Source organism: Streptomyces sp. NPDC058637 (assembly GCF_042717325.1).
In the GTDB taxonomy this organism is placed as follows: domain Bacteria; phylum Actinomycetota; class Actinomycetes; order Streptomycetales; family Streptomycetaceae; genus Streptomyces.
On the sequence record NZ_JBHXRD010000011.1, the window covers coordinates 114,886 to 171,573 of the forward strand.

Genomic DNA, 56,688 nt, shown 5'->3' on the forward strand with positions numbered 1-56,688 from the left:
GGAACGCGTGCCGGGTCAGTTCTTGACCGCGGCGACCTCCGGCGAGGCGGGCTCGTCGGTCTTCTCGCCGGTGGTGGGGGCGGACCCGCGGACCGCCGGGATGAACGCCGCGATCGCCACGGCGACCAGGGCGACACCGCAGCCGAACATCAGGCCGGTGCGGAACCCGTCCTCGGAGGTGAGGGTGAAGCCACCCGCCTCCATCGTCATCTGCGAGAGGACCGCGCCGATGACCGCGGCACCGATCGAGGTGCCGAGGGCGCGCATGAGGGTGTTGAACCCGTTCGCCGCGGCCGTCTCGGAGGCCGGGACGGCACTCATGATGAGAGCGGGCATCGCGCCGTAGGCGAGGCCGACGCCGCTGCTGCTGACCATGAGGAACAGCATCAGGCCCCAGGCGGAGCCCATCAGGAGGATGCCCAGCCCGTAGGCGACGGCGATGACCGCGACACCGGAGATCAGGGTGAACTTCGGCCCGCGGGCGTCGGTGAGCTTTCCGCCGAGCGGGGAGACCAGCATCATCATGAGGCCACCGGGGGCCATCCACAGGCCCGCCTGGAGCATCGACTGGCCCAGGCCGAAGCCGGTGGCCTCGGGGAACTGCAGCAGTTGCGGCGCGATCAGCATGCCGGCGTACATGCCGAAGCCGACGAAGAGCGACGCGATGTTGGTGATGAGCACGCGCGGGCGGGCCGTGGTCCGCAGGTCCACCAGCGGCTCCCTGGTCCGCATCTCCCAGAATCCCCAGGCCAGGAGCACCACGACGGAGGCCACGAACAGGCCGAGGGTCGTCGCGGAGGCCCAGCCCCACTCGGCGCCCTTGGACACGGCGAGGAGCAGACAGACCAGTCCGACGGCCAGACCGATGGCGCCCGGCGCGTCGAAACGCTGCCCCTCGGCGCCGGCCGGGACGTCCGGGATCAGGAACCAGATCAGGGCGAGGACGATGAGGGCCAGCACGGCGGAGCCCCAGAAGAGCACCCGCCAGTTCGCGTACTGGGCGACCGCCGAGGCGATCGGCAGGCCGAGGGCGCCGCCGATGCCCATGGAGGCGCTGACCAGGGCGATGGAGGAGCTCAGCTTCTCCTTCGGCACCACGTCACGCAGCAGGGCGATGCCGAGCGGCACCATGCCCATGCCCATGCCCTGCAGGCCGCGTCCGACGATCATGGGTACGACGGAGGACGCGAGCGCGCACACCACCGAACCGATGATCAGCGGTACGGCGCACACGAGCAGCATCCGGCGCTTGCCCAGCAGGTCGCCCAGTCGTCCGGAGACCGGCACACAGACGGCCGAGACCAGCAGGGTGGCGGTGATCACCCAGGCGGCGTTGGAGGAGGACGTGTCGAGGAGTTGCGGCAGTTCCGCGATCAGCGGGGTGACCAGGGTCTGCATGATCGCCGCCACGATGCCGGCGAAGGCGAGCGTGGCGATCACACCGCCTGACCTGGCTGTCGGCTGGGGGGCATCCATAAAGGGGGAACTCCTTGACGCTTGTCTGCTCACAGGCCACCGGATGCGGCAATGTGTATCGTACACGTCGAGTGTGTCATGCATGTTATGTGTCTCATGCATGTCCTGTGAGATCATGGGGCGGGCCACGGAGTCAACCCGCGCGAACGGCCCCGGAGCAGGAGGCGAGAGGACATGGCCAGGCCCACCTACGAGGTCGAGTACGAGCAGATGCTGCTCGGGCGCCACGAGCTCGCCCACAAGGGCGGACGCCACAGGGCCGCGCTCCTGGACCGAAGCGCCTACATCCTCCTGAGCCGCATCCGTGTCCAGGGGCCGATGTCCATCGGCGAGCTGAGCGACGCGTTCGGCCTCGACGCGTCCACCCTCAACCGGCAGACCGCCACCGCGATGCACACCGGCCTCATCGAGCGCATCGCGGACCCGGCGGGCGGGATGGCCCGGAAGTTCCGGATGACCGACGAGGGCCTGCGCCTGCTCACGGCGGAACGCGAGCGCGTGGTCAGCGCCCTGGACCGGGTGATGAACGACTGGCCGGACGAGGACATCGCCGCCTTCGCCGGCTACCTCAAGCGCTTCAACAACGGCATCGAGGACCTCTCCCGGCGCCCCTGGCCACGCCCGTGACGGACCACCGCGCTGCGGTCACGCAACCCGGGGCGGCAGCGCGACGGCCTCCCCCACGCGCCACCTTTCGGCCTTCGCCCTGCCCCGTCAGTCCCCGGCCGGGGACGTGCGCCCCGTGAGCGCCGCCAGTGAGCTGCGTACGTGGGCCATGTGCGCCCGCGCCTCCTCGCGGCCCTCCTCGTGCTCCCGCAGCACCCTCTCGGTCTCCCGGACCACCCGCTCCTCGGCGACCCGCGCCCCCGAGAGCAGCTCCGCGGCCCGCGCCTCGGCGTCCTCCTGACCGTGCCGGGCGGCCTCCTCCGCCTCCGAGAGCTCCCGCCGTGCCCGCTCCAGCAGTGCCTCGGCCCGCGCCGTCAGCTCCGCCTCACGCGCCGCCGCGGCGGCCTCCGCCCCGGCGGTCTCCGCCTCCGCGGCCTTGCCCCGCTCGGCGTGCTCCTGCTCCTGATGGGCCAGCACCCCGGCCGTACGGCGACGGGTCTCCGCCATCTCGGCCTCGGCGGCCCCACGCGTCCCGCCGGCCTCCGCGCGCGCCTCCTCGACTAGCGCCTCGGCCGTGCCCCGCGCCGCGGCCAGCACCTCCTCCGCTCGGGCGTCGGCGGCCGACCGCACACCCCCGGCGGCCTCCCGCGCCGCCTCACGGACGGAGCGGCCCGCCGCGTCCGCCGCGTCCCGCAGCTCCTGCGCCGCCTCCAGAGCCGCCCCGCGGGACGCCTCCGACTCGGCCTCCGCGAGGGCGAGGATCTCCTGGGCCCGCTCCCCCAGCGAGACGTACGTCTGCGGTGCGAGGGAGGCGACCTCCTCAGCGAGCCGCGCCGACTCGGCCGTCAGCTCCTCGGCCAGGGCCGTCAGCCGGGAGAGCCGGTCCAGGGCCCCGTCCCGCTCGGCCGACAACGCGGCCACGGTGCGGTCCACCTGCTCCGGACGGTAACCACGCCCCCGTACACCGACGAAGTCGTACGCGGACACCGGTCCACCACTCATCCCTGAAGCCCTCTTTCCCGCTCTCCGGATCCCCGACCACCAAGCAATACGTCAAGGATGCGGCAATTGGTGCCGGAAGTCGGAATCGATCAGACCCTTTCAAGACGGAAGCGACAGGCATCACAACCCCCCGCACGCACAGGACGCGCGGTCCCGCATGGGGCCGGGCGTCCTGCACACAACGGGTCAGGTCAGAGCAGTCCGTCCCACATCTGCTCCAGCAGAACCGACCACCAGCTCTCCGGCGACGCCAGCGCCGCCGGGTCCAGGGCCACCAACTGCGCCTGGAAATCGACCGTCCAACGGCCCGCCTGCTCGGGATTCAGTCCGAACCGAAGCCGCCACATGCGGCCCAGCAGCGCCATCGACCGCACGAACTCCGGCAGTCCCGTGTTCACGAACTGCGGCGGTACGGGCTGCCCGCCGGGACCCGCCTCGACCGGCACGGCCACGATGTTCGCCGTGCCGTACTGCACACAGATCGCCCGGCCGAAGTCGGACCCCATCACCAGATACGAACCCGCGTCCGGGGCCGGCTGCACCTGGCGCTGCACCGCCAGCTCCGCCAGCGTCGGCACCACGGGGTGCCCCGGCTGCGCCCAGAAGAACGGACCGAAGTCGGCGGGCAGTCCCGCCCACACCAGGGTCTGCGCCACGACCTCGGGCACGCCCTGCCGGGACACCGCACGCTGGTCGAAGCGGAGCACACCCTGCGGGCCGAAGGCCCCGAGCAGTTCCTCGGCCAGCGCCTCCGGCGGTACGGCCGTGGCGGGCGGCATCTGCGGCAGCGGCGCCCGCACGGGAGCCGGCCGCGCCGGACCGTCGGCGACCTGGTGCAGCTCACCCTGATGCGTCAGCAGATGCTGCATGCCCTGCTGACGGCTCGCGTGATCCGTGCCGTACGGTGCGACGCTCGTGATCCGGACCTGCGGCCAGGTCTCCCGGATCATCCGCGCGCAGTAACCACCGGGCAGCTCGCAGGACGCCAGTTCCGTGTGCAGCTCGATGACCTGCTGCGGCGGCACGTTCATCCCGCGCAGCTCGTGCAGCATCTGCCACTCGGGGTGCGGAGTCCCCGGCGCCGAGCGCCGGATCAGCTGCTGCTCGCTGCCGTCGGGGGCGCGGAAGCGCAGCACCGCCTGGTAGCCCGGACCGACCGTGGGCTGACCGGAGGGCTGCTGCGGGTAGCCGTAGGCCGGGGGCGGCGGGGTGTGCGGGCCCCCGGGCGGACCGGGCGGCTGCGGAGCACCCGGGCCGCCCGGCCCCGGCCCCGCGAACATGGTCTCGGCGTGATGCGCCCCGCCACCCGGGGGCGGCGTCGCCCTGGGAGCGCCGGGCGGACCGGGCGGCTGCGGAGCGCCGGGCACGCCGTTTGGACCGGGCGGCTGCGGAGCGCCCGGGGCCCCGGGAGGGCCAGGGGGCCGGGGCACGTGCGGGCCGCCGATGCTCGCGTCGGCGAACATCGTCGCGGCGTGGTGGATCCCACCTCCCGGGGGCGGCGTCGCCCCGGGCGGACCGGGAGGAGCGGGCGGCTGCGGAGCGCCGGGCACGCCGGGCACGCCGGGTGGTCCGGGCGGCTGCGGAGCGCCCGGGGCCCCGGGAGGGCCGAGCTGCGAGACGAGCTGCGTCGGGACGTACCCGCCGGCCGTACCGGGTCCCGACGGTGGCGGGGTCGCGCCGGGCCGTGCGCCCGGGGTGCCGGGCGCGCCCGGCGGCGGCGGAGGCGTCGGGCCGGTGCCGCGCGCGCCGCGCGGCGGCACGACGGCCTTGCTCGTCGCCGCGTCCGCGATGTCGCCCGTGCCGCCCCCCGGAGGGGCGGATCGCACGGGGTGGCCCGCCTGGGGGTCCAGCCCGGGGACCACCGCGGTCCGGGGCAGCTGGCTGCCTCCCGAGATCAGGGCGGTGGGCGCCTCGGCCGACACGACCGGCGGCGGGGTCCCGTCGTCGTCCGAACCGGAGAGCGGCGGCGCGAACACCGTCGCCGGCAGCCCCACCGCGCCTTCCTCCGAACCCGCGTTGGTGTCCGTTCCCGCCCACGGGGTCGCCCCGGCGGGCACGCCGTCGGACGCGGTGGGCTCGTAGTCACCCTGCCCGCCCGCGGCCGGCCACGGGGTGGCCCCCGAATCAGCCGGCCCGGCAGGAGCGGGGGACGGGGAGGGGATGGGGGCGGGAGCCGGAAGAGGCGCCGGAGGCGTGTCCGACTCCGCCCGCCGGTCCGGGATGCCCAGCTTGTCCGCCGCTTCCTGGAGCCACTCCGGCGGGGTCAACAGGAACGACGTCTGATTCAGATCGATGCGCTGCGGCGGCTCCGGAGTCGCCGGCGCCCCCTCGGGCGCCCCGTACTCCTCCTCGTACCGCCGGATCACCTCGCCGACCGGCAGTCCCGGCCACAGGGTGGCCTCACCGCTGTCGCGGGCGATCACCAGCCGCTGACGGCCGCCGTCCGAGATCGGGCCCTCCGCCCGGTCCTCGGCCCACACCACGAAGCCGAGTTCGAATTCGCGGACCCGCACCTCACGGTGCTGGTAGGCGGGCACGTCACCGTTGACCCACTCGTCCGCCCGCTCCTGCGCCTGCGCGAAGGTCACCACCGCGCTCACCCCTCCACCGGGACGGCCCGCGCGAAGCCGCCGTCCACCATCAGGTTCGCCACGGTCTCCAGCTCCGGCGGATTACCCGCGAGACGCTGGAGGAAGGCGTCGAAGTCCGCACCACAGGGCAGCAGCAGCCGGTCCACGCGCTCCTGCACACCCCAGCCGTCCTGGTCCCTGGCGTCGTCGTACGCGCAGAACCACACCGAGCCCACGTCACCGCCGCCCCGCACCTTCACGGCGATGATGCCGCCCTGGACGAAGGCGACACCCAGGTAGTCCTTGGTGAAGTGGTCCCGCAGGCACTTGTTGACGTACACCAGGTCGTTCACGGCGGCCTCCTCGCGCACCGTGAAGAACGGCTGGTCGACCAGCAGACCGAGCTCCGCGTCCAGCGCCGCGCCGACCGGGGCCGAACCGCCGGCCGCCTTCAGGAACGAGCGGTACGCGCCGGGGAGCCGGTAGCCGAGGTCCTCCTCGACACCCAGGACCTGCTGCTCGCTCACCGCCACCGCGCCCTTCGGCAGGCGGAAGTGGGCGGGCCTGGTCTCCTGCAGCGGCCGGGTGCCCCGCCGGTTCTGGTCCACCGAGGTGGTCGCCAGGCCGCCGTGGTGACGCAGCAGCGCCTTCACCTCGACCGGGACGAGCTCCATCCGCCGGCCGCCCGCCACGTGGTGCCACGTCCAGCCGTGCGGAGTGGCCACCGCCGGAATCGTGTCCCACAGCTCGTGCCCGCTCGCCGCCATGGCCGCGTTCGCCGACACGTAGTCCGTGAGCCGCAGCTCGTCGATGCCGAATCCCGGCGGCGGTTCAGCGATCTCCGCGGCGGCACGGGCGTACGGAGAAAGCACCGGGTAGCCGTTCGCGTCCACGCGCACACCCCTGGGATGGCGGGACGCCCGGACCGGGTCCGGGAAGTGCACGACCTGCCCGGCGTAGGCCGCGTTCGGTGGCGCGGTTTGCTGACCGAGCCGACCTGTCGTCATGGCGGTTGCCCCCTGCTGCGTCTGGTGTTCCGCACAGCCTATGCGGTGCCGCGACAAGGGCTCCCGCCTCCTCCGCACCCCTTCACCGAACGTCACCACCGCGTGACGGACGTGCGACGACCGGACCACCGAGCCGCGACACGCAGACACGTTTCAGCGCCCCAGCTTCCCCAGCACCCTGCATATTTGGCAGGCTGTCCCCCGCAACTCGGGGGATTGCGGGAGGGATGTCCACACCATGCACTCTGCACAAACAGTCACATCCGGAGATCCGCGACTCAGCTGGAGCAGCACCGAACCCAGCCGCGCGCCACAACTCCACCACCGCCGCGACGGCATCCTGCCGGCCGTGGCCGCAGCGCTGTCCGTACGCGGCGAGACACTGACCTGCACCGCCGGCAAGGGGGACCGGCCGCCGGTGCTCCACCCACTCGTCCAGGACTTCCTCGACACCCTCCCCAGCGGTCAGCGCGAGCGCTTCACGGGGCGCTGCCCCGAGGCGATACTGCTCTCCCGTCAGCTCACCGCGGCCGACGCCGGCCGGTCCAAGCGCGCCCAGCGCAAGCCCCTCACCAACGGGGAGGCCCGCCGGGCGCTCAAGCACGCCCGGCTCACGGCCCGGCACATCCGCGAGGACGGCGACCCGCTGCACGGCAGTTACGCGCGCCCCTGCCGCTCCTGCACGGAGATGCTCGCCCACTTCGGCGTACGCCCCGTCGACCTCACCACCGCCGGGGCGGCGACCACCGCCGAGAAGGGCTGAGCACACAGATGCGCGACCGAACCGACGTACCCGCCCAGCAGGACCGCGTCTCGTCCACCCGCTTCCCCGTCGCCGTGGACGCCGCCCTGCGGCAGGCCGGCTGGGAGCCGGGACGCTGGGACATCCGGCAGGCCGAGGAGTGGGCCGACGCCCTGCGCTCCCACGCCTCGCCCGCCGGGCACCGGCACGCGGTCTTCCCGGCGGCGGTCGAGGCGTGGGCGGAGTTCGGCAGGCTGCGCGTCACCGGGTCCGCGCCGGGCCGGCAGATCGCACCGACCGCGGTGCGCATCGACCCGCTGAGCGGGCTGCACCTCGCCCGTACGCTCGGGGACCTGGGGCGCGCGCTGGACACCGAGGTGGCACCGCTGGGCGAGGAGGGCGACGGACAGGCGGTGCTGGCGATCGACAGCGAGGGCCGGGTCTACTCCATCGACCACACGGGCGACTGGTACCTGGGCTCGGACATCGACCGAGCCCTGGCCACCCTGATCACCGGCACCCAACCCGACCGCCTCACGTCCCCCTGACAGTTCGCCGAGTCGCCGGGGGGTTACGGACGGGCAGTCACCCCATATGTCCCGCTGTGGGCGTCCGTAATCCCCCAACGACCTGGCTAGACGGTGGGGAGGACGGCTGAGACCCGGTAGCCGCCCGCGTCCGTGGGGCCTGATACGAAGACGCCGCCCAGGGCCAGCACCCGTTCGCGCATGCCCACCAGGCCGTTGCCGCCGCTCGGCAGCCCGGCGTCCGCCGTGGCCCCGTCCGTCGGGCCGTTCTCCACCTGCATCGCGACCTCGGAGCCCCGGTGCGCCAGCCGCACCCACGTCTTCGCACCCGCCGCGTGCTTGTGCACGTTCGTCAGGGCTTCCTGCACCACCCGGTACGCCGCCTGCTCGACCTCCGGGGCGTACCGGCGCAGCTCGCCGTCCACCGAGAGCTCGACCGTCATCCCCGCCTCCCGGGACTGCGCGACGAGCGCCTCCACCTCGCGCAGTCGCGGCCCCTCCTCCGCGGCCGCCGCCGCGGCGGCGGCCGCCGCCCGGCCCACCGAGGCCAGCGGGACCCGGCCCGCCGGCGGGGCGACGAGCGCGTCCCCGCTGCGCAGGACACCGAGCATCTCCCGCAGCTCCGTCAGCGCCTGCCGGCCCATGTCGCCGACCAGCGCCGCGTTGCGCACCGCCTTCGCCGGGTCCTTGGGCGCCACCGCCTGGAGCGCCGCCGCGTGCACGACCATCAGGCTGACCCGGTGGGCGACCACGTCGTGCATCTCGCGGGCGATCCTGCCCCGCTCCTCCGTACGCGCCCACTCGGCCCGCTCCTCGGCCCGGTCCGCCAGGAGCGACAGCTCCCGCTCCAGCGAGTCGGCCCGCTCCCGCAGGCTCTCCATGAGCCGCCGCCGCGCCCCGATGTACAGACCGAGGAGCACGGACGGCGCCGTCAGCCCCAGCGCCATGAAGAGGGACATCAGCAGGACGTACCAGTCGCCCGACTCGGCCTGGGCGGTGACGCTCTGCCGCAGCCGTACGTAGGTGACGATGAGCGTGCCGACCAGTGTCATCCCCGTCAGCACGACGGTGATCCTGCGCGGCACGTCCGAGGCGGCCAGCGTGTACAGGCCGACGAGGGCCATCAGGAAGCCCATCTCGGCGGGCGTCATCGCGATCGACACCAGCACCACGGCGATCGGCCGGCGCCGGCGCACCAACAGCACCGATCCGGCCAGCAGCCCGAAGATCACCGCCACCGGCACCGGCAGCCCGGTGTCCCCGGCGAACCGCACCCCCTCCAGCGCACACTCCAGCGCCGAAACCAGCGCCAGTCCCACGTCCAGGGCGACACCGCGCCGCCGCTCCCACCACCAGTAGCCGCGGGTGGTCGGTCCCGCCGCTTCCCGGTCTGCCCCCGTTGCGGTCATGGCATCCAGACTACGGGCGGGCGCATCCCGATTTCCGGAGACTCCGTCAGCGCGGGAGGCACCCTGGCGTGTACGGAGGCGGGGAACCGGGTTCCGCTTCGGAGCGGGCACCCGACTGCGGACGCCGGCACCCGATGCCGGACGCCGGACGCCCGACGCCGGGCGAGCGCAATCCGACATCCGTGCGGGAAGAACCCGGAAGATCGCGGGAGATCAGCGGGACTGTCGGCGGGCGATCAGCGTGACCATCGGCGGGAGGTCGCACCCGGTGACGGGGGAACGCGGGAGAACACCGGTGAGGGCCAACGGGATTGTCCCGGCGGCCGTGCAGCCGGGGCACCCGGTTTCACCGTCGCGCGGAGGGCGCTCGGTACGGCATAGTGTTGGGTGCCGATCGAGCGGACTGAAGAAGCATCCGCTTTGTTCCCCCATGGTGTAATTGGCAGCACAGTAGCTTTTGGTGCTATTTGTCCGGGTTCGAGTCCTGGTGGGGGAGCTTTGTACGCGGGCCCCGACCTCACCGGTCGGGGCCCGCGCTCGTTTCACGCCGAAACACCCCCGGTATCCTGCGGATGTCCACCACCCGAAGCCGAAGGGCACATCCGTGAGCGCCAACCCCCCGGCCGCCGTCGTCGTCCTCGCAGCGGGTGAGGGCACCCGCATGAAGTCGAAGACCCCCAAGGTCCTGCACGAGATCTCCGGGCGCTCGCTCGTCGGACATGTCGTCGCCGCCTCCCGTGAGCTGGGCCCCGAGCACCTCGTCGTGGTCGTCGGCCACGCGAGCGAGCAGGTCACCGCGCACCTCACCGCCGGGGACACCCCCGTACGCACCGCCTACCAGGCCGAGCAGAACGGCACCGGACACGCCGTGCGCATGGGGCTCGAAGAGCTCGGCGGCACCGTCGAGGGCACCGTGATCGTCGTCTGCGGCGACACCCCACTGCTCTCCGGCGAGACCCTGTCCGCACTCGCCGCCACCCACTCCGCCGACGCGAACGCCGTCACCGTGCTGACCGCCGAGGTCCCGGACTCCACCGGCTACGGCCGGATCGTCCGCGACGCGGCCACCGGCGCGGTCACCGCGATCGTCGAGCACAAGGACGCCACCGAGGCGCAGCGCGCGATCCGCGAGATCAACTCCGGGGTCTTCGCCTTCGACGGCCGGCTGCTCGGCGACGCGCTCGGCAAGGTGCGCACGGACAACAGCCAGGGCGAGGAGTACCTCACCGACGTGCTGTCGATCCTGCGCGAGGCGGGCCACCGGGTGGGCGCGTCGGTCGCGCCCGACCACCGGGAGATCCTGGGCATCAACAACCGGCTGCAGCTGGCCGAGGCCCGGCGGCTGCTCAACGAGCGCCTGCTGGAGCGCGCCATGCTGGCCGGCGTGACGGTCGTGGACCCGGCGTCGACGCTGATCGACGCCACGGTGACGTACGAGCGGGACGCGGTGGTGCACCCGGGTACGCAGCTGCTGGGCACGACTCACCTCGCCGAGGACGCCGAGGCCGGCCCCAACTCCCGGCTGACGGACACCGTCGTGCACGCGGGCGCGCGGGTGGACAACACGGTCGCGCTCGGTGCCGAGGTCGGCCCCGGCGCGACGGTCGGCCCCTTCGCCTACCTGCGGCCGGGCACCCGGCTGGGCGCGAAGTCGAAGGCCGGGGCGTACGTGGAGATGAAGAACGCCACGATCGGCGAGGGCACCAAGGTCCCGCACCTGAGCTACGTCGGTGACGCGACGATCGGCGACCACACCAACATCGGTGCGGCGAGCATCTTCGTGAACTACGACGGTGTGGCCAAGCACCACACCACGATCGGGTCCCACTGCCGGACCGGGTCGGACAATATGTTTGTGGCGCCCGTCACGGTGGGGGACGGCGTTTACACGGCGGCGGGTTCGGTCATCACCAAGGATGTGCCGTCCGGTTCGCTGGCCGTCGCCCGGGGCCAGCAGCGGAATATCGAGGGCTGGGTGGCCCGGAAGCGTCCCGGCAGCGCGGCCGCGCAGGCGGCCCAGGCCGCGGCCGGGGAGGCCGACGCCGAAAGCTGACCGGAAACAGGTGCGCCGAAGGCGGCGTACCGTGATAGATGCTCACCCATTTCGGCTGGCTCGTCGCACATCGGGACACATGCGCGCGGCGCCAGATACACGTCTGAGGAGACTGTGCTGTGACCGGGATCAAGACGACCGGCGAGAAGAAACTGATGTTCTTCTCCGGCCGCGCCCACCCCGAGCTGGCCGAGGAGGTCGCACATCAACTGGGTGTCGGTCTCGTGCCGACGAAGGCCTTCGATTTCGCCAACGGTGAGATCTACGTGCGTTTCCAGGAGTCCGCCCGCGGCGCCGACTGCTTCCTGATCCAGAGCCACACGGCTCCGATCAACAAGTGGATCATGGAGCAGCTCATCATGCTGGACGCGCTGAAGCGCGCGTCCGCCCGGTCCATCACGGTGATCGTGCCGTTCTACGGCTACGCCCGCCAGGACAAGAAGCACCGTGGTCGCGAGCCGATCTCGGCGCGTCTGATCGCGGACCTGATGAAGACGGCGGGTGCGGACCGCATCCTCACCGTGGACCTGCACACCGACCAGATCCAGGGCTTCTTCGACGGACCGGTCGACCACTTGTTCGCGCTGCCGATCCTGGCGGACTACGTGGGCGCCAAGGTCGACCGTTCGAAGCTGACGATCGTCTCCCCGGACGCCGGCCGCGTGCGCGTGGCCGACCGCTGGTGCGACCGGCTGGACGCGCCGCTGGCGATCGTCCACAAGCGCCGCGACAAGGACGTGCCGAACCAGGTCAGCGTCCACGAGGTCGTCGGCAACGTCCAGGGCCGGGTCTGCGTGCTGGTCGACGACATGATCGACACGGGCGGCACGATCTGCGCCGCCGCCGACGCCCTGTTCGCGCACGGCGCCGAGGACGTCATAGTGACGGCCACCCACGGCGTGCTGTCCGGGCCGGCCGCGGACCGTCTGAAGAACTCGAAGGTCAGCGAGTTCGTCTTCACGGACTCCCTGCCGACCCCGGGCGAGCTGGAGATCGACAAGATCACGGTTCTCTCGATCGCGCCGACGATCGCGCGCGCGGTGCGCGAGGTCTTCGAGGACGGTTCGGTCACGAGCCTCTTCGAGGAGCAGGCGTGACACCGCGGTGATCAGCGGATGATCACCCACACGTGATCCACTTTGGGTGCGGCCTCCCCGCCGGGTAGACTCAGCGAGTTGCTCGGCGAGGGAGGCCGTTCTCATGAGTTCTCATGGGGGCCGGCGGTCCGTTATCGACGCGCTCTTCGTAGCAGGCCTGTCGTGGGCCGGGTGACCGTCGCAGTTCCGTCACCTTACGAGGAGTGCATCATGGCCGAGATCAAGCTCGCCGCAGAGGTCCGTACCGAGTTCGGCAAGGGCGCCGCCCGCCGTACCCGTCGTGCCAACATGGTCCCCGCGGTCGTCTACGGCCACGGTGCCGAGTCCGTCCACATCAACCTGCCGGCCCACCAGCTGCAGCTGGCGCTCCGCACCGCCAACGTCCTCATCGGTCTCGAGATCGACGGCAAGGACGCCCTGGTCATCCCGAAGGCCGTCCAGCGCAACGCCATCAAGGGCAACATCGAGCACGTCGACCTCCTCACCGTGAAGCGCGGCGAGAAGGTCGAGGTCGAGATCGCGGTGCACGTCGAGGGCGAGCTGGCCCCGGGCGCCAACCTGCTCGAGTACGTGCAGAACACCCTGCTCGTCGAGGCCGAGGCCACCCACATCCCCGAGTCCGTCACGGTCTCCATCGCGGGTCTGGACGCCGGTGACTCGATCCTGGCGAAGGACATCCCGCTGCCCAAGGGCTCCGTGCTCGCGGGCGACGAGGACGCCGTCGTGCTCCAGATCGTCGCCGCGCAGGTCGAGGAGGCCCCCGCCGAGGAGGCTCCCGCCGAGGCCTGATCCTCGCCCCACCTGCTTCACTGACGGGGTGGCGGTTCCCTTCCGGGGATCCGCCGCCCCGTTTCCCTGTCAACACTGGTCCGTACGCGAGGAGACCGAGCGCAGATGTCCGACGTCACCGACCCCTGGCTGATCGTGGGCCTCGGCAACCCCGGTCCCGAGTACGCGGCGAACCGGCACAACGTCGGGTTCATGGTCGCCGACCTCCTGGCCGAGCGGATCGGCGGGAAGTTCAAGCGGGCGCAGAAGGCGCAGGCGCAGGTGCTGGAGGGCCGGATCGGTCCGCCCGGACCCGCGAGCCGGCGGGTGGTGCTGGCCAAGCCGATGTCGTACATGAATCTGTCCGGCGGGCCCGTCACGGCGCTGCGCGACTTCTACAAGGTGCCCACGGACCACATCGTGGCGGTCCATGACGAGCTGGACATCGACTTCGGCATGCTGCGGCTGAAGCTGGGCGGCGGCGACAACGGGCACAACGGGCTGAAGTCGATGACGAAGGCCATGGGTCCGGACTACCACCGGGTGCGGTTCGGGATCGGCCGTCCGCCGGGGCGGATGCAGGTCGCCGACTTCGTGCTGAAGGACTTCTCGGGTACGGAGCGCAAGGAGCTGGCCTACCTGGTCGACCGGGCGGCGGACTCGGTGGAGTGCCTGCTGGCGGACGGGCTGGATCGGGCCCAGACCACGTACAACTCCTGACATTCCCGCTGGTTCTCGGGCCATTTTCGGCCACAGGTTGACCGAGGGCACGGCTCTGCCCAAAAATCGGCCCCCATGAAAAAGCGGAGCTCCTCCCCCCGGCTGCTGGCCCACGGCCGTGCTTTCCTCGCGGGCTGCATCGTCCTGCTGCTGCTCGTCGCGGGTACGTGGTCGTCCTGGAACACCGCGCACCACATCGTCCTGGCCAAGGGCCGTGAGCACGGCACCATGGCGGTCACGGGGTGCGGCGAGGACGTGTGCACGGGGTCGTTCGCACCCGACGCGGAGTCGGGTGACCGGGCCGCCGTGACGGTCCCGCGGTCCGTCGCGGCGAAGAAGGGTGACCGCTTCCCCGTCGTGGTGAAGCCCGGCACCGGTGACGTCGTACGCACCGGAACGCCGGGCTTTCTGCATGCCTGGGTGCCGCTGGGCGGCGCGCTGGTGCTGGCCGCCCTGGTGATCGGCGGCGGTCTGCGGCTGACGCGGACCGCCTGGGGTACGGGGATCGCGGGCGCGGCCCTGCTGACGGCGACGTTCATCGCCCTCTGACAGGGCCGCACCCGCTCACCTCCGTACGGGTCAGCCGGTGTTGCGCAGGCCCGCGGCGACACCGTTCACGGTGAGCAGCAGGGCCCGGGCGAGCAGCGGGTCGGCCTCCTCGCCCCGCTCGGCCGCCTGGCGCTGGCGGGCCAGCAGCGACACCTGGAGGTAGGAGATCGGGTCCAGGTAGGCGTCGCGGATGGCGAAGGTCTGCTGGAGCACCGGGCTGGTGCCGAGCAGTTCGGTGTTGCCGGTGACCTTGAGGACTTCCTGGACGGTCAGCGCGTGCTCGGCCTCGATGTCGTCGAAGACGTGCTTGAGCTCGTCGGGGACGAGGGTGTCGACGTAGTGCCGGGCGATGCGCAGGTCGGTCTTGGCGAGGGTCATCTCGACGTTGGAGAGGAAGTTCTGGAAGAAGTGCCAGTGTTCGTGCATCTCTTCCAGGACGGTGCCCAGACCGGCCTCGCGCAGTGCCTTGAGGCCGGAGCCGACGCCGTACCAGCCGGGCACGATCTGCCGTGACTGGGTCCAGCCGAAGACCCACGGGATGGCGCGCAGGCCGTCGAGCGAGACGCCCGAGCCGGGGCGGCGGGAGGGCCGCGAGCCCAGGTGCAGGTCGGCGAGCTGGTCCACCGGGGTGGAGGCGAGGAAGTACGTCGGCAGGTCGGGGTCCTCGACCAGCTTGCGGTACGCGGCGTGGGCGGCGTCCGAGACGGTGTCCATCGCCGCGTCCCAGCGGGCCAGGGCCTCGTCGGACTGACGCGGCGCGGTGTGCAGCGCGGAGGCCTGGAGGGTGGCCGCGACGGTCAGCTCCAGGTTCTCCCGGGCGAGGGCGGGGATGAGGTACTTGTCGGAGATGACCTCGCCCTGCTCGGTCACCTTGATCTCGCCCTCCAGCGTGCCCCAGGGCTGCGCGAGGATCGCGTCGTGCGAGGGGCCGCCGCCGCGGCCCACGGTGCCGCCGCGGCCGTGGAAGAGCCGCAGCCGTACGCCGTAGCGGTGGGCGACGTCGCGGAGCCGGCGCTGGGCGCGGTGGATCTCCCACTGGGAGGTGGTGATGCCGCCGAACTTCGAGGAGTCCGAGTAGCCGAGCATGACCTCCTGGACGTCGCCGCGGAGGGAGACGAGGAGGCGGTAGGAGGGGTCGGCGAGCATCTCGTCGAGGATGACGTCGGCGGCGCGGAGCTCGTCGGTGGTCTCCAGGAGCGGCACGATGCCGATCTTGGCCCAGCCGCCGTGCAGGTCGACGAGGCCGGCCTCACGGGCGAGGACGGCCGCGGCGAAGACGTCGTCGGCGCCCTGGCACATCGAGATGATGTAGGACTCGATGACTTCGGGGCCGAAGCGCTCGAAGGCTTCCTTGATGGTGTGGAAGACGCCGAGGGTCTTCTCGCCCGCGGCGTCCAGCGGGGCCGGGGTCGGGGCGAGCGGGCGACGGGACCTGAGCTCCTTGGCGAGGAGCTTCTGCCGGTAGTCGCGCGGCATGTCGGCGTAGCGCCAGGACTCCTCGCCGAGGCGGTCGAAGAGCTGGCCGAGCGCGTGGTGGTGGGCGTCGGCGTGCTCGCGTACGTCCATGGTGGCGAGCTGCAGGCCGAACGCGGAGAGCGTGCGGATGGTGCGGTCCATCCGGCCGTCGGCGACGATGCCGCCCTTGTGCTCGCGCAGCGAGGTCTGGATGAGGGCCAGGTCGGCGATGAGCTGGGCGGTGCCGAGGTAGTCGCAGCCGGGGCGGTGCGGGGTGCCGGAGGCGAGGCGCTCGCGGGTGTTGACGAGCTTCTGCCGGATACAGGTGGCCTTGAGCCGGTAGGGCTCCTCCGCGTTCAGCCGCTTGTAGCGCGGGCTGATCTCGGGGAGCGCCTCCAGGTCGGCCTGGAGGGAGGCGAGGAGCTCGTCGGTGGCTCCGGTGTAGCGGATGGAGTTGGAGAGCAGTCCGCGCAGCTGGTCGACGAGTTCGAGGGCGTCGGTGATGCCGTGCTCGTGCTGGAGGATCAGCACCTCCCAGGTGACGGCGGGCGTCACGTTGGGGTTGCCGTCGCGGTCTCCGCCGATCCAGGTGCCGAAGGTGAGGGGGCGGGTGCCGGCGGGCAGCTCGACGCCGACGCGCTCCAGTTCGGCGGCCAGGTCCTCCAGGACGTCGCCCACGGCGTTGGCGTGGAGCTCGTCGAGGTAGTAGATGGCGTTGCGGGCCTCGTCGGCGGGCTCCGGGCGGACCACGCGCAGCTCGTCGGTCTGCCAGATGAGGTCGATGTTCTCGGCGAGCCGGATGTCCTGGCGGCGCCGGTCGGCCTCGATGACCGGGGTCTCCAGGAGTGCGGCGATGCGGCGGAGCTTGTTCAGTACGGAGCGCCGGGCGGCCTCGGTCGGGTGCGCGGTGAAGACCGGCCGGACGTTGAGGTTCTTGACCGTCTCGCGCAGGTGCTCGGGGTCCGCGTCCTTGAGCCGGTCGGCGGTACGGGCGAGGAGCCCGCCCTCGGCGGCCCGGCGGTCGCGCATCTCGTGGGCGCGGTGGACCTGCTCGGTGACGTTGGCGAGGTGGAAGTACGTGGAGAAGGCGCGCACGAGCTGCGCGGCGGTCTCCAGGTCCGTGTCGCCGAGAAGCTCGGCTGCTGCCTCGCCGTCGGTACGGGTCAGGGCGCGGACGCGCTCGACGAGGTCGAGGAGGTCCTGGCCCTCCTGGCGTACGAGGGTCTCGCCCAGCAGGTCACCGAGGCGGCGGATGTCGGCCCGCAGTTCGGCTCCGGCGGCAGGGGTCTGGTCGGCACTGCTCACAGTGTGCGGCTCCTTGCAGTGGTTGAGCACTTCTGTCACAGGGGGTCCGGGGCTGTCGCGGTGCTGACGTCACCCCCGGGAAAGCAGAGTGCGGACCGCGCTGTCCGACCCACCCAGGATAGGTGTCCACGGGACCGGCGTGCTCGTTGCCCTTGGGGGCGGTTCGTCCCGACGGCACGGTCCCGGCGCCGCAAGGGTCGTGACGGCCGCGCTCTCGTGCTGCGGGCCTCCTCGCTGGCATACTTACGTTGCCGTAGGTTACGGATGCGTAGCCCGCTCAATCCGTCACATTTCCTCACCCCACGGGGGACTCCCCAATGCCCACCAGCCCCGATGTGATCGACGACGGCCTGCCCACGGCAGGCGACCCCGCACCCCCCTCCGGAACGCTCGGCGGCGACAAGAAGCGTTCGATCGAGCAGATCGCGCTGCTGCTCTTCATCGTGGTGCCGTTCGCGGCCCTGGTCGCGGCGGTGCCGCTGGCCTGGGGCCGCGGTGTCAGCTGGCTCGATCTGGGTCTGCTGGTCGGCATGTACTACCTCGGATGCCACGGCGTGACGATCGGCTTCCACCGCTACTTCACCCACGGTTCGTTCAAGGCGAAGCGTCCGCTCCGCATCGCCCTGGCCGTCGCGGGTTCCATGGCGGTGGAGGGCCCACTGGTGCGCTGGGTGGCCGACCACCGCAAGCACCACCGGTTCTCCGACGCCGAGGGCGACCCGCACTCGCCGTGGCGGTTCGGCGAGACCCTGCCGGCGCTGCTGAAGGGCCTGTGGTGGGCCCACATCGCCTGGATGTTCAACGAGGAGCAGACGCCTCAGCAGAAGTACGCGCCCGACCTGGTCAGGGACCCCGCGCTCCGGGCGATCTCGCGTCACTTCCTCACCTTCACGATCATCTCGCTGGCCATCCCGCCGCTGGTCGGTGGCCTGGTCACGATGTCCTGGTGGGGTGCGTTCACGGCGTTCTTCTGGGGTTCGCTGGTCCGGGTCGCGCTCCTGCACCATGTGACCTGGTCGATCAACTCGATCTGCCACGCGGTCGGCAAGCGGCCCTTCAAGTCCCGTGACCGGTCCGGGAACGTGTGGTGGCTGGCGGTCCTGTCGTGCGGCGAGTCCTGGCACAACCTGCACCACGCGGACCCCACGAGCGCACGGCACGGGGTGATGAGGGGCCAGATCGATTCGAGCGCCCGGCTGATCCGCTGGTTCGAGCAACTGGGCTGGGCGCACGACGTGCGCTGGCCCGACGAGTCCCGTATCGACTCCCGGCGCAAGTCCGTGGCTGCCGACCCGGCATGATTGAGGACGTGGCGACCGACGGAAGCACCAGCGGCGAGAAGAGCAGACCTGCCCCCACCCGCCGGACCCGGCGGGTCCGGATGACCGGCAAGGAGCGCCGCGAACAGCTGCTCGACATCGGCCGCGCCCTTTTCGCCGACAAGGGCTTCGAAGGCACATCGGTGGAGGAGATCGCGGCACGCGCCGGGGTCTCCAAGCCGGTGGTCTACGAGCACTTCGGGGGCAAGGAGGGCCTGTACGCCGTCGTGGTCGACCGTGAGATGCGCCAGTTGCTGGATCTGGTGACCGGCGCGCTCACGGCGGGTCACCCGCGGGAGCTGCTGGAGCAGGCGGCGTTCGCGCTGCTCGACTACATCGAGACGTACACCGACGGCTTCCGGATCCTGGTCCGCGACTCCCCGGTCGCCCAGTCCACGGGTACGTTCGCCTCGCTGATCAGCGATATCGCGACGCAGGTCGAGGACATCCTGGGCATGGAGTTCAAGGCCCGGGGCTTCGACCCGAAGCTGGCCCCGCTGTACGCGCAGGCCCTGGTCGGCATGGTGGCGCTGACCGGCCAGTGGTGGCTGGACGTCCGCAAGCCGAAGAAGGCGGAGGTCGCGGCACATCTGGTGAATCTGGCCTGGCACGGGCTGGAGAACCTGGAGTCGAAGCCGCGGCTGATCGGCCATCGTAAGAGCTGACCGCCGCCGTCGCGTGATCACCCGTTGTGATGACGCGACGGCGAAGCGGCCCATACTGTGGTCGTGCAGGACCAGAATCCCGTCCGTGGGAGGAATCATGACCGCCGAGCCGATCGCCGGGCACAGCAGCCGCTGGCCGGTGCCGCCGCAGGACGGATACACGGTGGACGACCTGTTCACCTTGTCCGATCTCCCGCCGCACACGGAATTGCTCGACGGGAGCCTGGTTTTCGTGAGTCCGCAGCGAGATTTCCACAGCACGATGATCGACCTGCTGATGAGCGGGCTTCGTCACTGCGCGCCGCCGGAGCTGAAGGCACGCCGCGAGATGACCGTGGTCCTCGACCGGCGCAATGCTCCCGAACCGGATGTCTGCGTGATCCGGGCGGAAGCGGCCACCGGACGGGAGCTGACGCGTTTCCAGGCCGCGGACGTCCTCCTCGCCGTCGAGGTGGTCTCCCCCGACTCCGAGGCCCGCGACCGCGAGACCAAACCGCACAAGTACGCGACCGCCGGCATTGCGAACTTCTGGCTGGTCGAGATGACCGGCACCGACCAGCACCCCGTTGTGCGCGTCTACGAGCTGGATCCGGTGACGAAGGCGTACGCGCTGACCGGGATCCATCACGACCGGCTGAAGACGGGTGTCCCCTTCCCCGTGGACATCGACATCTCCGCGGAGGCCCTGGCCGCGCTGTGACGGCCTGCCGGGGCGCTCATCCCGCGGTGCGGGCCACGGCGAAGATCCGGCGGAACGGGAAGACCGTGCCGTGCGGGCCCGCCGGGTAGGCGTCGCGCAGCAGGATGCGGTAGGCGGCCAGGAAGGCGTCGCGGGCTGCCGGGTCGTCGGCCAGGGCGGTGAGGACGGGGCGCAGGCCGGTGCCCGTGACCCAGTCCAGGACGGGGTCCTCGCCGGGCAGCGGGTGGAGGTAGGTGGTCTCCCAGACGTCCACGGTGCGGCCCGGTGCCGTCAGGCGTTCCAGGTAGCGTTCGGGGTCGAGCACCGCGTCCCCGTGGCGCAGCAGGCCGCCCAGGCGGTCCCGCCAGGCCGGGGAGCCGGCCAGTTCGCGCATGAGGGTGTGGCTGGGGGCGTCGAAGTTGCCGGGGACCTGGAAGGCGAGGGTGCCGCCGGGGGCGAGGGCGTCCAGCCAGCGGGGGAAGCGGCTCGCGTGGTCGGGGACCCACTGGAACAGGGCGTTGGAGACGATCAGGTCGTACGTCTCGCCGGGTGTCCAGGTCGCGGCGTCGGCCTCGGCGAAGTCCAGCCGGGGTCCGGCGTGGGCGCGGGCCCGCTCCAGCATCTCCGGGGAGTTGTCGTAGCCGGTGATGCGGGCCTGCGGCCAGCGCGCGGCCAGCAGGGCGGTGACGTTGCCGGCGCCGCAGCCGAGGTCGGCGACGCGGGGGGCGCGGTCGTGGGGAAGCGGGCCGATCCGGGCCAGGAGGTCGTGGAAGGGCCGGGTGCGGTGGTCGGCGTGGCGCAGGTACTGCTGCGGATCCCAGGTGGGTGCGGTCATGGGCCCAGGATCATCCCAGAAATATCTTGATGTCAAGACACTTGAATTCAAGAGACTTCATGTCGAGGGACCCTCTACACTGATCGACATGGAGGACGAGGTCGACCGGCTGGTCGCTGCATGGCGCCGAGAGCGCCCTGACCTCGACGTGGAACCACTCGAGGTACTGAGCCGCGTCTCCCGCCTGGCCCGCCACCTCGACCGGGCCCGCAGGATCGCCTTCGCCGAGCACCACCTGGAGCCCTGGGAATTCGACGTCCTGACGTCGCTGCGCCGCGCCGGCGCCCCGTACCAGCTCTCCCCCGGCCAGCTCCTCACCCAGACCCTGGTCACCTCGGGCACGATGACCAACCGCATCGACCGGCTGACCAAGAAGAACCTCGTCGAGCGGCTGCCCGACCCGAACGACCGCCGCGGCGTGCTCGTACGGCTGACCGCGGAGGGCCGCGACAAGGCCGACCAGTCGCTGGCCGGACTGCTGGACCAGGAGCGGGCCATCCTGGGCGAGCTCTCCCACCACCAGCGATCCGAACTGGCCGGACTGCTACGCCAGTTGACCGCCCCGTTCGACAACATCCCCGGCTAGCGCGGCCGGGCCCACTCCGGCCCTCCGGGCCAGCGCCACCGCGGCCAGCGTCGAGTGCACACCCAGCTTTCCCAGCACGTTCTGCATGTGCGTACGCACCGTGTGCGGGGACAGGAACAGCCGCTCCGCCACCGCCTTGCGGCCCAGACCCGCCACCATGCAGCGCAGCACCTCACGCTCGCGCGGTGTCAGCGACTCCACGAGCCGCTCGCTCTCGGTGCGGTGCTTGCGCGCCGCGGTCAGCTCCCGCAGGACGCCGGTCAGCAGCGCGGCCGGCAGATGCGTCTCGTCCCGCAGCACGCCGCGTATGACCGCCAGCAGCCGTTGCAGCGAGCAGTCCTTGGCGACCCAGCCCGAAGCCCCCGCCTGCAGTGCCAGCGCGGCCCTGCGCGGGTCGTCCTTCTCGGCGAGCACCACCGTACGGATCGACGGCTGTCCCGAACGCACCCCGGCCACCAGCGAGATGCCGTCCACCTGGCCGTTCCCGTCCGGTACGGCGACGGGCACCGCGCGGGCGCCCGTGGGCAGGATGCCCAGCTCGGCGTCGACCAGCATCACGTCGTAACGGCGCCCCTCGGCCGCCGCGCGCTCCAGACACCGCAGGGCGGCGGGACCGCTGCCCGCCGCCGACACGTCCACGTCCGGCTCGGCCGCGAGGGCCGCCGCGAGGGACTCGGCAAAGATGCGGTGGTCGTCGACCACGAGAACCCGGATACGAGCCACAGACACCCCCATGCTGCGTGCTTTCCCGGGGCGCCCCTGATCGGCCTGCCCCGAACGGGACGGATCACTGCGGATACGACGCCCGCGACGTCTGTGGCGAACCGCCGTCCACGGCCGCCGCCGTGTCCGGCCGTCACCCGTCCCGGGCGTCGTATCCGACTGTCTCGTCCCCTGAATCAGCACCGGCCCCCACCGGTGCTGTGCATCAGCGTACGGCGGGCGGTGAACCGCGGAAGGCGATTCACGGAACTGACAGCCGAAGGTGTTTAGGGTGTGCTCCATGTTCCGTCTTGAGACAGAAGTGGACAAGGAACGTCGCATTCTGCTGGGCCGCCGGCTGCACGAGGACAACCGGAACGGATCGCCCGGGCTGCGCGCCCTGCGGTCCACCCCCGCCGAACACGAAGTCCCCCTGGAGGTCTGGCTCCTGGACGGGCGTGGGGCACTCGTCGGCGGGCTGTCCGGGCGGACCTGGGCCTACTGGCTCCATGTGGACCTGCTCTGGGTGGACGCCCGCCACCGCGGCCTGGGCCTCGGCGCACGGCTGCTCGCCGAGGCGGAACGCCTCGCCCACGACGACCGGTCCTGCACCCGCTCCCGGCTGGAGACCTGGGACTTCCAGGCCCCCGGCTTCTACCGGAAGCAGGGGTACGAGGTGGTCGGCGAGATCAAGGACTATCCGCCCGGCGTCGCCGAATTCATCCTGGTCAAGCGGCTGACACCCGTCGGGCCCCCGCCGAGGGAACCGCGGGGAAGACTCCTGGGGCGGCGTAACCGGCGGAAGTGAACGCCTCGCTCACGGACTTGGCGACCGTGTCGGCCGCCGCCTCCTCCACCAGCACGATCGCCGAACCGCCGAAGCCGCCGCCGGTCATCCTGGCCCCGAGTGCCCCGGCCGCGTTCGCCGAGGAGACCACCAGGTCCAGCTCCGGGCAGGAGACCCGCAGATCGTCGCGGAGCGAGACGTGTCCCGCGTTGAGCACCGGGCCCGCCGCGCGCACCTCGCCCGCGTCGAGCAGCGCGATGACCTGCTCCACCCGGTGGTTGTCGCTCACCACATGGCGGACGTAGCGCACGACGGACTCGTCCTCGCCCGCCGCCGCCAGGGTGTCGAGCGCGGCGTCGAGACCCTCGTACGGGAGGTCCCGCAGGGTGCCGATGCCCAGGGCGCGGGCCCCCGCCTCGCAGCCCGCGCGGCGTTCCGCGTAGGCGCCGTCACCCAGGGCGTGCTTGACCCGGGTGTCGACGACCAGCAGGTGCAGCCCGTGCGCCGCCAGGTCGAAGGGGACCTGGCGCTGGGTGAGGTCACGGGTGTCGAGGTACAGGGCGTGTCCCTCGGTGCAGCAGGCCGAGGCCATCTGGTCCATGACGCCGCAGGGCACTCCGACGAACGCGTTCTCGGCGCGCTGGCCGAGCACGGCGAGCTCCGGGGCGCTCAGGCCGAGTGCGAAGAGGTCGTTCAGCGCGAGGCCGGTGACGACCTCCAGGGCGGCGGACGAGGAGAGCCCGGCACCCACCGGGACGGTGGACGTGAGCTGGATGTCCGCGCCGGTGACGGGGTGGCCGGCCTCCCGCAGGGCCCAGACGACACCCGCCGGGTAAGCCGCCCAGCCGTGGCCGGAGTGCGGGGTCAGCTCGTCGACGCGCAGGGACACGACGCCGCCGGGTACGTCGGTGGAGTGCAGCCGCAGCACGCCGTCCGTACGGCGGGCGACGGCCGCGCGGGCGGTGTGCGGGAGGGCGAGCGGCATGACGAAGCCGTCGTTGAAGTCGGTGTACTCACCGATCAGGTTCACTCGTCCGGGCGCCGCCCAGATCCCCTCGGGCGCGGTTCCGTAGAGCTCGGTGAAGGTGGCGGTCAGATCGGCGTTCTCGGTCATGGCGTGGTGGGTTCCTCTCGGCGGGCGAACGTCCAGGCGTCGGCGACGATTCCGGCCAGGTCGGCGCGGGACGGCTGCCAGCCGAGCCGTTTCCTGGCGGTGGCGGCGGAGGCGACGAGGACGGCCGGGTCGCCTCCGCGTCGCGGGGCGGCGATCTCGGGTACGGGGTGGCCGGTGACCTGCCGGACGGTCTCGATGACCTCCCGCACGGAGAAGCCGTTGCCGTTGCCGAGGTTGCAGATCAGGTGTTCGCCCGCGGTGGCCGTTTCCAGGGCCAGCAGATGGGCGTCGGCGAGGTCGGCGACGTGGATGTAGTCGCGTACGCAGGTGCCGTCCGGGGTCGGGTAGTCGTCCCCGTACACGGAGATCGCCTCGCGCTGTCCGAGTGCGACCTGGAGGACCAGCGGGATCAGGTGCGACTCGGGGCTGTGGCGCTCGCCGCAGCTGCCGTAGGCCCCGGCGACGTTGAAGTAGCGCAGCGAGACGGCGGCCAGGCCGTGCGCGGCCGCCTCACCGGTGATCATGTGGTCGACGGCCAGCTTGGAGGCGCCGTACGGGCTGGTGGGGGCGGTCGGGTCGGACTCCGTGATGGGGCTGGAGACCGGCTCGCCGTAGGTGGCGGCGGTGGAGGAGAAGACCAGGGTCCGCACGCCGGCGTCGCGCATGGCGGAGAGCAGGGCTGTGGTGCCGCCGACGTTGTTCACCCAGTACTTCTCGGGGTTGACGACGGACTCGCCGACCTGGGAGTACGCGGCGAAGTGCAGCACCCCGTCGTACGAGGAGTCCAGCCACTTGGCGGCGTCCTGGACGCGGCCCTCGATGAATTCGGCCCCGTCGGGGACTCCCTCGCGGAAGCCGGTCGACAGGTCGTCGAGGACGGTCACGGTGTGACCTGCCTCCAGCAGATGCGCGGCGACGACACTGCCGACGTATCCCGCGCCGCCTGTCACCAGGTACTTCTTACCGGGGTTGCTCACTCGCTCGCTACCTCTCGCAGTCGCTGGGCCGCGGCCTCCGGCGGCACGTCGTTGATGAACACGCTCATGCCGGACTCGGAGCCCGCGAGGAACTTCAGCTTGCCGGAGGTGCGCCGGATGGTGAAAAGCTCCAGGTGCAGCCCGAACTCCTCCCGGCCGGGGACCCCGAACGGCGCCTGGTGCCAGGCCGAGATGTACGGGGTCGGCGGCTCTCCGGGGCCGAAGATCCGGTCGAATCGCCTCAATAGTTCCAGATAGATCTGTGGGAACTCTGTGCGGGCGGCGTCGTCGAGCTCCCGCAGGTCGGGTACGCGGTGGCGCGGGTGGAGGTGGACCTCGTAGGGCCAGTGCGCCGCGTACGGCACGAAGGCGACCCAGTGCTCGCCCTCCAGGACGACACGGTCGCCGTCGGCCAGCTCCCGGGCGACGACGTCGTCGAAGAGGTTGCGGCCGGTCTCCGCCAGGTGGTTGGCGGCCGAGCGCATCATCAGCTCGGTGCGCGGGGTGACGAAGGGGTATCCGTAGATCTGCCCGTGCGGGTGGCCGAGGGTGACACCGATCTCGGCGCCCCTGTTCTCGAAGCAGAACACCTGGGTGACCTGCGGGAGTTCGGCGAGTTCGGCCGTACGGTCGGTCCAGGCGTCCAGGACCAGGGCGGCCTGCTCCTCGGTGAGTCCGGCGAAGGACACGTCGTGGTCGGAGGTGAAGCAGACGACCTCGCAGCGGCCCGAGTCACCGGCCAGTGACGGGAAGCGGTTCTCGAAGACGGCGACGTCGTAGTGGCTGTCGGGGATCTCGCTGAGCCTGCCCTCCCGTGAGGGGCAGAGCGGGCACTCGTCGGCGGGCGGGTGGTACGTGCGTCCCTGCCGGTGCGAGGCGATGGCCACCGCGTCGCCGAGCAGCGGATCGCGGCGGATCTCCGAGTCCCCCTCAGACGCGGAGACGGCGTCCAGCGGCCGCCGGTCGACGGCATCGCGGACGACGTCGTCCGCGGAGTCGTAGTAGATCAGCTCCCGGCCGTCGGCGAGTGTCGTGACCGTCTTCTTCACCAGGCTCCTCCATGCAACCCCGTCAAACATAACCGCACACAACAAACCACAAGCAAACACGCACGTCAATGCCCGCCGAGGCCGCCCCACCTGCGGGATGACCCGGTGCGATCAGGATCGAACAGAGACGGGCACGACTATCGTGCGGATTCCCCACGTGAAGGCATAGTTTTCGACACTCCGTGGGCAACCTGGCGGAGGGTGGTGCGGGCACTGGCACCCAGGCGGAGGACGGTGCGGGCACGGACGCCCGGGCGCGAAGGGCCGGCTCCCGTACGGATGCCCAGGCGGAGGGCGGTGCCGGCGCAGGCGCGCAGGCGGAGGGGCGGTGCGGGCACGGACGCCCAGGCGGAGGGCGGTGGCGGCGCGGTGCCTCGACGACCGGCCGCTCCACGGTTCACGCGCGGGCACCCTCGGCACGCGGGCCCGTCACGCCGCAGAACGGCCTCCGCCGCACCACGGGCGCCGGACCGTCACCCGTTCATCCGTTCAGGCGAGGCCGTCCGGCCCCTGCCGTGTGTCCGCCGCCCGGTCCAGAAGCCCCGTACGGGCCGCGAGGGCCGCGGCCTCCAGCCGGGAACTGACGCCCAGCTTCATCAGGACGCGCTGCACATGCGTCCGCGCGGTGCTCGGCGCGATGCCCATCCCGGCCGCGATCAGCCGGGTGTCCTCGCCCTCGGCCACCCGCACCAGCACCTCGACCTCGCGCGGGGTGAGCATCCGCAGCAGCCGCTGGCCCTCGTCGTCCGGCTGGACCGCCGGATGCAGCAGCTCGGCGAACGCCCCCCGCAGCAGCTGCGGGGCGACCGCGGCCTCGCCCGCGCGGGCCTTGGCCATGGCGCGTTCGACACCCTCTATGCGCTCGTCGTGACGGACGTATCCGGCCGCCCCCGCGGCGAAGGCCGCCGCGATCCCGCGCGGGCTCGGCACCGGGCCGAGCACCACGACGGCCACCTGCGGGCGTTCCCGCCCGATCCGCACGATCGGGTCGAACGCACCCGGCTCGGCGGGCGCCGCCGTGCCGAACAGGCAGACCTCCGGCGCCCGGCTGATCACCAGCTCGGCGGCACCGGACGTCGGCGCGGCTGCCGCGAGTACACGGTGGCCGCGCAGTTTCAATGCCGAGGCGAGCGCCTCGGCGAGCAGACGGTGGTCATCGACCACCATGAGCCGCACGCCCATCGAGCAACCCCCCATGTACTGCTGTGCAACTCTGGAAACAGGCCCCCCGGCCCCATGCCCCGGCAAGTTACACGCTTGTTCGAGATGGCGCGCCCTCTACCCGGCAGAAGCCCCCCAGAATGCCGAATCACGCTTCATTCAGGGCTACTTGACGGTCAGAAAACGACCGGCCCTGCCGGTCGACTGATCAACCGGCAGGGCCGTCACCGCTCACCCGCGGAGGGTTCAGCTGGTGGAGAAGGAGACGACGAGGTACTCCTTGTCGTCGAACGCGCTCTTGCGGGGCTCACTGATCATCGTCTCGGAGATGAACAGCCGGCCCTTCCCGTAGATGAACTCGGCGTAGTCGAAGGAGAAGCTGGTCTCCGCGTCCCTGACCGCCTCGTCGTCCGGATTCTGCATCAGCACGGTCTCCTTGAAGGTGGAGCCGTCGATGGAGACGATCTGGCCGCCCTTGTCGTACGGGGGCTCCTTGTACGCGATGACGTTGGTGCCGTCCATCCGCAGCGGGGTCAGCGTGTAGCGGTCGCCGGCGTCCGCCTTGCCGCCGACGAGCTTCCCGGTGGTCAGGTCGAAGGCGACGATCTCGTTGGTGTCGCCGTACTCCCCGCCGCCCTCGTGCTCCTCGGTCGGCACGTAGATCCGGTTGTTGCCGACGGTCACCGAACCGCAGGTCTCGACCTCGGTGGAGCCGCAGCGCGCCGCGTACTGGTCGGCGTCGGCGGAGATCCGGACGATCAGCTTGCCGGTCGCCGCGTCGATGGAGAAGAAGTCCGAGATGCCGCTGCCGTCACCGGCGGTCCTGCCGACATCCGCCGCGACGACGAGTGGCTTCGTGGAGACGATGCTCGCGTACTCGACACCGGCCGGCATCTCGTACGAGGACAGCGGGGCGCCGGTGGCAGGGTCCAGTGCCTGGATCGTGAGCTGAGGTTCGTCGTAGGAGCCGCACTTGCGGACCGCGGCGAGGGCCGCGCCGCCGCCGTAGCCCTTGTCGTAGCAGTTGTCCGTGTCGGTCTTCGGCTTCCACAGCTCGGCGCCGGTGGTGAGGTTGAACGCGGCGCCGCCGCTGGTTCCGCCCGTGGCGACCGTGGTGCCGCTGAGCGTCACCTCGTCGAACTTGACGGCCTGGTCGCCGCTCGACGCGGAGGTGACCGACTTGTTCCAGAGCAGCTTGCCGGTGGCCAGGTCGAGCGCGCCGACCTGGCTGCAGGAGGGGTACTTGTCCCCCTTGGTCGGCTTGCCGTCCTCGAAGAGGACCGCGGTCTTGTAGTCCTTGCTCATGTGCCGGGAGGCGGCGCAGAGCTGGCCCTCCAGCGGGATCGACCAGAGCTCGGTGCCCTTGGCGATGTCGTAGCCGACGATCTCGAAGAGGCCGGTCTTCACGTACGCCTTGTCGGTCAGCCAGGAACCGCTGACCGTGGTGGTCTCGGTGACCTTCGGGTGGGGCAGCTGGAAGCCCACGGAGGACTTGGGGTCCGCCGGCGCCTCCTCGGTGCCGCCGCCGCCCGGTCCACTGCCCGAACCGCCCTTGCCCTCACCGGTCGTGCCGGCCGAGGACGCCTCGGTCTTCTTGCCGCCCTCGTCGTCACCGCCGCTGGAGGCGTAGATGACTCCGCCGCCGACGATCAGCACCACGGCGACGACCGCGGCGAGGATGATCTGCGTCTGCGTGGAGAACTTCTTGCCGCCGTTGTCCGGCTGCGGTGCCCCGTACTGCTGCTGCATCGGAGCGGTCGGATAGCCGTACCCCTGCTGCGGGGGCACGCCGGGCGGTACCTGCTGCGGGAATCCGTAGCCGGGCTGCGTCGGCGGCTGCCCCTGCGGATAGCCGTACGACGGGTTCTGCCCCTGGCCCGGCGCAGGTCCCTGCGGGTAGCCGTACGACGGGTTCTGCCCCTGGCCGGACGGAGGCGTCTGCGGGGCGCCGAATCCGCCGGGCGGGGGCGGCGGGCTGCCGTAGCCGCCCGCGGGCGGGGTCGGCGGTTCGGCGGGCGGCTGCTTGCCGAACGGGTCGGCGGGCGGCGGGGTGGGCGCGCCGAATCCGCCCGGCGGCGGGTCCTGCGGGGCTCCGAATCCGCCCTGGGGCGGATCGTTGGGCGGCTGGGGCGGCTGAGTCATGGCGTACGTACCTCTGAGGGGTCTGAGGAGAGGGGGCTGCGGGTACCGTCGTGATCCGTCACTTGCCGAAGGCCATCATGGTCTTCTGCGACTTCTCTTCCTTGTCGTTCGAGGCACTGACGCGCCCGCTCACGATGAAGGAACGGCCACCCGCGTAAGCGATCTCCGACGTGAAGAAGGAGCTCTCGATCCGGGTCGTCGAGGCCGGGTGCTGCAGCACCACGGCGGGCGCGCCGCCGGTCGGCGCGAGCGTGGCGATCGCCCCGCCCTTGTCGTACGTGGCCTCCACGTAGAGCAGGACGTTGCCGCCCTCCATCCGCAGCGGCTTCACGACGCGTCCGGCGGGGGCCGCGGACTTCCACTTCGGCTTGCCGGTGTTCAGGTCGAACGCGACGACCTTGTTGGTACGGCTGGAACCGCTGGTGTCGTCCTCGGTCGCCATGTAGAAGCTGTTGGCGTCCGCGGCGATCCCGGTACAGCCTTCGAGCTTCTCACCGAAGATCGAGAAGTCGTTGCCGCAGTCCACGGCGAACTTGTCCTCCTTGTCACCCACCAGCTGGGAACGGAGCGTGCCGTTCTCCTTGATGGCGAGGATGGACCACTTCTTCTCCTCGCGCTGGGTCAGCGAGACGACGAGGGGACTCACCGAGTAGACCTTGTCGACCTCCCAGCCGCGCTGGGGCTTGTACGTCCACTTGGGCTTCCCCGTGGAGGGGTCGATCTCCTGGACCTGGTGCTGGGGGTTTTCCACGTCATCGGTGCGGCAGCTGGTCGCGGCGATCAGCTTGGGGCCGCCGGCGAAGGCGAACGGCTGGCAGGTGCCCGCGGGCTTGCCGAACAGCTCCTTGCCGTCGCTGACCCGGTAGGCGTTGGAGTTGCCGGTACGGCCGACGGTCACGGTGTCGCCGCTGATCGCCAGGCCGATGTCGGACATCAGGTCCCAGGTGCCGTTCTTCGTGATCGACTTCTTCCAGCCGGCCTTGCCGGTGTTGAGGTCGACCATCTGCAGATCGGCGCAGTCGGCCTTGTCCGTGGTGCCGTTCTCCACACCGATGACGATCTTGCCGTCGGCCGTGGGGTTGTTGGGCGCCGCGCAGAGGTCCGCGGGCAGCGCGAGGGTCCACTTCTGCTTGCCGTCGGCCACCGAGTAGCCCGCGAGCGAGCGGTACATGCCCTTGACGATCGTGTCACCGACGATCCAGGGGCCGTGCACGTCCGCGCCGTTGCGCGGGAGGTCGATGTCGTTCGTCGTGAGCCAGAGGACCTTGGCCTCGCCCGCCTTGCGCCCCGCGTTGAGGTCGTCGTCCACCTCGCGGCCGTCGCCGTTGCCGTCACCCTCGTCGACGGTGGGCGAGGCGCTCGGATCCGCCGGCCCGGTGCTGGTCCTGGCGACGGGCTTCTTCTCGTCGTCGCCGCTCGTGGCGAGGAAGATGCCACCGCCGACGACGAGCAGCGCGGCGAGCGCCGCACCGATGACGACCGCGGGCTTGCCCTTGAAGGGGCCGCCCGTGCCGGAGCCGCCGGGGACGGGCGCGCCGGGGTACTGCTGCTGCGGGTAGCCGTGACCGCCGGGCTGCGTCGGCTGACCGTATGCCCCGGGCTGCGTGGGCTGACCGTAGGCCCCCGGCTGCGTGTACGGGCCCGGCTGGGCCGGCTGTCCGTAGGGGCCGGGCTGGGCGCCGTACGGGCCGGGCTGCTGGCTGTACGGGCCCGGGGCCTGCGGGTAGCCGTAACCCGGCTGCTCGCCGGGGGCCTGCGGGTAGCCGTAGCCGGGCTGGGGCTGCGGCGCGCCGGGAGGCGGCGTCTGCGGTGCGCCTCCGGGCGCCTGCGGCGGGGTCTGGGGTGGCGGCGGCGGCTGAGGAGCTCCCTGCGGCGGCTCCTGCGGAGACCCGAAGCCTCCCTGCGGCGGTTGCTGGCTGGGCGGCTGGGTCATCAGCACGTCCCCCTTCGTGCGGTGCGGTCCGGTGTCCTGTTCGTTCTCCCCCGCGATTCCGGCAGGGCGGGATGCCCCCGGAAAGGAGCGAATGGGACATGGAGTCCGCGGTGTTACGACAGTCGAGCGGGGCTTCTTTGTACCACCCGCCTGACGCCGCACACCGGGTCGGTCCGCCCCCTGTTCCCAAGGGAGGACCGGCTCGTGATGCCGCCGTTACGCATGCACGGGACCCGGCCGGGAGCCCTGCGGCCGACGCTCCGTCAACTTGCCCCGACGTAGGCGGCTTTGACGAAATGCCGCAGACACTTCCTGACGTATCACCCGCTTTTGTGCCGTAATCAGCGGATCACACGGAACCCTCACCTGCCGAAGACCATCAGGGCCGTGGCCGCCATCTCCTCCGCGTCGTCGTCCGCGCTGATGCGGCTCGCCATGACGAAGGCACGCCCGTCGACATAGGCGGCCCTCGCCCGGAAGAGCGTCGCCTCCGTCGGGGCGCCCGCCGCCGGATGCCGGAGCAGCGTCCTGAGCGCGCCCCCGGAGGAGGCGAGCGTGGCGAACGAGCCGCCCTTGCGGTATGAGGGCTCCACACGGATCAGTACGTCGTCGCCCTCCATCCGCAGCGGCAGAACGTTCTGGTCCTCGGGCCCGGTCACGTCCCACACGGTCCGGCCTGTCGCCAGGTCGAAGGCGACGACCTTGTTGGTGCTGGACTCCTTGGTCACCTTGGGCAGGGTCGCCAGGTACAGCTTGTCCGCGTCGGCCGTGACCCCGGCGCAGCCGTCCAGGGTGCCGCCGGTCTCCACGGAGTCCTCGCCGCACCTCACCGCGTAGTTCTCGGTGCCGGTGACCAACTCGGAGCGGTAACCGCCGTCCTCGTCGAGGACGACCCCGGCCCACTGCTCGTCCTTCTGGATCGCGATGACGAGCGGCCGCGCCGAGAACACGTGCGTGATCTTCCAGCCGTCCTTCACCCGGTACGTCCACAGCGGCTTTCCGGTGACCGGGTCGACCTCCTGGACCTGCTGGCGGACGGGGTCGGCGGGCTCCACCTGGCAGCTGACGGCGGCGATCATCCGGGGGCCGCTGGTGAAGGCGAACGGCTGGCAGACATCCTTCCGCTTGCCGAACAGCTTCGTCCCGTCACTGACCCGGAAGGCGTCGGTGTTGCCGGTGCGCCCGAAGGTCACCGTGTCCCCGCTCACCGACATCGCGACGTGCGACAGCCCGTCCTGGATGTCGCTGCGGTCGACCGTCTTCTTCCAGCCCGCCTTGCCGGTGCGCAGATCGATCATCTGCAGGACCGAGCAGTCCGCCTCCCGCTCCGAGACGTTGTCCTCGACGCCGACGACGATCTTCCCGTCGTCGGTGGGCAGGGAGGGCGCCGCGCAGAGGTCGGTGGGCAGGGCGAGGGACCACTTCTCCGCGCCGTCGGACTGCGCGTAGCCGGAGACCGTGCGGTACATGGCCTTGACGACGGTGTCCCCGGCGAACCAGGGGCCGTACGCCTCCTCCCCGTACTGCGGCAGGTCGACGCCGTTCTCCCGCAGCCAGAGCACTTTCGCCTCACCGGGCTTGCGGGCGGCGTTGAGCTCGGCGGCGGTCGGTCCGGCGGTCTTCTCGTCCTTGCCGTCGTCCTTGCCGGAGCCCGAGCCGGTCGGGTCCCCAGTGCCCTTTCCCGCCACGGGCTTCGCGTCGCTCCCGTCGCCGCTCGTGGCGAACCAGACGCCGCCCCCGGCGACGAGCAGCACGGCGAGAACGGCACCGATGACCAGCCCGGCTCTGCCCCCGAACGGCCCGCGCCCGCTCCCGGACCCGCCGGTCCCCGGCGGCGGGGAGCCGGCCCCGTACGGCGCCTGCGGCGGATGGCCCTGCGGCCCGGGCTGCGGGGCGTACGGCCCCGGCGCCCGCTGCCCGTAATGACCCGGCTGCTGGGTGTACGGTCCGGGCTGCTGCTGCCCGTAGGGGCCCGGCTGCTGGGTGTACGGCCCCTGCGGGGCGCCCTGCGCCGGGGGGTAGCCGTACGACGGGGACGCGGGCGGGTAGCCGTACGACGGGCCTGCGGGCGGTGGGCCCTGCGGGGGGTCGTACGGTGCCCCGAAGCCCCCCTGCGGCGGTTGCTGGCCGGGTGGCTGGGTCATCTGCGCGTCCCCCTTCGAGCGGCACGGCCACCGCAAGGTCACCGCGATTCGGGCAGCCTACTTTCTACCACCCGCCTCACCCGACCCTGCGGCCCCACCTGCACCGGAGGGCTCGTCATGCGCCTGCGGTCAGGCGTCCTCGGCCAGTTCGAGCCAGCGCATCTCCAACACGTCCCGTTCCGCGACCAGTTCCCGCAGTTCCGCGTCGAGCTCGGCCACCTTGCCGAAGTCCGTGGCGTTGTCGGCGATCTGCGCGTGCAGGGCCGTCTCCCTGGTCGACATCTTGTCGAGCTGCCGCTCGACCTTCTGCAGTTCCTTCTTCGCGGCACGCGCCGCCTGCGGCGACACGGCCTCCGCCGGTGCCGTCCGGGGCGCCGAGGCCGCCGCGGCGGAGGCGGGCGTGGCCGTCTCCTCCATCCGCTGCCTGCGCTCCAGGTACTCGTCGATCCCGCGCGGCAGCATCCGCAGCGCCCTGTCCCCGAGGAGGGCCATCACCTTGTCGGTGGTCCGCTCGATGAAGAACCGGTCGTGGGAGATCACGATCATCGACCCGGGCCAGCTGTCGAGGAGGTCCTCCAGCTGGGTCAGGGTCTCGATGTCCAGGTCGTTGGTGGGCTCGTCGAGGAAGAGGACGTTGGGCTCGTCCATCAGCAGCCGCAGGATCTGCAGCCGCCGCCGCTCACCACCGGACAGGTCGCCGACCGGGGTCCACTGCTTCTCCTTGGTGAAGCCGAACTGCTCGCAGAGCTGGCCGGCCGTCATCTCCCGGCCCTTGCCGAGGTCGACCCGGTCGCGTACCTGCTGGACGGCTTCGAGCACGCGCAGGTTCGGGTTGAGCTCCGCGACCTCCTGCGAGAGGTAGGCCAGCTTGACCGTCTTGCCGACGACGATCCTGCCGTCCGCGGGCTGCACGTCGCCCTGGGTGCGGCAGGCCTCGGCGAGCGCCCGGAGCAGCGAGGTCTTGCCCGCGCCGTTCACACCGACCAGGCCGATGCGGTCACCGGGGCCGAGCTGCCAGGTGAGGTGGGTGAGCAGGGTCTTGGGGCCGGCCTGGACGGTCACGTCCTCCAGGTCGAAGACGGTCTTGCCGAGCCGCGCGTTGGCGAACTTCATCAGCTCGCTGGTGTCGCGCGGCGGCGGCACATCGGCGATCAGCTCGTTGGCCGCCTCGATGCGGTAGCGCGGCTTGGACGTACGGGCGGGGGCTCCGCGCCGCAGCCAGGCCAGCTCCTTGCGCATCAGGTTCTGCCGCTTGGACTCCTCGGTCGCGGCGATCCGCTCCCGCTCGGCCCGGGCGAACACGTAGTCGCTGTAGCCGCCCTCGTACTCGTGGACGGAGCCACGCTGGACGTCCCACATGCTGGTGCAGACCTGGTCGAGGAACCATCGGTCGTGGGTGACGCAGACGAGTGCGGAGCGGCGGGTACGCAGGTGCCCGGCGAGCCAGGAGATGCCCTCGACGTCGAGGTGGTTGGTGGGCTCGTCGAGGACGATCAGGTCCGGCTCGCCGATGAGCAGCTTGGCCAGTGCGATGCGGCGCCGCTCACCACCGGAGAGCGGGGCGATGACGGTGTCCAGGCCGTGCTCGAAGCCCGGCAGGGCGAGGCCGCCGAACAGCCCCGTCAGCACGTCGCGGATCTTCGCGCTGCCCGCCCACTCGTGGTCGGCGAGATCGCCGATGACCTCGTGACGGATGGTGGCCTTCGGGTCGAGCGAGTCGTGCTGGGTGAGGACACCCAGGCGCAGCCCGCCGTTGTGGGTGACCCGGCCGGTGTCCGCGTCCTCCAGCTTGGCGAGCATCCGGATGAGCGTCGTCTTGCCGTCGCCGTTGCGGCCGACGACGCCGATCCGGTCGCCCTCGGACACCCCGAGGGATACACCGTCGAGCAGGGCACGGGTGCCGTACACCTTGCTGACCTGCTCGACATTGACCAGATTGACGGCCATTTCACTCCTGCGTCGGGGATCCCTGCGGTGGGGACCGCTCGACGTCCCAGAGTAGTCGCCGTGGGAGGTGCGATAGCGTGCGGCGATCGATCATGGGGAGTAACCCCAGGTCGGAGCGGTACGGAACATCTCCGGGGTGGGGGACTTCATGATGCGTGTCACGATGCGGACCTTGATACCGGTGGTCCTGGCGGCCACGGCTGCGGCGGGCTGCTCCGCCGGCGGTACGGACGCGGACCCGGGGAAGAACGGGGACGGCGCCCCCTCGAAGGCGGCCGGGACCGCGAGCCCGCAGGCCGCCGCGAAGGGCGGCACGCTCGGCGGCGCGGGCTCGGCCTGCGAGCTGCCGGTGACCTTCGACCTGGCGGCGGACTGGAAGCCGCAGGCCGTCGATGTGGACCCCGGCTCCGAGCTCGCGGTGGCACTGGGGCAGCAGGGCTCGGCCACGATGGTCTGCGAGATCGACGCCAAGCCGGCCGGCAACATCGGCTACCTCCGGGTCTGGCGGGGCAAGGGTCCCGGCACCGCGCCGCGAGCGGCGCTGGAGGATTTCGTGGCCGGCGATCCGAAGGCCTCCGGGGCGTCGTACGAGGCGATGGAAGCGGGGTCGGTGGAAGCCGCGGAGGTCACCTACACGGTGGAGGTGCTGGACGGGCGGAAGACGGAGAGCGCCTTCGCGGTCGCGACACCGGACGGCCCGGTCGTGGTGCACCTGGGCGGGCTGGACTCCGAGGAGCACCGGGAGATGCTGCCCGCGTACGAGCTGGCGAAGAAGTCCCTGGAACTCGGCTGACGGTGCGCGCCCGGCGGCCTTTGCCCCGCCCTTGACCACTACGGCCGTTGAGTGGCTTCCCGCAGGCGCACACCCCGCTCACCGGCCCGCGCGCTCCACGAGCAGCCAGCCGCCGAGTGCCATCGCCACGGCCGCCGGGGCGCTGACCCGTACGGCGATCAGCAGTGCCGTGTGGCCTTCCAGCAGTCCGCCGTAGCCGACCATGGACAGGCCGAGCACCCCCAGCAGGGTGAGCGTCACTCCGAGGGCCGAGAGGGGGCCCGAGCGGTCGCCCCGGCCGGGGACGGCGGAGACCGGCCGTTCGAAGGTGCGGAAGACGGCGACCAGGGCCGCGGTGACCGCGGCGGCCACCGCGATCCGCGGCGGCACCTGCGCCCACCAGGCGCCGGTGGCCGGCTCGGGCAGCGGGATGCCGAGGGCGAGCATCGCCCCGTACACGCCGAGCATCGCGGTGAGGTGCCAGAGGAACGCGGTCATGGCGACGCCGTTGGCGGCCACGACCGTGCGCCAGACCCGGGGCCGGGCCACCAGCCGCGCCCCGGGAGCACGCAGCAGCTCCACCGCGCCGACGAGCCAGAGGCCGTGGCACAGCAGCGCGAGGGTGGGCGGGGCCATGTTGCTGATCTTTTCGCCGGGCATGCCGACCATCGACAGCGGATACGGGCCGAGGGCCACCAGCGCGGCGGCCGCGCCCAGTCCGGCCCCGGCGAGGAGCGCGGGGCGGCGGATCCGGCCGTCGGCGCGCAGGAAGCCGAGCTGGTGCACGGCGAGCCAGACGAACGCGAAGTTGAGGAATTCGAGGTACGGCACCCCGGCGGCGAACCTCAGTACGTCCACCGCGGCGGCGGCCCCCGCGAGCGCGGCGAACGCCCCCCAGCCGTAGCGGTCGTGGAGCTTCAGCAGCGGCGGGGTGAACGCCACCATCGCCAGGTAGATCCCGATGAACCAGAGCGGCTGGGTCACCAGCCGGAGTGTGACGCCGGTCAGTCCGCCGCCCCCGCCGAGCAGTTGCACGATCAGCGCGGCGGCGCCCCACACCAGGACGAAGACCATGGTGGGCCGTAGCAGCCGCTGGAGCCGGGCCCGCAGGAACGCCGAGTAGACGGAGTCCGTGGAGCCCTCGGGGCGCTTGCGGAGCAGTGAACGGTAGGACAGGGCGTGGGAGAAGCCGCCGACGAAGAAGAACACCGGCATGATCTGGAGCACCCAGGTCAGCGGTTGCAGTCCGGGGACGACGGCGAGGAGGTTGCCGACCCCGCCGGTGGTGACGGCGGCCATCAGCCAGTGGCCGAGGACGACCGTCCCGAGCGAGGCGACCCGCAGCAGGTCGATGTAGCGGTCCCGGGTGACGGGCGTCGCCCCGGCCAGTTCGCGAACACTTGATCCCATACGGATACGGTCGCGCCGCACGCCCGGGGGCGGCAGCGCGACCGTACTCAATTCCCGTCCGAGTACCGGCGGTCAGACGACCGTGGCGCCCGGCGCCGGGGACACGGCCACCCGGGCGGTGCGGCACGTCCCCGAGGTGAGCAGCGCGTCGGCCACCTTCCGCGCCGACTCCGCGTCGGCCACCAGGAACGCCGTGGTCGGCCCGGAACCCGAGACCAGCGCGGCCAGGGCGCCCGCGGCGGTGCCCGCCGCGAGGGTGTCGGCCAGTGCGGGGCGCAGCGAGAGCGCCGCGGCCTGCAGGTCGTTGCTCAGGGCTCCCGCGAGCGCGGTGGTGTCCCCGGAGCGCAACGCGGCCAGGAGCGCGGCGGAGGCGGCGGGTTCGGGCACGTCCGTACCGGCGGTGAGCCGGTCGAACTCGCCGTAGACCGCCGGGGTGGAGAGTCCGCCGTCGGCGACCGCGAAGACCCAGTGGAAGGTGCCGCCGACGTCGGCCGTGGTCAGCTGCTCGCCGCGGCCGACGCCGAGGGCTGCCCCGCCGACCAGGCTGAACGGCACGTCGCTGCCCAGCTCGGCGCAGATGGCGAGCAGTTCGTCGCGGGTCGCGCCGGTGGACCACAGGGTGTCGCAGGCCAGCAGCGCGGCGGCGCCGTCGGCGCTGCCGCCCGCCATGCCGCCCGCGACGGGGATGTCCTTGGCGATGTGGATGTGCACGTCGGGTGCGATGCCGTGCCGCCCGGCCAGCGCGATCGCGGCGCGGGCCGCGAGGTTGGTGGCGTCCTGCGGGACCTGGGCGGCGTCCGGGCCGGAGCAGGTGACGCGCAGCTCGTCGGCGGGGGTGACGGTGACCTCGTCGTACAGGCCGACGGCGAGGAAGACATTGGCCAGGTCGTGGAAGCCGTCGGGTCGCGGGGCGCCGACCGCGAGCTGCGCGTTGACCTTGGCGGGCACACGGACGGTGACGCTGTGGGTCATGCGGAGGGCTCCGGCTTGTTCTCGGCGACGGCGGCGAACTCCTCGACGGTCAGCATCTCGCCGCGTGCCTGCGGCGAGATGCCCGCCGCGACCAGGGCAGCCTCGGCCGCCGGCGCGGAGCCCGCCCAGCCGGCCAGGGCGGCGCGCAGTGTCTTGCGGCGCTGGGCGAAGGCGGCGTCGACGACGGCGAAGACCTCGGTCCGGCTCGCGGTGGTCCGGATCGGCTCGGTACGCCGCACCAGGGACACCAGCCCCGAGTCGACGTTGGGCGCGGGCCAGAACACCGTGCGGCCGATGGACCCGGCGCGCTTGACGTCGGCGTACCAGTTGGCCTTGACCGACGGCACCCCGTAGACCTTGTTGCCCGGCTTGGCGGCCAGCCGGTCGGCGACCTCGGCCTGCACCATCACGAGGGTCCGCTCGATGGTGGGGAAGCGCTCCAGCATCGTGAGCAGGACCGGCACGGCGACGTTGTACGGGAGGTTGGCGACCAGGGCGGTGGGCGCCGGGCCGGGCAGCTCCGTGACCAGCATCGCGTCCGAGTGCACGAGGGTGAAGCGGTCGGCGCGTCCGGGCAGCCGGGCGGCGACCGTGGCCGGCAGGGCGCCCGCGAGCACGTCGTCGATCTCGACGGCGACGACCCGGTCGGCCGCTTCCAGCAGGGCCAGGGTCAGCGAGCCCAGACCGGGCCCGACCTCGACCACCACGTCGTCGGGCCGCACCCCGGCGGTCCGTACGATCCTGCGGACCGTGTTGGCGTCGATGACGAAGTTCTGACCGCGCTGCTTCGTGGGGCGTACGCCCAGCGCTGCGGCCAGCTCGCGGATGTCTGCGGGGCCCAGGAGGGCGTCGGGCTCAGTGGTGCTCACCCGTCAAGCCTACGGCCGCCACCGGGTCCGGGATCCGCCGCCCACCCCGCCCCGGGCCTCCCAGGGCTCCGCCGCCTCCCGGTCCTGTCGCACGGCCCGGCCTCCCCTACCTCCCGGCGGCCGACGACCTCGTCGCCGTCGTCGAGCCCGGCCCCGGGGGGCCGGGGGCGGCCGGGGGAGGCCCCCCCGGCGCCGGGGGAGCCCCCCCCTCCGGAGCAAGGTGGCTACCCGGCGTGGCGTACCGGGGTCAGAAATCGAACGCTCGCGCGGTGTTGTCGTAGACGGCGGAGGCCAGTCTGTCCTCGTCCGTGCCCCGCACCTCGGCCATCGCGCGGAGCGTCACCGGAATGAGGTAGGGAGCGTTGGGCCGTCCTCGGTACGGGGCGGGGGTGAGGAAGGGCGCGTCCGTCTCGACGAGCACGAGCTCGGCCGGCGCCACGGCCAGTGCGTCGCGCAGCGGCTGGGCGTTCTTGAAGGTGACGTTGCCGGCGAACGACATGAAGTACCCGGCCGCCGCGCAGATCCGGGCCATGTCGGCGTCACCGGAGTAGCAGTGGAAGACCGTCCGCTCCGGCGCGCCCGCGTCGGCCAGGATGCGCAGCACGTCCGCGTGCGCGTCGCGGTCGTGGATGACCAGGGCCTTGCCGTGCCGCTTGGCGATCTCGATGTGCGCCCGGAAGGACTCCTCCTGGGCGGCGATGCCCTCGGGGCCCGTACGGAAGTGGTCGAGCCCGGTCTCCCCGACACCGCGTACGTGGTCGAGTGCGGCCAGCGCGTCGATCTCGGCGAGCGCCTCGTCCAGCGCCGCCTTCCCGCCCGGCTCGCGGACCCCCTGTCGCGCCGAGCCCTCCGGGTCGCCGTGCACGATGCGCGGTGCCTCGTTGGGGTGGAGGGCGACGGAGGCGTGGACGGAGGGGTGGGCCGCCGCGGTCGCGGCCGCCCAGCGCGAGCCCGCCACGTCGCAGCCCACCTGGACGACGGCGGTCACGTTGACCGCCGCCGCCCGGGCCAGGCCCTCTTCGACGGTTCCGTCCTGCATGTCCAGATGGGTGTGCGAATCGGCGACCGGAACCCGGAGGGGTTCGGGCAGCGGCGGCGCGTCGGTACGGCTCATGCCCACGACTCTACGAGGGCGCGGACCCCGCCCCACCGCGGGTGGGAAGGGCTCCCGTCCGCGGTGGCCGTCACCGGCGGTGGAAGGGACGCAGCAGGTCGGACGGTCGCCAGTGGTGGGGTGCGGCGCCCGGTGCCAGGACGGCGGCGGGTACGGCCGCTTCCTCCACGGCCGCCTCGGGGTCGGCCTGCTTCTGCCGGAGCAGCCGCTGAACGGTGGAGACCCGGCCGGACCGCATGATCCGGACCACGTGCCCGTCGCAGTTCGCGCAGGTCGGGGTGGACAGGGGCGAGGGCACACGCTCGCCGTCGGCCGTGTACACCACGAAGGCGTGGCCGGCGCCGTCCACGTGGTGCTCTATCTCGTAGGCCTGTTCCCAGCCGTATCCGCACCGCATGCAGGCGAACGCGTAGGCCTCGTGCACGGTGCTTGCTGCGATCTCACTCATGCCTGCTCCTCTTGTCCGCCGGACAAGCACTCCGGACAAGCACTCCGGGTGGTGCGTTCCACCTTCAAGTGGACGCCTTTCCCGGCGGCGACGCACCAGGTCTGCCGAGTGTTGGAACGCTCTTGGCCCATCCATGGCCAAAGGGCCCGGGTACGCGGCTCGCGCTTTACCGTCAGGCTAGTCCCTTGCCCTCCGCGGTACCCGTTCTGGCCGCGTTCTTTGCCGCGACCACCGCATCGAACACCTCACGCTTGGGCAGTCCGGCCTCGGCGGCGACCGCGGCGATGGCCTCCTTGCGCCGCTCCCCCGCCTCCTCGCGCACCTGCACCCTGCGCACCAGCTCCTCGGCGTCCAGACCCTCGTTCCCGGCGGCCGTGGCGCCCTCGACGACGACGGTGATCTCGCCGCGCACGCCCTCGGCCGCCCAGCTGGCCAGCTCGCCGAGCGGGCCGCGCTTCACCTCCTCGTACGTCTTGGTCAGCTCCCGGCACACGGCGGCCCTTCGGTCCGTGCCGAACACCTCGGCCATCGCGGCCAGGGTGTCGTCCAGCCGGTGGGGTGCCTCGAAGAAGACCATCGTGCGGCGTTCGTCCGCGACCTCGCGCAGTTTCCCGAGCCGCTCGCCCGCCTTTCGCGGCAGGAAGCCCTCGAAGCAGAACCGGTCCACCGGCAGCCCGGACAGGGCGAGCGCCGTCAGCACGGCCGACGGGCCCGGCACGGCGGTGACCCTGATGTCCTTCTCGACGGCCGCGGCAACGAGCCGGTAGCCGGGGTCGGAGACGGACGGCATCCCGGCGTCGGTGACCAGCAGGACGCGCGCCCCGTTGACCAGCGCCTCGACGAGTTCCGGCGTACGCGCGGACTCGTTGCCCTCGAAGTAGGAGACGACACGCCCCGTCGTGTGGATACCGAGCGCCTGGGTGAGCCGGCGCAGCCGCCGGGTGTCCTCGGCGGCCACCACGTCGGCCGTCTCCAGTTCGGCGGCGAGCCGTGGCGGGGCGTCCGCCACGTCGCCGATGGGGGTCCCTGCGAGCACGAGCGTTCCAGTCGTTCCAGTCACATCGGCCATCCTCCCAGCACGGGCGGCACCACTCGCACGGATGCGTTCCCTACGATGGCGCGGTGACGAGTACTGCGCCCGAAGCCCAGCAGGGCCACGACGCCGGGGATCACACCGGCGACCAGCCGCCTTCCTGGCAACAGCGGCTGCGCCGCTTCGGCCATTCCCCACGGCCGGAGACCGGGCTGCGCGAACGCCTGGTGCCCCCGTACACCCGCCCGGGACGGCAGTTCTGGGAGGTGCTCGCCGTGCCTGGGACCCTGGCGAACCACCTGGTCCGCTGGTCGGCCTGGGGCGGTCCGCTCCTGGTCGCCCTGGTGGCCGGGGTGCTGCGCTTCTGGAACCTGGGCAGCCCGAAGGCGGTGATATTCGACGAGACGTACTACGCCAAGGACGCCTGGGCCCTGATCAACCAGGGGTACGAGGGTTCCTGGCCCAAGGACGTCGACAAGTCGATCCTCAAGGACCCGTCCTCCGTGGACATCCCGGTGGATCCCGGCTACGTCGTGCATCCGCCGGTCGGCAAGTGGGTCATCGGCATCGGCGAGCAGATCTTCGGCTTCACCCCGTTCGGCTGGCGCTTCATGGTGGCGCTGCTCGGCACCGTGTCGGTGCTGATGCTGTGCCGCATCGGCCGCCGGCTCTTCCGCTCCACGTTCCTGGGCTGCCTCGCGGGCACGCTGCTGGCCGTGGACGGGCTGCACTTCGTGATGAGCCGCACCGCGCTGCTCGACCTGGTGCTGATGTTCTTCGTGCTCGCCTCCTTCGGCTGCCTGCTCCTCGACCGTGACCGGTCCCGCCGCAGACTGGCCGCCGCGCTGCCGGTCGACGAGGAGGGGGTGCTGCGTCCGGACGTCCATGTCGCCGAGACCCTCCGCCTCGGGCTGCGCCCCTGGCGGATCGCCGCGGGTGTGATGCTCGGACTGGCTTTCGCCACGAAGTGGAACGGGCTCTACATCCTGGCCGCGTTCGGTGTGATGACGGTGCTCTGGGACGTGGGCGCGCGACGCACCGCCGGTGCGCAGCAGCCGTACCGCGCCGTCGTGCTGCGGGACCTGCTGCCCGCGTTCGTCTCGACGGTGCCGGTCGCGATCGGCACGTACCTCGCCTCGTGGACCGGCTGGATCGTCACGGACAAGGGGTACTACCGCGACTGGGCGGCGACCGAGGGCAAGGGCGGCAACTGGACCTGGCTGCCGGACTGGCTGCGCAGCCTGTGGCACTACGAGCACCAGGTGTACGAGTTCCACGTCGGCCTGACCTCGGGTCACACCTACGAGTCCAACCCGTGGAGCTGGATCGTGCTGGGCCGCCCGGTCTCGTACTTCTACGAGGAGAAGGCGGGCTGCACCGCGTCGGAGAGCGGCAAGTGCGCCCGCGAGGTGCTGGCGATCGGCACCCCGCTTCTGTGGTGGGCGGGCAGCGTGGCGCTGCTGTACGTGCTGTGGCGCTGGTTCTTCCGCCGCGACTGGCGGGCGGGCGCGATCGCGTGCGGTGTGGCGGCGGGCTGGGTGCCCTGGTTCTTCTACCAGGAGCGGACGATCTTCCTGTTCTACGCGGTCGTGTTCGTGCCGTTCCTCTGTCTGGCGGTGACGATGATGATCGGCGCGCTGCTGGGCCCGGCGCCGGGGACGGGGCCCAGGCAGGAACTGGGCCTGGGCACCGGCGATCCGACGGGCGAGCGGAGACGGACCCTGGGCGCGATCGCGGCGGGGGTCCTGGTGCTGCTGATCGTCTGGAACTTCGTGTATTTCTGGCCCCTCTACACGGGCACGTCCCTGCCGGAGGACTCCTGGCGGGACCGGATGTGGCTGGACAGCTGGGTGTGACCGGACGGCCGGGAACGAACGGCGCGAGCCTGGGGGAGAGCGCTCTCGCCCGACGTGTCGCGGTCCGATAACAACCCCCTCACCCGTCACTCCTGTCCCGTACAGTGCCGAGGACATCCCCCCTGAACACGTTCAAGGGGGACTCCTGGGGAGGGGGACTGCAGACATGCGCAGTGGAGTGAGGGTAGCCGTGGTCGGCGGTGCGTTCGTGCTCGTGGCGGGCGGGATCGGCTACGGCGCCTACAGCGTGGTCGGGGGTGGTGGCGACGGCGGTACAGAGACCGCGGCCGCGTCCGGCGAGGTGCGGACCGGGCCGCCGAGCGAGTCCGAGATAGCCGAGACGTCGAAGGACTTCCTCAAGGCGTGGGCGTCCGGCGACGCTACGGCCGCGTCGCTGCTCACCAACAACAAGGACGTCGCCGAGCCGCTGCTGGCCGGCTACGCCTCGGACGCCCACGTCACGAAGGCGGTGATCACGCCGGGTGCCGCCGTCGGCGCGAAGGTGCCGTACACGGTGAAGGCGACGGTGTCGTACGAGGGGAAGACCAAGCCCTGGTCGTACGCCTCGGAGCTGACCGTGGTGCGGGGCCTCACCACCGGTAAGGCCCTCGTCGACTGGCAGCCGACGGTGATCCACCCGCAGCTGACCGAGGGCGCGTCGCTGCGGACCGGCGAGTCGTCGACGGCGGCGATCGAGGCCGTCGACCACGACGGCAAGGTCCTCGACAAGGAGACCTACCCGTCGCTCGGGCCGATCCTGGACAGTCTGCGCGAGAAGTACGGCGCCGAGGCGGGCGGGTCGCCCGGCATCGAGACCTGGATCGAGCCCGCGGACGAGGTGCTTCCCGACACGACGCTGCTGACCCTCACCAAGGGGAGGCCAGGCAGGCTGCAGACGACGCTCGACGCGGGCGCCCAGGCGGCTGCCGAGAAGGCGGTCAAGCAGTTCGGCGGGGCGTCGGTGGTCGCCGTGAGGCCGTCCACCGGATCGATCCGCGCCGTGGCCAACAACCCGGCGACCGGCTTCAACGCGGCGATGCAGGGCAAGCAGGCGCCGGGTTCCACGATGAAGATCGTGACGGCCGCGATGCTGATCGAGAAGGGGCTCGTCTCGTCGACCAGCCCGGTCGAGTGTCCGAAGGAGGCGACCTGGCAGAGCCGGACGTTCCACAACCTGGGCAACTTCGCACTCCCGCCCACCGATACGTTCACCACCAGCTTCGCCCGTTCGTGCAACACGGCGTTCATCAAACTGATCGACGACACCAAGGACGACGCCGCACTCTCCAAGGAGGCCCGGGACGTCTTCGGGATCGGCCTCGACTGGAAGACCGGCATCGTCTCCTTCGACGGCAGCGTCCCCGAGGAGACCGGCGGCGAGGCGGCCGCCCAGTACATCGGCCAGGGCACCGTCCAGATGAACGCGCTCAACATGGCGTCCGTCACCGCCACCGCCCGCACCGGCACCTTCCGCCAGCCCGTCATCGTGCCGCGCGACCTGGACGACCGTCAGCTCGCCTCGGCCTCCCGCCCGCTCTCGCAGAACGTCACCCGGCAGCTGAACGACATGATGCGGGCCACCGCCTCCTGGGGCACCGGCAAGGCGGCCATGGCCTCGGTCGGCGGCGACAAGGGCGCCAAGACGGGCTCGGCCGAGGTCGACGGACAGGGCACGTCCAACAGCTGGTTCACCGGCTTCAGCGACGACCTCGCGGCCGCGGCGGTCGTCCAGTCCGGCGGCCACGGCGGCGACGCGGCCGGCCCGGTGGTGGCGGCGGTCCTGCGGGCCGGTTCCTGACCGGGGTTGCCGTCGTGGTGCCGTCCCGGCCACGGCGGGGACGCGCCGAAACCGTCTGGTGCGGGAGCCGGGCCGTTCAGTAGCGTGCCGGGCATGAGCACATCCGACATCACCCCCGCCCCCACCCACTCCGACGCCCACCCGCGGTTCGCCGAGGCCCTGCGCGAGCTGGGCCTCGACGTCGAGGTTCGCCGCTTCCCGGATGCCACCCGCACCGCGGCGGAGGCCGCCGCCGCGATCGGCTGCGAGCTCAGCCGGATCGTCAAGTCGCTGGTCTTCGAGGCGGACGGCGTCCCGGTCCTGGTCCTGATGGACGGCTCGTCCCGGGTGGACGTCGGGCGCGTGCGCGACGAGCTGGGTGCCGGAGAGGTCCGGCGGGCCGGGGCCGGCCTGGTCCGGGAGACCACGGGTTACGCGATCGGCGGGGTGCCGCCCTTCGGCCACGTGACGAGGACCCGGGTGCTGGCCGACCGCGGCCTGCTGGACCACCCGGTGGTCTGGGCCGCCGCGGGCACCCCGCACACCGTCTTCGCGCTCGACCCCGCCACCCTGATCGGGCACGCGGGCGGCACCCTGGTGGACGTACGCGAGCAGTAGGCGCGACACCGCTGGTGGCGGCGGCCGTCCTGGCCGCTGCCCTCACGCACGCCTCCTGGAACGCGATCACGCACGCCATCCGCGACCGGTCGCCGTCCTTCACCCTGATCTCCGGGGGGCGGAGCCCTGATCGGGGCCGTCCCGGCCTGCTTCGTACCGCTCCCGGCGGCCGGCGCGAGCCGGCCGGGCCGGTCAGAACTTCCCCGACTGCTCCTCGGTGCGGTGCCCCAGCCGCCTGCGGAAGTCCGCGAGGAAGCGGGTGCCGAGCGGCGGCCAGCCCCAGAAGTTGAAGGCCAGCGCGCCGAGGTCGAACCCGGCGCCGAACTTCCAGTCGGTGACCGGGGAGGAGACTCCGCACGCGGAACAGGGCGCCGTGCCGGCGCCCGTCTCCTTCCATGCCTCGATGCCGTCCAGGAACGGCTGCCAGGCTTCCGGGTCCGCCTCCCACGACTCCGGGTGGTCGATGATCACGGTCGTCGTCGCGCACCGCGGGCAGGTCGCGGAGTCCGCCTCGCTCTCCCCCTGGCCACCGACGTGGTAGTCACGGCCGACAACGACCGCGACAGGGCCCGGGATCCACGAAGGATCGGAGGAATCGGCCACCGCCCGCGCCCAGTCGGGGCCGGGTACGTACCCGACGTCGACGGACAGGCTGTACATGGCGTCCTTGGTCGTCCCGCGCGTGATCAGCCCTTCGGCGACCATCCAGTCGACCATCCGCCCGGCGAGCGGCCCGGCGTCCTCGCCGGTCACGTCCAGATCGACGATCCGCTCGAAGAAGTCACCCATCGGCGTCTCCCGTGTCCTTGTCGGCTCCGCTGCGTCCTGACCCGTCACTTCACTGTGTCACAGGGGTACGACGGCGGACGCCGCCAGTTCCACGACCACCTCGTCGTCCTCGACATCACCCGTCGGGCGGAAGCCGAGAGAGGTGTAGAGCCGCCCCGCCGCCGTGTTGCCGGGCGCGTACGACAGCCGGACCACCTCGCAGTCCTCCCGCTCCGCCAGCCACGCGGTGAGCGTGCGCACGACGGCGCGTCCGACGCCCCGGCCCTGTTGAACGCCGTCGATCAGCATGCCGCCGATCCAGTACGAACCGTCCTCGTCCCGGGCCCACATGACGTGCCCGACGACGTCGTCGCCCGCGCACACGGCCAGCGAGTGCCAGGTGTCCTCGCGTGTCGTCAGGAGCAGATAGCGCGCGGCCAGCGCGGGAACGTGGTCACGCTGGTCGTCCAGCGGGGCGACGTCCGCGACCGCGCGCCAGTTGTCGGCGTCGATGTCGCGCAGGGCCACCCGTCGGCCGAGACGGTCGGAAACTCCATGATCAATCATCGGGCGAGGGTACTGAGCGGGGCCACGCCCCGGGTACCGGTTTTCCGCGCACGTCGCCCCCCGGCGGACGCGGCGCCACCGGCCGGACGACGTCCCGCGACTTCCGGCCGGAGTGACAACACCCCCTCTGGCAAAGGGACTTGGATGCTAGCCTTGAGCGACCGGGGAGTCACCCCAGGTGAGGGAGGAGCTCATGCGGGTCACGCTGGCTGTGGGCGACCCCGGCAGCGGCTCGGTCGGGGCACCGAACGATCTGGGCCGGTGGCTGCGACGCCACCCGGAGCTGCGTGACCGGGTCACGACGGAGCCCGGTCACGAACCGGTGGCGGGGACCATGGGGACGGCGGGCGAGCTGCTGTCGCTGCTGCTCGCGCCCGGCGGGATGACAGCCGCGCTCGCCGCCGCGGTGGTGGCGTGGCTCCAGAACCGTCGTGGCACGCAGACCGTCACGATCACCCTGCCGGACGGCACCCAGGTCACCGTCTCCTCGGAGCGGGTGCGCGGTCTCACCGCGGAGGCCTCCGGCGAGGTGGCGGAGCGCGTCGCCGAGGCGATCCGGCCGCGGCAGGACACGTCGGACGGGGACAGCGCCGCACGGGACAGGGCCCCGCAGGGCGGGGCCTGACCGGTGGCAGCCGATCCGGACGCGGGAGAGCACCTGACCGGACCCGACTGCCACGCTGTCGTGATCGGTACGGGACAGCAGCCGGCCGGAGCGCGGCTGTCGGACCTGCCGAGCGCCACACGATCGGCGGCCGCACTCGCCGAGACGCTGCGCACGGTGTGCGGTATGGCCACGGACCAGGTCCGTCTGGTGACGGATCCCGCCGGCCCGACGGACGTCCTGGCAGCCGTGTCGGCGGCCGTCGACCGGGCGGAGGGTGGAGTCGTCGTCCTGTCCTTCACCGGGCACGGCCTCCTGGGCCCCGGTGACCAGCTGTACCTGGCCACCTCGGCCACCGCTTCCGCGAACGACACGGTCCACGCCGTCCCGTACGCCGAGATCAGGAACCTGCTGAGCGCGGCACCCGTACGCCCGGTGGTGATCCTCGACTGCTGCTTCTCCGGACTCGCCGAGGCCGCTCCACAGGGTCCGCGCGGGAACCCGTACGTCTCGGCCCGGCCGGACGGCAGCTTCCTGCTGGCATCCGCCACTCATTACGCCGCGTCCTTCGCCCCCGAGGGCGAGGAGTACACACTGTTCGGCGGGGCGCTGCTCCGGCTGCTGCGGGAGGGCGACGCGGGCGGGCCGAAATGGCTCACGCTGGCGGACGTGTACCGCCACCTCGACCGGCGGTTGCAGGCCGCCCCCGCGCGCCCGCACTCGGACACGGTGGGGCGGATGGGAGACCTCGTCCTGGCCGCCAACCCGCGGTACGCGGCCACGGACGATCCGGGTCGGGACCTGACTCAGGGTCCGGCTCCGGCCCTTCGGGCACGGGACGAGGGCCCTTGCCCGTATCCGGGCATGCGGCCCTTCCTGCCCGAGCAGCGCCATCTCTTCTTCGGCCGCGAGGAGTTGACGCGCGCGTTACTCGACCGGGTGACCGGGTCGTCCGCGGACGCGGGCCTGCCCGTCGTGCTCGTGGGCCCGTCGGGCGTGGGGAAGTCCTCGCTGCTCCGGGCCGGGCTCGGCGCGGCACTCGGCCCGGGAGGACCGGGGCCCGCACTGCTGGTCGCCGCCCCCGGCGACCACCCGTTCCGGACGCTGACGGCGCGGTGGGCCGAGGCTGTGGGACAGCCGTTCGGTGAGGTGGAACGCGCGCTGGGAGCGGGCCGGTTCGTTCCGCCGGCGGACGGGCGCCGGGCGCCGGGTGTTTTGGTGATCGACCAGCTGGAAGAGATCTTCACCCACTGCGAGGACGCCGAGGAGCGGGAGCTGTTCATCCGCGCCGTCACGGGCGAGGAAACGAGCCAGGACACGGGCGACGACACGGGCGCCGCGCACCAAGGGTCACACGGGCCCCAAGGGTCGCAAGGGTCGCCGGATCCGCGTACCGCCGCCGGGACGGACACCGCCACCGGAACCCGTGCCGCGGTCCGGCCGCGTATCGTCCTCGGGCTGCGCGCCGACTACTTCGGCCAGTGCCTGCGCGATCCCCGGCTGTCCCGCGTCGTACGGGCCGGGCAGTTCACCGTCCTCGCGATGACCCGGGACGAGCTGCGCTCCGCCATCGAGCGGCCCGCCGCCCTCGCGGGGCTGCGGCTGGAGGACGGCCTGTCCGCTCTTCTGCTGCGCGAACTGCACGAGGCCCGCGGTGGCGCGGGCGACGCGGTCGCCCTGCCGTTCCTGGCCCACGCCCTTCAGGAGACCTGGGCGGCACGGCGTGGCACCCTGCTGACCTTCGCCGGATACCAGGCCACGGGCGGCATCGGCTCCTCTGTGGCCAGGGCCGCCGAGCACATCCACGCCTCGCTCGACGCGGAGGGCCGCAGCGAGCTTCGCGAACTGTGCCTGCGCATGGTGCGGTTGGTGGACGGGCACGGCAAGGCCGTACGCCGCCGGGTCCGCACGGAGGAGCTGGCGGGCGGCGAGGCCCTGCTCGGTCGGCTGGCGGACGCCCGGCTCGTGGTCGTCGACGACGGCGAGGCGCAGCTCTGTCACGACTCGCTGCTGTACGGCTGGCCGAGGTTGCGCCACTGGATCAACGCGGACCTGGACGGCCTGCTGGTACGCCGCCGGCTGGGCGAGGCCGCCGACGCCTGGGCCGAGACCGGCCGTCCGCCGAGCGGTCTGTACGCCGGCCGGCATCTGGCGGCGGCGCGGTCCCTGGCCCGGGACGACACGCGACTGCTGCCCATGCGGCCGGTCGAGCGGGACTTCCTCGGCGCGAGCGGGGCGGCGGAACGGCGCAAGAAGAAGCTGCTGGCCTCCGGCGTGGTGATGGTCCTGGTGCTGGCCCTGGTGGCGACCACGCTGGCGTTCGTGGCCCGCCGTGCGCAGACGGACGCGGAAGCGCGGGAAACCCTCCTGATCGCCCGACAGGTGGCGGCCCAGGCCGACATCATGCGGGAGCGCGATCCCCGGACAGCCCTTCGGATGAGCCTGGCCGCGTACCGCACCGCGCCCACCCCGGAGACGCGCTCCAGCCTGTACTCGGCCTACACCACGCTGGCACCGGTCGACATCCCGGCACGTGACGACGGGGCCGTTCTCAACATCGCGTTCAGTCCCGACGGAAGGACGCTGGTCACCAGCCAGGCCGGGGGCAGGGTGCGACTGTGGGACATCTCCCGGCCCGGGGTACCTCGGGAGGCGGCCGCGATGGATCTCGGCAAGGCCGCCGTGATCGCCTTCCACCCCCGCGAACCTCTCCTCGCCGTGCAGACGGAGAAGCGGCTGACCGTCTGGGACACCGCCGACCCGGGGAAGCCGAAGCGGCTCGCAGAACGCACGACCGCCGAGGAGACCGCCTACACGCTGGCCTTCAGCCCCGACGGCCGGACCCTGGCGAGCGGCAGCGGCAAGGGCAGGCTGCGGTTGTGGGACCTGGTCGAACCCGCCCGCCCGCAACCGCGCACGGAGCGGACCGAGACCGAGGAGGCACTGATCTCCCTGGCGTTCAGCCCGGACGGCCGTCTGCTGATCACGGGGAACGGCGTCGGCGGTCCGAAGGGTGAGATCCCGGGCCAGGTGCGGCTGTGGGACGTGCGCGACCCCGACCGGCCCGCGCTGCTGTCCCTCGGCACCGCCGCCTCGGTGCAGGCGGTCTCCTTCCATCCCCGGCGTGATCTCGTGGTCGCCGCCGGAGCCAAGGGGACACTGGCCTGGTGGAAGCTCGAAGGGGAGCGCAGGCTGGAGCCCGTCGCGGCCGAGGACTACGAACGCACCTGGGGAGTCAGCTACGGGGTGCCCTCGATCAGCTTCCGCGCGGATGGAACGGTGCTCGCGGCGGCCTCCGCCGGAGGACACCTGCTCCTCCGTGACGTAGGGGAGTCGGACTCCTCCCTGTACAGACTCGGGGGTCAGACCCAGTTGCCCGCGGCCGAGCCCGTACAGGCCGTGGCTCACAGCCGGGACGGAACGCTCGTCGCCGCCGGCGATGTGAAAGGTGCCGTACGCCTGTGGCCCGCGAAGCCCTCGGCGCCTTCGGTCAAGGGGACCCTGGCGTACCCGGACCCCGGGACCAGGGCCGTCAGCGATGACGGCCGCTTCATGATCACCACCGTCGCACGGGACGACTACACCAGCTCGACGCATGTGTGGGACCTGAAGGACGCCGCCGCGCCGCGCAGGGCGTTCGACGTCCCCGAAGCGTGGCAGGCCAGATACTTCCTCCCCGGCAGGCGCACACCGGTGCTGTTGGCGCACCGGTACACGAGCGGCTCGCAGAAGCACGACTTCCGGCTGTGGGAATTCGGTCCGGACGGAGAGCCGGTCCCCGGAGAAGTGATGTCGATCAGGACCGCGGATGTGGTCACCGCGGTGAGCGCCGATGGGGCGCGGTTGGCGATCGGGACGGCGAACGGCCGTCGCATCGAGCTGTGGGATGTGGGAGACACGCACGCTCCGGTGCGCCGTGGCGTGATCGACGCACCGGTGGAGTTCAGCCAGGGCGGCCTCTGGTTCGCGGGCCGCCACACGCTGGTGACGACGGAACGGGGCGCGGGCGACCGGAGCGATCTCCGGCTCTGGGACGTCACGGACCCGGCGCACCCGCGTAGGGCCGGTTCCGTGAAGGACGGCGCTCTCGGGGAGAGCGGGGGCTTCCTGCACTCCTCGAACCTGCTCGTCGTCGAGAAGGCGGCGGAGGATGTGCGGCTGTGGGACCTGTCGGACGTCGACCGTCCGACGGAGAGTGACATCGCGTTACCTTCCTCCTCCGGTGGCTACTACCCGGCCGGCCCGGACATCCTCATGACCGTACTCAGCGACGGCAGGGCCCAGTTCTGGGATGTGAGAGACCCCCGGCGCCCCGAGCGCGTGCGCAGTGCGATGCGGTTCGACAGGCCGGTCGCCACCATCGCCATGAGTCCGGACGGCAGCCGCGCGGTGACCGGTTCCCCGTACCGGATCTGGGCCGTCGGGCCGCACGGCCGGTGGCACACCCCGAGCCTCGCCACACTGGATACGGCGGCCCGGGTCGAATTCCTGCCGGACGAGCGCCCGTTCATGGCTGTCGTGCCGGACTCGGACGTCCGGGGCGTGCGGGACACGACCTTCCTGCTCCCGCTCGACACCGACGGCATCTACGACGAGCTGTGCCGCACGCACCCGACGAACATCGACAGGGCCCAGTGGGAGAGCCTTCTCCCCCACATCGAATACCGGCGCTCCTGCGACTGAGTCCGGCGTGGACGGGGATCCGGCCGCCGGACTACGCCTCGCCCGACATCGCCCTGCGGAAGCCCGTGTTGACCCCCATGAGGCCCCCGTCCACCCGCAGCGTCGTCCCCGTGATCCAGGACGCGTCCCGGGAGGCGAGGAAGGCGACGGCGGAGGCGATGTCGTCCGGGGCGCCGAGCCGGCCCAGCGGGTACAGGGCGCTCGCCCGTGCCAGGTCGGCGTCACGGCCCGCCCAGGCGTCGGTGCGGATCGTGCCGGGGGCGATCAGGTTGACCCGGACACCGCGCGGGCCCGCATGGCCGGCCAGTGTCCGGGTGAGGCTCGCCAGGCCCGCCTTCGCGGCGCTGTAGGCATGCCCGCCGAAGTCCTGCTCGCCGTTGACCGAGCCGATGTTGACGATCGCGCCCCGGCCGGAGGCCACCAGGTGCGGCAGCGCGGCGCGGGAGCAGCGGTAGGGGCCGGTGAGGGTGATGTCGAGGGTGTGGTCCCAGGATTCGTCCGCCTCGTCCTCGAAGAGGGGGGCGTCCTCGTGGTTGGCGTAGGCGTTGTTGACCAGGACGTCGAGCCGGCCGAAGGACGCCACCGCGTGGGCGACGGCCACCTCGACGGCCGCCCGGTCGCCCACGTCGCAGGGCAGCGCCTCGGCCGTGCCGCCGCTCTCGCGTATCTCCGCCGCCGTCCTCCGGGCCCGTGCGGCGTCCAGGTCGGTGACGAGGACGGCCGCACCCTCGGCGGCCAGCCTGCGGGCCGTGGCCGCGCCGATGCCCTGGCCCGCGCCGGTGAGGAGTGCGGAGTGTCCGTCGAAGCGTGCCGCGGAAGGAGAAGGAGTCATAGGACCGAACGTAGTGCCCTGACCAGTGCCTGGGCACGGGGGTCGGCGGTCACTCCCTTCTGCAGACCGTTCGTCACATAGCCGAGAGCGATGCCCGATTCGGGGTCGGCGAAGCCCAGCGATCCGCCGCGGCCCGGGTGGCCGAAGGAGCCGGGGGCCAGCAGCGGGGCGGCCGGGCCGTGCAGCATGTAGCCGAGACCGAAACGGGTGTTGACGACCAGGACCCGGTCCGGGCCGGCGGACTCCTCCGTGCGGGCCAGGGTCAGCGTGGCGGGTGCGAACAGCCGGTGGCCGTCGACCTCGCCGATCATCGCGGCGTAGCAGCGGGCGAGGCCGCGTGCGGTGGCGACGCCGTTGCTGCCGGGGAGTTCGGCCGCCCGGTAGACGGGGTCGTTCTCGTCGGGGAGCGGGTCGATCGCGCCGAACGCGCGGCGGGTGAGCGAGGCGGGGTCGCGGTAGGCCTCGGCGACGGAGCGCTTGGGGCGCAGGCGCAGGGCGCCGCCGTTGCCCTCGGTCACCGGGGGTTCGACGGGCCCGATCCGCCCGATCCGGTGCGCCTCGTCCGCCGGGAGCCCGAACCAGAAGTCCAGACCGAGCGGGCGGGCGATCTCCTCGGCGATCCAGCGGCCGATGGTGCGTCCGGTGGTCCTGCGGACCAGTTCGGCGACGAGCCAGCTGTAGGTCTGGGCGTGGTAGCCGTGGTCGGTTCCGGGCTCCCACAGCGGTCGTTGGGCGGCGACCGCCCGCGGTCCGGACGTCCCGTCGACCGCCTCCTCGGGCGTCAGCGTCGCGTCGAGGGCGGCCAGGCCGGCGCGGTGGGCCAGGAGGTGGCGTACGAGGACGCGTTCCTTGCCGTTCGCCTTGAAATCCGGCCAGTACGTGCCGACGGGGGCGTCCAGGTCCACCTGCCCGCGCTGGTGCAGCAGCAGCGGTACGGCGGCGGCGATGCCCTTGCCGGCCGACCGGACGATCTGGACGGTGTCGACGGCCCACGGCTCGGTGCCGTCGACATCCCTCGTGCCGGCCCACAGGTCCACGACCTTGCGGCCGTGGCGGTAGACCGTCACGGCCGCCCCCCGCTCGCCCCGCTGTTCGAAGTTCCGGACGAAGGCGTCCCGTACCGCCTCGAACCCCGGTGTCACCGTGCCCCGTACGTCCACGCCTGCTCCCGCGCTCCCGCTCATCCCCCCATGGTGCATCGGACCGCAGGCCGGGCGGGGGGCGGGTCGGGTCTGTTCACGTGAGCGGCACGACGACGGAACGCGGGTCGAAGCCGAAGGGCAGCTCCAGCCGGTGTTCGCGCATCAGTTCGCCGTTGCAGAGGAGGTCCTGGGTACGGTCGTCGGCGGCGATCACCCCGTCGCTGAGGATCACGGCGCGTGGGCAGAGTTCGAGGGCGTACGGCAGGTCGTGGGTGACCATCAGCACGGTGACGTCCAGGGAGCGCAGGATGTCGGCCAGTTCGCGGCGGGACGCCGGGTCCAGGTTGGAGGAGGGCTCGTCCAGGACGAGGATCTCCGGCTCCATGGCGAGGACGGTGGCGACGGCGACCCGGCGGCGCTGGCCGAAGGAGAGGTGGTGCGGGGGCCGGGTCGCGTACGCCTCCATGCCGACCTGCTTGAGCGCGGTCATGACCCGTTCCTCCAGCTCGGGGCCGCGCAGTCCGGCCGCGGCGGGCCCGAAGGCGACGTCCTCGCGGACGGTCGGCATGAAGAGCTGGTCGTCGGGGTCCTGGAAGACGATGCCGACCCGGCGCCGGATCTCGGCCAGGTGGCGCTTCTCCACCGGCAGCCCGGCGACCCGGACGGTGCCGGCGCCCGCGTCGAGGATGCCGTTGAGGTGCAGGACGAGGGTGGTCTTGCCCGCCCCGTTGGGGCCGAGGACGGCGACCCGTTCGCCGCGGGCCACGGTCAGGTCGACGCCGAACAGGGCCTGGTGACCGTCCGGATAGGCGTAGGCGAGGCCGCTGACCTCGAGGGACGGCGCGGGGGCGGTGGGCAGGCTCATACGGTCCATCCCAGCAGACATACGACGAGGGCGAGCACGGGGAGCACGGACGCGTACGCCCACTGGGTGCGGGAGGCGGTCACCTCGTCGATCACCGGCATGGTGCCGGTGTAACCGCGGCTGACCATGGCGAGGTGGACACGTTCGCCGCGCTCGTAGGAGCGGATGAACAGGGCGCCCATCGTCTTCGCGAGGACACCCCAGTGCCGTATACCGCGCGCCTCGAATCCGCGGGAGCGGCGGGCGATCGACATCCGGCGCAGCTCGTCGGTGATCACGTCGCCGTAGCGGATCATGAACGACGCTATCTGGACGAGGAGCGGCGGGAGCCCGATCCGCTGGAGGCCGAGCAGCAGGGAACGCAGCTCGGTGGTGGAGGCCAGGACGACCGAGGCGGCCACGCCGAGGGTGCCCTTGGCGAGGACGTTCCAGGCGCCCCAGAGCCCGGGGACGCTGACGGAGACACCGAGGATCTCGGTCTGCTCGCCGGGCACGACGAACGGCATGAGCACCGCGAACGCCACGAACGGCACCTCGATGACCAGCCGCTTCAGCAGGAAGCCGACGGGGATCCGGGCCGCTGCGGCGACCGCGGCGAGCAGCGCGGCGTACAGCGCGAAGGCCCAGACGGCCTCGCGCGGTGTGGAGACGACGACCACGACGAAGCAGAGGACCGCGACGAGCTTGCAGTGCGGCGGCAGGTCGTGGACCGGGGAGTGACCGTGCCGGTAGAGCTTGTGCGCGTGGCCGGATCCCATGTCAGTGGGACCTGGTTCCGGTGGTGACGGGCTCCTGGGGCGTCCGGCGCCTGCGCACGGCCCGGAAGACACCGCTTCCGACGGCCACGGTGACGCCGACACCGATCACTCCGGCGAGACCACCGGAGATCCGGGTGTTCTCGACGTCCTTGACGCCGTAGTCGGCGAGCGGGGAGTCGGCCGCGCCGTGCTCCTCGACCTTCTCGTCGATGCCCTTGTCGGCGGCGACCTTCTCCAGGCCGTCGGGGTTCGCGGAAGCGTAGAAGGAGACGAA

At 72.0% G+C, this 56,688-nt stretch carries 48 protein-coding genes and 1 tRNA gene (1 of these 49 only partly in view); 20 read left to right on the forward strand and 29 right to left on the reverse strand.

What is annotated here, in order from left to right; all coding sequences use genetic code 11:
* Positions 1–15: 15 nt before the first annotated feature.
* On the reverse strand, positions 16–1,476 hold the full coding sequence (locus ACFWVP_RS13775; protein WP_384496361.1) for an MFS transporter: 1,461 nt from the start codon (positions 1,474–1,476) through the stop codon (positions 16–18).
* A 174-nt stretch (positions 1,477–1,650) separates the two neighbouring features.
* On the opposite strand from ACFWVP_RS13775, the gene ACFWVP_RS13780 reads away from it, so the two are divergent.
* The gene (locus tag ACFWVP_RS13780) at positions 1,651–2,103 is read left to right on the forward strand and encodes a MarR family winged helix-turn-helix transcriptional regulator (RefSeq protein WP_384496363.1); all 453 of its coding nucleotides are present in this window, start codon (positions 1,651–1,653) and stop codon (positions 2,101–2,103) included.
* A gap of 87 nt (positions 2,104–2,190) precedes the next feature.
* Here the strand turns inward: ACFWVP_RS13780 and ACFWVP_RS13785 are convergent, their stop codons facing one another.
* The 3 genes from ACFWVP_RS13785 to ACFWVP_RS13795 all read right to left on the reverse strand — a co-directional run bounded on the left by ACFWVP_RS13785 (position 2,191) and on the right by ACFWVP_RS13795 (position 6,661).
* Positions 2,191–3,084 (reverse strand): cellulose-binding protein, encoded by an 894-nt coding sequence (locus ACFWVP_RS13785; RefSeq protein ID WP_384496365.1) that lies wholly within the window; start codon positions 3,082–3,084, stop codon positions 2,191–2,193.
* A 191-nt stretch (positions 3,085–3,275) separates the two neighbouring features.
* The gene (locus ACFWVP_RS13790; RefSeq protein WP_384496366.1) at positions 3,276–5,684 is read right to left on the reverse strand and encodes an SUKH-4 family immunity protein; all 2,409 of its coding nucleotides are present in this window, start codon (positions 5,682–5,684) and stop codon (positions 3,276–3,278) included.
* Positions 5,681–6,661, reverse strand: coding sequence for an SMI1/KNR4 family protein (locus tag ACFWVP_RS13795; protein WP_384496368.1), 981 nt, complete (start codon positions 6,659–6,661; stop codon positions 5,681–5,683). Before ACFWVP_RS13795 ends, ACFWVP_RS13790 begins: the two co-directional genes overlap by 4 nt.
* Positions 6,662–6,899: 238 nt before the next feature.
* Here ACFWVP_RS13795 and ACFWVP_RS13800 point away from each other — a divergent pair, with 238 nt between their 5' ends.
* Together ACFWVP_RS13800 and ACFWVP_RS13805 are read left to right on the forward strand one after the other, a co-directional pair.
* A complete protein-coding gene (locus ACFWVP_RS13800; RefSeq protein WP_384496370.1) occupies positions 6,900–7,424 on the forward strand; it encodes a YwqJ-related putative deaminase in 525 nt (174 codons plus the stop codon).
* An 8-nt stretch (positions 7,425–7,432) separates the two neighbouring features.
* Positions 7,433–7,951: an SUKH-3 domain-containing protein gene (locus ACFWVP_RS13805; RefSeq protein WP_384496371.1), complete on the forward strand. Its 519-nt coding sequence runs from the start codon at positions 7,433–7,435 to the stop codon at positions 7,949–7,951.
* An 86-nt stretch (positions 7,952–8,037) separates the two neighbouring features.
* On the opposite strand, the gene ACFWVP_RS13810 is transcribed toward ACFWVP_RS13805, so the two are convergent.
* A complete protein-coding gene (locus ACFWVP_RS13810; RefSeq protein ID WP_384496373.1) occupies positions 8,038–9,339 on the reverse strand; it encodes a sensor histidine kinase in 1,302 nt (433 codons plus the stop codon).
* A 424-nt stretch (positions 9,340–9,763) separates the two neighbouring features.
* Between ACFWVP_RS13810 and ACFWVP_RS13815 the strand changes: the two genes are divergently transcribed.
* From ACFWVP_RS13815 to ACFWVP_RS13840, 6 genes are all read left to right on the forward strand, one after another.
* Positions 9,764–9,835 (forward strand) — tRNA-Gln (locus ACFWVP_RS13815).
* Between the two features lie 108 nt (positions 9,836–9,943).
* Positions 9,944–11,392 (forward strand): bifunctional UDP-N-acetylglucosamine diphosphorylase/glucosamine-1-phosphate N-acetyltransferase GlmU, encoded by a 1,449-nt coding sequence (glmU, locus tag ACFWVP_RS13820; RefSeq protein ID WP_384496375.1) that lies wholly within the window; start codon positions 9,944–9,946, stop codon positions 11,390–11,392.
* A 119-nt stretch (positions 11,393–11,511) separates the two neighbouring features.
* The gene (locus tag ACFWVP_RS13825) at positions 11,512–12,489 is read left to right on the forward strand and encodes a ribose-phosphate diphosphokinase (protein ID WP_384496377.1); all 978 of its coding nucleotides are present in this window, start codon (positions 11,512–11,514) and stop codon (positions 12,487–12,489) included.
* A 210-nt stretch (positions 12,490–12,699) separates the two neighbouring features.
* On the forward strand, positions 12,700–13,278 hold the full coding sequence (locus tag ACFWVP_RS13830) for a 50S ribosomal protein L25/general stress protein Ctc (RefSeq protein WP_384496378.1): 579 nt from the start codon (positions 12,700–12,702) through the stop codon (positions 13,276–13,278).
* A gap of 105 nt (positions 13,279–13,383) precedes the next feature.
* Complete coding sequence (gene pth / locus ACFWVP_RS13835) at positions 13,384–13,977, forward strand: aminoacyl-tRNA hydrolase (protein ID WP_384496379.1); 594 nt, start codon at positions 13,384–13,386, stop codon at positions 13,975–13,977.
* A gap of 75 nt (positions 13,978–14,052) precedes the next feature.
* On the forward strand, positions 14,053–14,526 hold the full coding sequence (locus ACFWVP_RS13840; RefSeq protein WP_384496381.1) for a hypothetical protein: 474 nt from the start codon (positions 14,053–14,055) through the stop codon (positions 14,524–14,526).
* A gap of 30 nt (positions 14,527–14,556) precedes the next feature.
* Here the strand turns inward: ACFWVP_RS13840 and ppc are convergent, their stop codons facing one another.
* Entirely contained in the window at positions 14,557–17,286 is a 2,730-nt protein-coding gene (gene ppc / locus ACFWVP_RS13845) for a phosphoenolpyruvate carboxylase (RefSeq protein WP_383734544.1), read from the reverse strand.
* Between the two features lie 317 nt (positions 17,287–17,603).
* On the opposite strand from ppc, the gene ACFWVP_RS13850 reads away from it, so the two are divergent.
* The 3 genes from ACFWVP_RS13850 (at position 17,604) to ACFWVP_RS13860 (ending at position 19,970) form a co-directional block, all read left to right on the forward strand.
* On the forward strand, positions 17,604–18,587 hold the full coding sequence (locus tag ACFWVP_RS13850) for an acyl-CoA desaturase (RefSeq protein WP_384496383.1): 984 nt from the start codon (positions 17,604–17,606) through the stop codon (positions 18,585–18,587).
* Positions 18,584–19,270, forward strand: coding sequence for a TetR family transcriptional regulator (locus ACFWVP_RS13855; protein WP_384496385.1), 687 nt, complete (start codon positions 18,584–18,586; stop codon positions 19,268–19,270). The genes ACFWVP_RS13850 and ACFWVP_RS13855 overlap by 4 nt, the downstream gene beginning before the upstream one ends.
* Before the next feature lie 97 nt (positions 19,271–19,367).
* Positions 19,368–19,970, forward strand: a complete 603-nt coding sequence (locus ACFWVP_RS13860) for a Uma2 family endonuclease (protein ID WP_384496539.1) — start codon at positions 19,368–19,370, stop codon at positions 19,968–19,970.
* Between the two features lie 16 nt (positions 19,971–19,986).
* Here the strand turns inward: ACFWVP_RS13860 and ACFWVP_RS13865 are convergent, their stop codons facing one another.
* On the reverse strand, positions 19,987–20,784 hold the full coding sequence (locus tag ACFWVP_RS13865; protein ID WP_384496387.1) for a trans-aconitate 2-methyltransferase: 798 nt from the start codon (positions 20,782–20,784) through the stop codon (positions 19,987–19,989).
* An 88-nt stretch (positions 20,785–20,872) separates the two neighbouring features.
* On the opposite strand from ACFWVP_RS13865, the gene ACFWVP_RS13870 reads away from it, so the two are divergent.
* Positions 20,873–21,370: a MarR family winged helix-turn-helix transcriptional regulator gene (locus tag ACFWVP_RS13870; protein ID WP_384496389.1), complete on the forward strand. Its 498-nt coding sequence runs from the start codon at positions 20,873–20,875 to the stop codon at positions 21,368–21,370.
* Here the strand turns inward: ACFWVP_RS13870 and ACFWVP_RS13875 are convergent.
* Positions 21,329–22,105 (reverse strand): LuxR C-terminal-related transcriptional regulator, encoded by a 777-nt coding sequence (locus tag ACFWVP_RS13875; protein WP_384496390.1) that lies wholly within the window; start codon positions 22,103–22,105, stop codon positions 21,329–21,331. The genes ACFWVP_RS13870 and ACFWVP_RS13875 overlap by 42 nt on opposite strands.
* A gap of 268 nt (positions 22,106–22,373) precedes the next feature.
* Here ACFWVP_RS13875 and ACFWVP_RS13880 point away from each other — a divergent pair, with 268 nt between their 5' ends.
* The gene (locus tag ACFWVP_RS13880) at positions 22,374–22,880 is read left to right on the forward strand and encodes a GNAT family N-acetyltransferase (protein WP_384496392.1); all 507 of its coding nucleotides are present in this window, start codon (positions 22,374–22,376) and stop codon (positions 22,878–22,880) included.
* On the opposite strand, the gene galK is transcribed toward ACFWVP_RS13880, so the two are convergent.
* From galK to ACFWVP_RS13920, 8 genes are all read right to left on the reverse strand, one after another.
* A complete protein-coding gene (gene galK, locus ACFWVP_RS13885; RefSeq protein ID WP_384496393.1) occupies positions 22,801–23,973 on the reverse strand; it encodes a galactokinase in 1,173 nt (390 codons plus the stop codon). The genes ACFWVP_RS13880 and galK overlap by 80 nt on opposite strands.
* Positions 23,970–24,950 carry a UDP-glucose 4-epimerase GalE gene (gene galE / locus ACFWVP_RS13890; protein ID WP_384496395.1) on the reverse strand — a complete coding sequence of 327 codons (981 nt, stop codon included), beginning with the start codon at positions 24,948–24,950 and terminating at the stop codon, positions 23,970–23,972. Before galE ends, galK begins: the two co-directional genes overlap by 4 nt.
* Positions 24,947–25,999, reverse strand: a complete 1,053-nt coding sequence (galT, locus tag ACFWVP_RS13895) for a galactose-1-phosphate uridylyltransferase (RefSeq protein ID WP_384496397.1) — start codon at positions 25,997–25,999, stop codon at positions 24,947–24,949. The genes galE and galT overlap by 4 nt, the downstream gene beginning before the upstream one ends.
* A gap of 489 nt (positions 26,000–26,488) precedes the next feature.
* Complete coding sequence (locus tag ACFWVP_RS13900) at positions 26,489–27,181, reverse strand: LuxR C-terminal-related transcriptional regulator (RefSeq protein ID WP_384496399.1); 693 nt, start codon at positions 27,179–27,181, stop codon at positions 26,489–26,491.
* Positions 27,182–27,406: 225 nt separating this feature from the next.
* Positions 27,407–29,302 (reverse strand): PQQ-binding-like beta-propeller repeat protein, encoded by a 1,896-nt coding sequence (locus ACFWVP_RS13905; RefSeq protein ID WP_384496401.1) that lies wholly within the window; start codon positions 29,300–29,302, stop codon positions 27,407–27,409.
* A 58-nt stretch (positions 29,303–29,360) separates the two neighbouring features.
* Positions 29,361–31,235, reverse strand: a complete 1,875-nt coding sequence (locus tag ACFWVP_RS13910) for a PQQ-binding-like beta-propeller repeat protein (protein ID WP_384496403.1) — start codon at positions 31,233–31,235, stop codon at positions 29,361–29,363.
* A gap of 362 nt (positions 31,236–31,597) precedes the next feature.
* Positions 31,598–33,379, reverse strand: a complete 1,782-nt coding sequence (locus ACFWVP_RS13915; protein WP_384496405.1) for a PQQ-binding-like beta-propeller repeat protein — start codon at positions 33,377–33,379, stop codon at positions 31,598–31,600.
* A gap of 129 nt (positions 33,380–33,508) precedes the next feature.
* A complete protein-coding gene (locus tag ACFWVP_RS13920; RefSeq protein WP_384496407.1) occupies positions 33,509–35,326 on the reverse strand; it encodes an ABC-F family ATP-binding cassette domain-containing protein in 1,818 nt (605 codons plus the stop codon).
* 148 nt (positions 35,327–35,474) lie between these two features.
* On the opposite strand from ACFWVP_RS13920, the gene ACFWVP_RS13925 reads away from it, so the two are divergent.
* Positions 35,475–36,119, forward strand: a complete 645-nt coding sequence (locus tag ACFWVP_RS13925) for a lipoprotein (RefSeq protein ID WP_384496409.1) — start codon at positions 35,475–35,477, stop codon at positions 36,117–36,119.
* Positions 36,120–36,197: 78 nt separating this feature from the next.
* Here the strand turns inward: ACFWVP_RS13925 and ACFWVP_RS13930 are convergent, their stop codons facing one another.
* From ACFWVP_RS13930 to rsmI, 6 genes are all read right to left on the reverse strand, one after another.
* Positions 36,198–37,508 carry an acyltransferase gene (locus tag ACFWVP_RS13930; protein WP_384496411.1) on the reverse strand — a complete coding sequence of 437 codons (1,311 nt, stop codon included), beginning with the start codon at positions 37,506–37,508 and terminating at the stop codon, positions 36,198–36,200.
* Positions 37,509–37,580: 72 nt separating this feature from the next.
* Entirely contained in the window at positions 37,581–38,480 is a 900-nt protein-coding gene (locus ACFWVP_RS13935; protein ID WP_384496413.1) for a 4-(cytidine 5'-diphospho)-2-C-methyl-D-erythritol kinase, read from the reverse strand.
* Complete coding sequence (rsmA, locus tag ACFWVP_RS13940; protein ID WP_384496414.1) at positions 38,477–39,349, reverse strand: 16S rRNA (adenine(1518)-N(6)/adenine(1519)-N(6))-dimethyltransferase RsmA; 873 nt, start codon at positions 39,347–39,349, stop codon at positions 38,477–38,479. Before rsmA ends, ACFWVP_RS13935 begins: the two co-directional genes overlap by 4 nt.
* 247 nt (positions 39,350–39,596) lie before the next feature.
* Positions 39,597–40,463 (reverse strand): TatD family hydrolase, encoded by an 867-nt coding sequence (locus ACFWVP_RS13945; RefSeq protein ID WP_384496416.1) that lies wholly within the window; start codon positions 40,461–40,463, stop codon positions 39,597–39,599.
* Between the two features lie 70 nt (positions 40,464–40,533).
* Positions 40,534–40,911 (reverse strand): hypothetical protein, encoded by a 378-nt coding sequence (locus ACFWVP_RS13950; protein ID WP_384496418.1) that lies wholly within the window; start codon positions 40,909–40,911, stop codon positions 40,534–40,536.
* Between the two features lie 172 nt (positions 40,912–41,083).
* Entirely contained in the window at positions 41,084–41,980 is an 897-nt protein-coding gene (rsmI, locus tag ACFWVP_RS13955; RefSeq protein ID WP_384496420.1) for a 16S rRNA (cytidine(1402)-2'-O)-methyltransferase, read from the reverse strand.
* 53 nt (positions 41,981–42,033) lie between these two features.
* On the opposite strand from rsmI, the gene ACFWVP_RS13960 reads away from it, so the two are divergent.
* The 3 genes from ACFWVP_RS13960 (at position 42,034) to ACFWVP_RS13970 (ending at position 46,195) form a co-directional block, all read left to right on the forward strand.
* A complete protein-coding gene (locus ACFWVP_RS13960) occupies positions 42,034–43,800 on the forward strand; it encodes a dolichyl-phosphate-mannose--protein mannosyltransferase (RefSeq protein WP_384496422.1) in 1,767 nt (588 codons plus the stop codon).
* 166 nt (positions 43,801–43,966) lie between these two features.
* Positions 43,967–45,598 carry a penicillin-binding transpeptidase domain-containing protein gene (locus tag ACFWVP_RS13965; RefSeq protein ID WP_384496424.1) on the forward strand — a complete coding sequence of 544 codons (1,632 nt, stop codon included), beginning with the start codon at positions 43,967–43,969 and terminating at the stop codon, positions 45,596–45,598.
* A gap of 93 nt (positions 45,599–45,691) precedes the next feature.
* Positions 45,692–46,195, forward strand: a complete 504-nt coding sequence (locus tag ACFWVP_RS13970; protein WP_384496426.1) for a YbaK/EbsC family protein — start codon at positions 45,692–45,694, stop codon at positions 46,193–46,195.
* Positions 46,196–46,387: 192 nt separating this feature from the next.
* Here the strand turns inward: ACFWVP_RS13970 and ACFWVP_RS13975 are convergent, their stop codons facing one another.
* Together ACFWVP_RS13975 and ACFWVP_RS13980 are read right to left on the reverse strand one after the other, a co-directional pair.
* Positions 46,388–46,984, reverse strand: a complete 597-nt coding sequence (locus tag ACFWVP_RS13975; protein ID WP_384496428.1) for a hypothetical protein — start codon at positions 46,982–46,984, stop codon at positions 46,388–46,390.
* Between the two features lie 57 nt (positions 46,985–47,041).
* A complete protein-coding gene (locus ACFWVP_RS13980) occupies positions 47,042–47,530 on the reverse strand; it encodes a GNAT family N-acetyltransferase (RefSeq protein WP_384496430.1) in 489 nt (162 codons plus the stop codon).
* Between the two features lie 193 nt (positions 47,531–47,723).
* Here ACFWVP_RS13980 and ACFWVP_RS13985 point away from each other — a divergent pair, with 193 nt between their 5' ends.
* Both ACFWVP_RS13985 and ACFWVP_RS13990 read left to right on the forward strand, forming a co-directional pair.
* Positions 47,724–48,155 (forward strand): hypothetical protein, encoded by a 432-nt coding sequence (locus ACFWVP_RS13985; protein ID WP_384496432.1) that lies wholly within the window; start codon positions 47,724–47,726, stop codon positions 48,153–48,155.
* Positions 48,156–48,158: 3 nt separating this feature from the next.
* Complete coding sequence (locus ACFWVP_RS13990; protein WP_384496434.1) at positions 48,159–52,817, forward strand: caspase family protein; 4,659 nt, start codon at positions 48,159–48,161, stop codon at positions 52,815–52,817.
* Positions 52,818–52,848: 31 nt separating this feature from the next.
* On the opposite strand, the gene ACFWVP_RS13995 is transcribed toward ACFWVP_RS13990, so the two are convergent.
* From ACFWVP_RS13995 to ACFWVP_RS14015, 5 genes are all read right to left on the reverse strand, one after another.
* Positions 52,849–53,649, reverse strand: a complete 801-nt coding sequence (locus ACFWVP_RS13995; RefSeq protein WP_384496436.1) for an SDR family NAD(P)-dependent oxidoreductase — start codon at positions 53,647–53,649, stop codon at positions 52,849–52,851.
* The gene (locus tag ACFWVP_RS14000; RefSeq protein ID WP_384496541.1) at positions 53,646–54,809 is read right to left on the reverse strand and encodes a serine hydrolase domain-containing protein; all 1,164 of its coding nucleotides are present in this window, start codon (positions 54,807–54,809) and stop codon (positions 53,646–53,648) included. Before ACFWVP_RS14000 ends, ACFWVP_RS13995 begins: the two co-directional genes overlap by 4 nt.
* A 76-nt stretch (positions 54,810–54,885) precedes the next feature.
* Positions 54,886–55,656, reverse strand: a complete 771-nt coding sequence (locus ACFWVP_RS14005; RefSeq protein WP_384496438.1) for an energy-coupling factor ABC transporter ATP-binding protein — start codon at positions 55,654–55,656, stop codon at positions 54,886–54,888.
* Complete coding sequence (cbiQ, locus tag ACFWVP_RS14010) at positions 55,653–56,414, reverse strand: cobalt ECF transporter T component CbiQ (RefSeq protein WP_384496439.1); 762 nt, start codon at positions 56,412–56,414, stop codon at positions 55,653–55,655. The genes ACFWVP_RS14005 and cbiQ overlap by 4 nt, the downstream gene beginning before the upstream one ends.
* 1 nt (position 56,415) lies before the next feature.
* A protein-coding gene (locus tag ACFWVP_RS14015) for an energy-coupling factor ABC transporter permease (RefSeq protein WP_384496441.1) crosses the window boundary here: on the reverse strand, positions 56,416–56,688 show its 3' portion. Its footprint extends 777 nt past the window's final position; 273 of the gene's 1,050 nt are visible here — the last part of the coding sequence; the start codon falls outside the window, past its right edge; the stop codon is at positions 56,416–56,418.

Bases quoted from the DNA above. Each gene is read 5' to 3' on its own strand.
- ACFWVP_RS13775 (WP_384496361.1), bottom strand. From the start codon at position 1,476: ATGGATGCCCCCCAGCCGACAGCCAGGTCAGGCGGTGTGATCGCCACG.
- ACFWVP_RS13780 (WP_384496363.1), top strand. From the start codon at position 1,651: ATGGCCAGGCCCACCTACGAGGTCGAGTACGAGCAGATGCTGCTCGGG.
- ACFWVP_RS13785 (WP_384496365.1), bottom strand. From the start codon at position 3,084: ATGAGTGGTGGACCGGTGTCCGCGTACGACTTCGTCGGTGTACGGGGG.
- ACFWVP_RS13795 (WP_384496368.1), bottom strand. From the start codon at position 6,661: ATGACGACAGGTCGGCTCGGTCAGCAAACCGCGCCACCGAACGCGGCC.
- ACFWVP_RS13800 (WP_384496370.1), top strand. From the start codon at position 6,900: ATGCACTCTGCACAAACAGTCACATCCGGAGATCCGCGACTCAGCTGG.
- ACFWVP_RS13805 (WP_384496371.1), top strand. From the start codon at position 7,433: ATGCGCGACCGAACCGACGTACCCGCCCAGCAGGACCGCGTCTCGTCC.
- ACFWVP_RS13810 (WP_384496373.1), bottom strand. From the start codon at position 9,339: ATGACCGCAACGGGGGCAGACCGGGAAGCGGCGGGACCGACCACCCGC.
- ACFWVP_RS13830 (WP_384496378.1), top strand. From the start codon at position 12,700: ATGGCCGAGATCAAGCTCGCCGCAGAGGTCCGTACCGAGTTCGGCAAG.
- pth (WP_384496379.1), top strand. From the start codon at position 13,384: ATGTCCGACGTCACCGACCCCTGGCTGATCGTGGGCCTCGGCAACCCC.
- ACFWVP_RS13840 (WP_384496381.1), top strand. From the start codon at position 14,053: ATGAAAAAGCGGAGCTCCTCCCCCCGGCTGCTGGCCCACGGCCGTGCT.
- ACFWVP_RS13850 (WP_384496383.1), top strand. From the start codon at position 17,604: ATGCCCACCAGCCCCGATGTGATCGACGACGGCCTGCCCACGGCAGGC.
- ACFWVP_RS13855 (WP_384496385.1), top strand. From the start codon at position 18,584: ATGATTGAGGACGTGGCGACCGACGGAAGCACCAGCGGCGAGAAGAGC.
- ACFWVP_RS13860 (WP_384496539.1), top strand. From the start codon at position 19,368: ATGACCGCCGAGCCGATCGCCGGGCACAGCAGCCGCTGGCCGGTGCCG.
- ACFWVP_RS13865 (WP_384496387.1), bottom strand. From the start codon at position 20,784: ATGACCGCACCCACCTGGGATCCGCAGCAGTACCTGCGCCACGCCGAC.
- ACFWVP_RS13870 (WP_384496389.1), top strand. From the start codon at position 20,873: ATGGAGGACGAGGTCGACCGGCTGGTCGCTGCATGGCGCCGAGAGCGC.
- ACFWVP_RS13875 (WP_384496390.1), bottom strand. From the start codon at position 22,105: ATGGGGGTGTCTGTGGCTCGTATCCGGGTTCTCGTGGTCGACGACCAC.
- ACFWVP_RS13880 (WP_384496392.1), top strand. From the start codon at position 22,374: ATGTTCCGTCTTGAGACAGAAGTGGACAAGGAACGTCGCATTCTGCTG.
- galK (WP_384496393.1), bottom strand. From the start codon at position 23,973: ATGACCGAGAACGCCGATCTGACCGCCACCTTCACCGAGCTCTACGGA.
- ACFWVP_RS13900 (WP_384496399.1), bottom strand. From the start codon at position 27,181: ATGGGCGTGCGGCTCATGGTGGTCGATGACCACCGTCTGCTCGCCGAG.
- ACFWVP_RS13905 (WP_384496401.1), bottom strand. From the start codon at position 29,302: ATGACTCAGCCGCCCCAGCCGCCCAACGATCCGCCCCAGGGCGGATTC.
- ACFWVP_RS13910 (WP_384496403.1), bottom strand. From the start codon at position 31,235: ATGACCCAGCCGCCCAGCCAGCAACCGCCGCAGGGAGGCTTCGGGTCT.
- ACFWVP_RS13915 (WP_384496405.1), bottom strand. From the start codon at position 33,379: ATGACCCAGCCACCCGGCCAGCAACCGCCGCAGGGGGGCTTCGGGGCA.
- ACFWVP_RS13920 (WP_384496407.1), bottom strand. From the start codon at position 35,326: ATGGCCGTCAATCTGGTCAATGTCGAGCAGGTCAGCAAGGTGTACGGC.
- ACFWVP_RS13925 (WP_384496409.1), top strand. From the start codon at position 35,475: ATGATGCGTGTCACGATGCGGACCTTGATACCGGTGGTCCTGGCGGCC.
- ACFWVP_RS13930 (WP_384496411.1), bottom strand. From the start codon at position 37,508: ATGGGATCAAGTGTTCGCGAACTGGCCGGGGCGACGCCCGTCACCCGG.
- ACFWVP_RS13935 (WP_384496413.1), bottom strand. From the start codon at position 38,480: ATGACCCACAGCGTCACCGTCCGTGTGCCCGCCAAGGTCAACGCGCAG.
- ACFWVP_RS13945 (WP_384496416.1), bottom strand. From the start codon at position 40,463: ATGAGCCGTACCGACGCGCCGCCGCTGCCCGAACCCCTCCGGGTTCCG.
- ACFWVP_RS13950 (WP_384496418.1), bottom strand. From the start codon at position 40,911: ATGAGTGAGATCGCAGCAAGCACCGTGCACGAGGCCTACGCGTTCGCC.
- rsmI (WP_384496420.1), bottom strand. From the start codon at position 41,980: ATGGCCGATGTGACTGGAACGACTGGAACGCTCGTGCTCGCAGGGACC.
- ACFWVP_RS13965 (WP_384496424.1), top strand. From the start codon at position 43,967: ATGCGCAGTGGAGTGAGGGTAGCCGTGGTCGGCGGTGCGTTCGTGCTC.
- ACFWVP_RS13970 (WP_384496426.1), top strand. From the start codon at position 45,692: ATGAGCACATCCGACATCACCCCCGCCCCCACCCACTCCGACGCCCAC.
- ACFWVP_RS13975 (WP_384496428.1), bottom strand. From the start codon at position 46,984: ATGGGTGACTTCTTCGAGCGGATCGTCGATCTGGACGTGACCGGCGAG.
- ACFWVP_RS13980 (WP_384496430.1), bottom strand. From the start codon at position 47,530: ATGATTGATCATGGAGTTTCCGACCGTCTCGGCCGACGGGTGGCCCTG.
- ACFWVP_RS13985 (WP_384496432.1), top strand. From the start codon at position 47,724: ATGCGGGTCACGCTGGCTGTGGGCGACCCCGGCAGCGGCTCGGTCGGG.
- ACFWVP_RS13995 (WP_384496436.1), bottom strand. From the start codon at position 53,649: ATGACTCCTTCTCCTTCCGCGGCACGCTTCGACGGACACTCCGCACTC.
- ACFWVP_RS14005 (WP_384496438.1), bottom strand. From the start codon at position 55,656: ATGAGCCTGCCCACCGCCCCCGCGCCGTCCCTCGAGGTCAGCGGCCTC.
- cbiQ (WP_384496439.1), bottom strand. From the start codon at position 56,414: ATGGGATCCGGCCACGCGCACAAGCTCTACCGGCACGGTCACTCCCCG.